The sequence below is a fragment of the Streptomyces sp. NPDC051677 genome (assembly GCF_044453465.1).
Classification (GTDB): Bacteria; Actinomycetota; Actinomycetes; order Streptomycetales; family Streptomycetaceae; genus Streptomyces.
In genome coordinates this window covers 110,529-168,199 of sequence record NZ_JBITCT010000009.1, presented here as the reverse complement: position 1 = coordinate 168,199, position 57,671 = coordinate 110,529, and the positions used below count along the sequence as shown (strand labels likewise).

Annotated in this window: 43 protein-coding genes and 11 pseudogenes (1 of these 54 only partly in view); 26 read left to right on the top strand and 28 right to left on the bottom strand. The window is 70.6% G+C overall.

Annotated elements, in window-relative coordinates:
- From ACIBAF_RS13345 to ACIBAF_RS13335, 3 genes and pseudogenes are all read left to right on the top strand, one after another.
- Positions 1-143, top strand: the end of a protein-coding gene (locus ACIBAF_RS13345) for a response regulator (RefSeq protein ID WP_399463292.1). 541 nt of this gene lie to the left of the window's left edge; 143 of the gene's 684 nt are visible here — the last part of the coding sequence; its start codon lies off the left edge, out of view; it ends in the stop codon at positions 141-143.
- A gap of 13 nt (positions 144-156) precedes the next feature.
- Positions 157-2,704 (top strand): annotated as a pseudogene (locus tag ACIBAF_RS13340) (DUF4118 domain-containing protein).
- A gap of 215 nt (positions 2,705-2,919) precedes the next feature.
- Positions 2,920-3,111 carry a hypothetical protein gene (locus ACIBAF_RS13335; protein ID WP_399463291.1) on the top strand — a complete coding sequence of 64 codons (192 nt, stop codon included), beginning with the start codon at positions 2,920-2,922 and terminating at the stop codon, positions 3,109-3,111.
- Here ACIBAF_RS13335 and ACIBAF_RS13330 read toward each other — a convergent pair.
- The 3 genes from ACIBAF_RS13330 to ACIBAF_RS13320 form a co-directional block, all read right to left on the bottom strand.
- Positions 3,108-4,217, bottom strand: a complete 1,110-nt coding sequence (locus ACIBAF_RS13330) for a HoxN/HupN/NixA family nickel/cobalt transporter (protein ID WP_399463290.1) — start codon at positions 4,215-4,217, stop codon at positions 3,108-3,110. The genes ACIBAF_RS13335 and ACIBAF_RS13330 overlap by 4 nt on opposite strands.
- A 465-nt stretch (positions 4,218-4,682) precedes the next feature.
- Positions 4,683-5,342, bottom strand: a complete 660-nt coding sequence (locus ACIBAF_RS13325; RefSeq protein ID WP_399463289.1) for a DUF305 domain-containing protein — start codon at positions 5,340-5,342, stop codon at positions 4,683-4,685.
- A gap of 103 nt (positions 5,343-5,445) precedes the next feature.
- Positions 5,446-5,904, bottom strand: coding sequence for a hypothetical protein (locus ACIBAF_RS13320; protein ID WP_399463288.1), 459 nt, complete (start codon positions 5,902-5,904; stop codon positions 5,446-5,448).
- A 159-nt stretch (positions 5,905-6,063) separates the two neighbouring features.
- Here ACIBAF_RS13320 and ACIBAF_RS13315 point away from each other — a divergent pair, with 159 nt between their 5' ends.
- Positions 6,064-6,432 carry a BlaI/MecI/CopY family transcriptional regulator gene (locus tag ACIBAF_RS13315; RefSeq protein ID WP_399463287.1) on the top strand — a complete coding sequence of 123 codons (369 nt, stop codon included), beginning with the start codon at positions 6,064-6,066 and terminating at the stop codon, positions 6,430-6,432.
- Positions 6,429-7,337 carry a M56 family metallopeptidase gene (locus ACIBAF_RS13310; protein WP_399463286.1) on the top strand — a complete coding sequence of 303 codons (909 nt, stop codon included), beginning with the start codon at positions 6,429-6,431 and terminating at the stop codon, positions 7,335-7,337. Before ACIBAF_RS13315 ends, ACIBAF_RS13310 begins: the two co-directional genes overlap by 4 nt.
- Positions 7,338-7,630: 293 nt before the next feature.
- Here ACIBAF_RS13310 and ACIBAF_RS13305 read toward each other — a convergent pair.
- Positions 7,631-8,624, bottom strand: a pseudogene (locus ACIBAF_RS13305) (HAD-IC family P-type ATPase); the annotation flags it as partial.
- A gap of 110 nt (positions 8,625-8,734) precedes the next feature.
- Positions 8,735-9,652, bottom strand: coding sequence for a DUF5134 domain-containing protein (locus ACIBAF_RS13300; RefSeq protein WP_399463285.1), 918 nt, complete (start codon positions 9,650-9,652; stop codon positions 8,735-8,737).
- Between the two features lie 380 nt (positions 9,653-10,032).
- Between ACIBAF_RS13300 and ACIBAF_RS13295 the strand changes: the two genes are divergently transcribed.
- The 3 genes and pseudogenes from ACIBAF_RS13295 to ACIBAF_RS13285 form a co-directional block, all read left to right on the top strand.
- A complete protein-coding gene (locus tag ACIBAF_RS13295; protein ID WP_399463284.1) occupies positions 10,033-10,458 on the top strand; it encodes a DUF6153 family protein in 426 nt (141 codons plus the stop codon).
- A 92-nt stretch (positions 10,459-10,550) separates the two neighbouring features.
- Positions 10,551-12,143: a multicopper oxidase family protein gene (locus ACIBAF_RS13290; protein ID WP_399463283.1), complete on the top strand. Its 1,593-nt coding sequence runs from the start codon at positions 10,551-10,553 to the stop codon at positions 12,141-12,143.
- 241 nt (positions 12,144-12,384) lie between these two features.
- A pseudogene (locus ACIBAF_RS13285) lies at positions 12,385-12,486 on the top strand (3-oxoadipate enol-lactone hydrolase); the annotation flags it as partial.
- Positions 12,487-13,005: 519 nt separating this feature from the next.
- Here ACIBAF_RS13285 and ACIBAF_RS13280 read toward each other — a convergent pair.
- The 3 genes and pseudogenes from ACIBAF_RS13280 to ACIBAF_RS13270 all read right to left on the bottom strand — a co-directional run.
- On the bottom strand, positions 13,006-13,500 hold the full coding sequence (locus tag ACIBAF_RS13280) for a hypothetical protein (RefSeq protein ID WP_399463282.1): 495 nt from the start codon (positions 13,498-13,500) through the stop codon (positions 13,006-13,008).
- Positions 13,501-13,859: 359 nt separating this feature from the next.
- Positions 13,860-15,212 (bottom strand): DUF1996 domain-containing protein, encoded by a 1,353-nt coding sequence (locus ACIBAF_RS13275; RefSeq protein WP_399463281.1) that lies wholly within the window; start codon positions 15,210-15,212, stop codon positions 13,860-13,862.
- 510 nt (positions 15,213-15,722) lie between these two features.
- A pseudogene (locus ACIBAF_RS13270) lies at positions 15,723-16,253 on the bottom strand (RNA polymerase subunit sigma-70); the annotation flags it as partial.
- 332 nt (positions 16,254-16,585) lie between these two features.
- Between ACIBAF_RS13270 and ACIBAF_RS13265 the strand changes: the two are divergent.
- Both ACIBAF_RS13265 and ACIBAF_RS13260 read left to right on the top strand, forming a co-directional pair.
- A pseudogene (locus ACIBAF_RS13265) lies at positions 16,586-17,253 on the top strand (NAD-dependent epimerase/dehydratase family protein); the annotation flags it as partial.
- Between the two features lie 288 nt (positions 17,254-17,541).
- Positions 17,542-17,712 (top strand): annotated as a pseudogene (locus tag ACIBAF_RS13260) (DM13 domain-containing protein); the annotation flags it as partial.
- Between the two features lie 58 nt (positions 17,713-17,770).
- Here ACIBAF_RS13260 and ACIBAF_RS13255 read toward each other — a convergent pair.
- The 4 genes and pseudogenes from ACIBAF_RS13255 to ACIBAF_RS13240 form a co-directional block, all read right to left on the bottom strand.
- Entirely contained in the window at positions 17,771-19,015 is a 1,245-nt protein-coding gene (locus ACIBAF_RS13255) for a lactonase family protein (RefSeq protein ID WP_399463280.1), read from the bottom strand.
- Positions 19,012-19,251 carry a hypothetical protein gene (locus tag ACIBAF_RS13250; protein WP_399463279.1) on the bottom strand — a complete coding sequence of 80 codons (240 nt, stop codon included), beginning with the start codon at positions 19,249-19,251 and terminating at the stop codon, positions 19,012-19,014. Before ACIBAF_RS13250 ends, ACIBAF_RS13255 begins: the two co-directional genes overlap by 4 nt.
- A 122-nt stretch (positions 19,252-19,373) precedes the next feature.
- Positions 19,374-20,499, bottom strand: a pseudogene (locus ACIBAF_RS13245) (sulfite oxidase).
- Positions 20,500-20,608: 109 nt separating this feature from the next.
- The gene (locus tag ACIBAF_RS13240; protein WP_399463278.1) at positions 20,609-21,667 is read right to left on the bottom strand and encodes a PucR family transcriptional regulator; all 1,059 of its coding nucleotides are present in this window, start codon (positions 21,665-21,667) and stop codon (positions 20,609-20,611) included.
- A gap of 246 nt (positions 21,668-21,913) precedes the next feature.
- Here ACIBAF_RS13240 and ACIBAF_RS13235 point away from each other — a divergent pair, with 246 nt between their 5' ends.
- The 4 genes from ACIBAF_RS13235 (at position 21,914) to ACIBAF_RS13220 (ending at position 29,583) form a co-directional block, all read left to right on the top strand.
- Positions 21,914-22,321, top strand: a complete 408-nt coding sequence (locus ACIBAF_RS13235; RefSeq protein ID WP_399463277.1) for a hypothetical protein — start codon at positions 21,914-21,916, stop codon at positions 22,319-22,321.
- Positions 22,322-22,385: 64 nt separating this feature from the next.
- The gene (locus ACIBAF_RS13230) at positions 22,386-24,422 is read left to right on the top strand and encodes a flotillin family protein (RefSeq protein WP_399463276.1); all 2,037 of its coding nucleotides are present in this window, start codon (positions 22,386-22,388) and stop codon (positions 24,420-24,422) included.
- Between the two features lie 77 nt (positions 24,423-24,499).
- Positions 24,500-29,386, top strand: coding sequence for a DNA repair ATPase (locus ACIBAF_RS13225; RefSeq protein WP_399463275.1), 4,887 nt, complete (start codon positions 24,500-24,502; stop codon positions 29,384-29,386).
- The gene (locus ACIBAF_RS13220) at positions 29,383-29,583 is read left to right on the top strand and encodes a hypothetical protein (protein ID WP_399463274.1); all 201 of its coding nucleotides are present in this window, start codon (positions 29,383-29,385) and stop codon (positions 29,581-29,583) included. The genes ACIBAF_RS13225 and ACIBAF_RS13220 overlap by 4 nt, the downstream gene beginning before the upstream one ends.
- A gap of 107 nt (positions 29,584-29,690) precedes the next feature.
- On the opposite strand, the gene ACIBAF_RS13215 is transcribed toward ACIBAF_RS13220, so the two are convergent.
- The 5 genes from ACIBAF_RS13215 to ACIBAF_RS13195 form a co-directional block, all read right to left on the bottom strand.
- Entirely contained in the window at positions 29,691-30,191 is a 501-nt protein-coding gene (locus tag ACIBAF_RS13215; protein ID WP_399463273.1) for a CBS domain-containing protein, read from the bottom strand.
- A 154-nt stretch (positions 30,192-30,345) separates the two neighbouring features.
- Positions 30,346-30,699, bottom strand: coding sequence for a hypothetical protein (locus ACIBAF_RS13210; RefSeq protein ID WP_399463272.1), 354 nt, complete (start codon positions 30,697-30,699; stop codon positions 30,346-30,348).
- Between the two features lie 99 nt (positions 30,700-30,798).
- Positions 30,799-32,097, bottom strand: a complete 1,299-nt coding sequence (locus ACIBAF_RS13205; protein WP_399463271.1) for an ArsB/NhaD family transporter — start codon at positions 32,095-32,097, stop codon at positions 30,799-30,801.
- A complete protein-coding gene (locus tag ACIBAF_RS13200; protein WP_399463270.1) occupies positions 32,094-32,552 on the bottom strand; it encodes a CBS domain-containing protein in 459 nt (152 codons plus the stop codon). Before ACIBAF_RS13200 ends, ACIBAF_RS13205 begins: the two co-directional genes overlap by 4 nt.
- Complete coding sequence (locus tag ACIBAF_RS13195; RefSeq protein WP_399463269.1) at positions 32,539-33,771, bottom strand: cation:proton antiporter; 1,233 nt, start codon at positions 33,769-33,771, stop codon at positions 32,539-32,541. The genes ACIBAF_RS13200 and ACIBAF_RS13195 overlap by 14 nt, the downstream gene beginning before the upstream one ends.
- Before the next feature lie 604 nt (positions 33,772-34,375).
- Between ACIBAF_RS13195 and ACIBAF_RS13190 the strand changes: the two are divergent.
- A pseudogene (locus tag ACIBAF_RS13190) lies at positions 34,376-35,006 on the top strand (IS110 family transposase); the annotation flags it as partial.
- A 141-nt stretch (positions 35,007-35,147) separates the two neighbouring features.
- On the opposite strand, the gene ACIBAF_RS13185 reads toward ACIBAF_RS13190, so the two are convergent.
- The 6 genes and pseudogenes from ACIBAF_RS13185 to ACIBAF_RS13160 all read right to left on the bottom strand — a co-directional run bounded on the left by ACIBAF_RS13185 (position 35,148) and on the right by ACIBAF_RS13160 (position 40,714).
- Complete coding sequence (locus tag ACIBAF_RS13185; RefSeq protein WP_399463268.1) at positions 35,148-35,477, bottom strand: TfoX/Sxy family protein; 330 nt, start codon at positions 35,475-35,477, stop codon at positions 35,148-35,150.
- Positions 35,477-35,969 (bottom strand): annotated as a pseudogene (locus tag ACIBAF_RS13180) (SRPBCC family protein). The gene ACIBAF_RS13185 and the pseudogene ACIBAF_RS13180 overlap by 1 nt, the downstream one beginning before the upstream one ends.
- A 264-nt stretch (positions 35,970-36,233) precedes the next feature.
- Positions 36,234-38,186 carry an SMI1/KNR4 family protein gene (locus ACIBAF_RS13175; RefSeq protein WP_399463267.1) on the bottom strand — a complete coding sequence of 651 codons (1,953 nt, stop codon included), beginning with the start codon at positions 38,184-38,186 and terminating at the stop codon, positions 36,234-36,236.
- Positions 38,187-38,247: 61 nt separating this feature from the next.
- Positions 38,248-38,610: a hypothetical protein gene (locus ACIBAF_RS13170; protein ID WP_399463266.1), complete on the bottom strand. Its 363-nt coding sequence runs from the start codon at positions 38,608-38,610 to the stop codon at positions 38,248-38,250.
- 9 nt (positions 38,611-38,619) lie between these two features.
- Positions 38,620-39,123 (bottom strand): TetR family transcriptional regulator, encoded by a 504-nt coding sequence (locus tag ACIBAF_RS13165; RefSeq protein WP_399463265.1) that lies wholly within the window; start codon positions 39,121-39,123, stop codon positions 38,620-38,622.
- 82 nt (positions 39,124-39,205) lie between these two features.
- Positions 39,206-40,714, bottom strand: a complete 1,509-nt coding sequence (locus ACIBAF_RS13160; protein ID WP_399463264.1) for a SulP family inorganic anion transporter — start codon at positions 40,712-40,714, stop codon at positions 39,206-39,208.
- A 413-nt stretch (positions 40,715-41,127) separates the two neighbouring features.
- Between ACIBAF_RS13160 and ACIBAF_RS13155 the strand changes: the two genes are divergently transcribed.
- Both ACIBAF_RS13155 and ACIBAF_RS13150 read left to right on the top strand, forming a co-directional pair.
- Entirely contained in the window at positions 41,128-41,532 is a 405-nt protein-coding gene (locus ACIBAF_RS13155) for a MerR family transcriptional regulator (RefSeq protein ID WP_399463263.1), read from the top strand.
- Between the two features lie 79 nt (positions 41,533-41,611).
- Positions 41,612-42,132: pseudogene (locus ACIBAF_RS13150) on the top strand (DNA-3-methyladenine glycosylase I); the annotation flags it as partial.
- A gap of 34 nt (positions 42,133-42,166) precedes the next feature.
- Here ACIBAF_RS13150 and ACIBAF_RS13145 read toward each other — a convergent pair.
- The gene (locus ACIBAF_RS13145; protein WP_399463375.1) at positions 42,167-42,250 is read right to left on the bottom strand and encodes a hypothetical protein; all 84 of its coding nucleotides are present in this window, start codon (positions 42,248-42,250) and stop codon (positions 42,167-42,169) included.
- An 808-nt stretch (positions 42,251-43,058) separates the two neighbouring features.
- On the opposite strand from ACIBAF_RS13145, the gene ACIBAF_RS13140 reads away from it, so the two are divergent.
- From ACIBAF_RS13140 to ACIBAF_RS13115, 6 genes are all read left to right on the top strand, one after another.
- Positions 43,059-44,120 carry an IS110 family transposase gene (locus tag ACIBAF_RS13140; RefSeq protein ID WP_399463262.1) on the top strand — a complete coding sequence of 354 codons (1,062 nt, stop codon included), beginning with the start codon at positions 43,059-43,061 and terminating at the stop codon, positions 44,118-44,120.
- Positions 44,121-44,123: 3 nt separating this feature from the next.
- Positions 44,124-45,434 (top strand): 4-carboxymuconolactone decarboxylase, encoded by a 1,311-nt coding sequence (gene pcaC, locus ACIBAF_RS13135; protein WP_399463261.1) that lies wholly within the window; start codon positions 44,124-44,126, stop codon positions 45,432-45,434.
- Between the two features lie 46 nt (positions 45,435-45,480).
- On the top strand, positions 45,481-46,116 hold the full coding sequence (locus tag ACIBAF_RS13130) for an MBL fold metallo-hydrolase (protein ID WP_399463374.1): 636 nt from the start codon (positions 45,481-45,483) through the stop codon (positions 46,114-46,116).
- Between the two features lie 30 nt (positions 46,117-46,146).
- The gene (locus ACIBAF_RS13125) at positions 46,147-46,926 is read left to right on the top strand and encodes an exodeoxyribonuclease III (RefSeq protein WP_399463260.1); all 780 of its coding nucleotides are present in this window, start codon (positions 46,147-46,149) and stop codon (positions 46,924-46,926) included.
- A 61-nt stretch (positions 46,927-46,987) separates the two neighbouring features.
- Complete coding sequence (locus ACIBAF_RS13120) at positions 46,988-47,407, top strand: DUF6278 family protein (RefSeq protein WP_399463259.1); 420 nt, start codon at positions 46,988-46,990, stop codon at positions 47,405-47,407.
- A gap of 123 nt (positions 47,408-47,530) precedes the next feature.
- Positions 47,531-48,307: an amino acid ABC transporter ATP-binding protein gene (locus ACIBAF_RS13115; protein WP_399463258.1), complete on the top strand. Its 777-nt coding sequence runs from the start codon at positions 47,531-47,533 to the stop codon at positions 48,305-48,307.
- Between the two features lie 51 nt (positions 48,308-48,358).
- Here the strand turns inward: ACIBAF_RS13115 and ACIBAF_RS13110 are convergent, their stop codons facing one another.
- Positions 48,359-49,927 (bottom strand): alpha/beta fold hydrolase, encoded by a 1,569-nt coding sequence (locus tag ACIBAF_RS13110; RefSeq protein WP_399463257.1) that lies wholly within the window; start codon positions 49,925-49,927, stop codon positions 48,359-48,361.
- 129 nt (positions 49,928-50,056) lie between these two features.
- Entirely contained in the window at positions 50,057-50,818 is a 762-nt protein-coding gene (locus tag ACIBAF_RS13105; protein WP_399463256.1) for a hypothetical protein, read from the bottom strand.
- 143 nt (positions 50,819-50,961) lie between these two features.
- On the opposite strand from ACIBAF_RS13105, the gene ggt reads away from it, so the two are divergent.
- On the top strand, positions 50,962-52,773 hold the full coding sequence (gene ggt, locus ACIBAF_RS13100) for a gamma-glutamyltransferase (protein WP_399463255.1): 1,812 nt from the start codon (positions 50,962-50,964) through the stop codon (positions 52,771-52,773).
- Positions 52,774-52,783: 10 nt separating this feature from the next.
- On the opposite strand, the gene ACIBAF_RS13095 is transcribed toward ggt, so the two are convergent.
- Together ACIBAF_RS13095 and map are read right to left on the bottom strand one after the other, a co-directional pair.
- The gene (locus ACIBAF_RS13095) at positions 52,784-55,333 is read right to left on the bottom strand and encodes an ATP-dependent Clp protease ATP-binding subunit (protein WP_399463254.1); all 2,550 of its coding nucleotides are present in this window, start codon (positions 55,331-55,333) and stop codon (positions 52,784-52,786) included.
- 164 nt (positions 55,334-55,497) lie between these two features.
- Positions 55,498-56,268 (bottom strand): type I methionyl aminopeptidase, encoded by a 771-nt coding sequence (gene map, locus ACIBAF_RS13090; RefSeq protein WP_399463253.1) that lies wholly within the window; start codon positions 56,266-56,268, stop codon positions 55,498-55,500.
- A gap of 32 nt (positions 56,269-56,300) precedes the next feature.
- On the opposite strand from map, the gene ACIBAF_RS13085 reads away from it, so the two are divergent.
- Both ACIBAF_RS13085 and ACIBAF_RS13080 read left to right on the top strand, forming a co-directional pair.
- Positions 56,301-56,552, top strand: a complete 252-nt coding sequence (locus tag ACIBAF_RS13085) for a helix-turn-helix domain-containing protein (RefSeq protein ID WP_079658656.1) — start codon at positions 56,301-56,303, stop codon at positions 56,550-56,552.
- 143 nt (positions 56,553-56,695) lie between these two features.
- A pseudogene (locus ACIBAF_RS13080) lies at positions 56,696-57,671 on the top strand (hypothetical protein); the annotation flags it as partial.

Below are 57,671 nucleotides of genomic sequence, written 5' to 3'. Positions count from 1 at the left end.
ACGTCTGGGGCGTCTCCCAGAGCAACAAGACCAACTACCTGCGCGTCTACATGGCCCAGCTGCGGCGCAAGCTGGAGTCGGACCCCTCCCACCCCCGCTATCTCATCACCGAGCCCGGCATGGGCTACCGCTTCGAAGCATGAACGAAGGGCGTACATGGCACGCGGCAAGCTCCGGATCTACCTCGGCGCGGCCCCCGGCGTCGGCAAGACCTACGCCATGCTCTCCGAGGCGCACCGCCGGGTGGAGCGGGGCACCGACTGCGTGGTCGCCTTCGTCGAGCACCACCACCGGCCGCGCACCGAGGTGATGCTGCACGGCCTGGAGCAGATCGCGCGCAAGGAACGGGAGTACCGGGGCGGCGTCTTCACGGAGATGGACGTGGACGCGGTGCTGGCCCGCCGTCCGCAGGTGGCGCTCGTCGACGAACTCGCCCACACCAACGCCCCCGGCTCCCGCAACGAGAAGCGCTGGCAGGACGTGGAGGAGCTGCTGGCCACCGGCATCAACGTCATCTCCACGGTGAACATCCAGCACCTGGAGTCGCTCGGCGACGTGGTGGAGTCGATCACGGGAGTACGGCAGAGGGAGACGGTCCCGGACGGAGTCGTACGCCGGGCCGACCAGATAGACCTGGTCGACATGTCCCCGGAGGCCCTGCGTCGCCGTATGGCGCACGGCAACATCTACAAGCCGGACAAGGTCGACGCGGCCCTGTCCAACTACTTCCGCCCCGGCAACCTCACCGCCCTGCGGGAGCTGGCGCTGCTGTGGGTGGCCGATCGCGTCGACGCCTATCTGACCGAGTACCGCAGCGCGCACAGCGTCTCCGCCATCTGGGGCTCGCGCGAGCGGATCGTGGTCGGCCTGACCGGCGGCCCCGAGGGCCGTACGCTCATCCGCCGCGCCGCCCGGCTGGCGGAGAAGGGCGCCGGCGGCGAGGTGCTGGCGGTGTACATCTCCCGCAGCGACGGTCTGACGGCGGCCTCCCCGAAGGAACTGGCCGTCCAGCGCACCCTGGTGGAGGACCTCGGCGGCTCCTTCCACCACGTCGTGGGCGACGACATACCGGCCGCACTCCTGGACTTCTCGCGGGGGGGTGAACGCCACCCAGATCGTGCTGGGCGTCTCCCGCCGCAGAACCTGGCAGTACGCCTTCGGCCCCGGCGTCGGAGCCACCGTCGCCCGCGAGTCCGGACCCGACCTCGACGTCCATCTCATCACCCACGACGAGGCGGGCAAGGGACGCGGACTCCCGGTCGCCCGGGGCGCGCGCCTCGGCCGGTCCCGTCTCATCTGGGGCTGGCTGGCCGGCCTCGGCGGCCCCGTGCTGCTGACCTGGCTGCTGAGCAGCGTCTCCCCGGACGTCGGACTCGCCAACGACATGCTGCTCTTCCTGGCGATGACGGTGGCCGCGGCCCTGCTCGGCGGCCTGTTCCCGGCCCTCGCCTCGGCGGCGGCCGGCTCCCTGCTGCTGAACTGGTACTTCACCCCGCCCGTCCACACCTTCACCATCGCCGACCCGAAGAACATCGTGGCCATCGCGATCTTCGTCGGGGTCGCGGTGTCCGTGGCGTCGGTGGTGGACCTGGCGGCGCGGCGCACGCACCAGGCGGCGCGGCTGCGGGCCGAGTCGGAGATCCTGTCCTACCTCGCCGGCAACGTCCTGCGGGGCGAGACCAGCCTGGAGGCGCTGTTGGAGCGCGTCCGTGAGACCTTCGGCATGGAGTCGGCGGCCCTGCTGGAGCGCGAGAGCGACGTGGCGCCCTGGACCTGCGCCGGCAGCGTCGGCCCACAGCCCTGCGCCACCCCCGACGAGGCGGACGTCGACGTGTCGGTCGGCGACCACATGGCACTGGTGCTGACCGGACGGGTCCTGCCCGCCGAGGACCGGCGGGTGCTCGCGGCCTTCGCGGCCCAGGCCGCCGTGGTCCTGGACCGTCGGCGCCTGCGGCAGGAGGCCGACCAGGCCAAGGAACTGGCCGAGGGCAACCGCATCCGCACCGCCCTGCTGGCCGCCGTCAGCCACGACCTGCGCACCCCGCTCGCCGGCATCAAGGCCGCGGTCACCTCCCTGCGCTCGGACGACGTCGAATGGTCGCAGGAGGACCGGGCGGAGTTGCTGGAGGCCATCGAGGAGGGCGCCGACCGCCTCGACCACCTCGTCGGCAACCTCCTCGACATGTCCCGTCTGCAGACCGGCACGGTCACCCCGATCATCCGCGAGACCGACCTCGACGAAGTCGTGCCCATGGCGCTCGGCGGTGTGCCCGAGGACAGCGTGGAGCTCGACATCCCCGAGACGCTGCCCATGGTCGATGTCGACCGGGGGCTTCTGGAACGGTCCGTCGCCAACATCGTCGAGAACGCGGTGAAGTACAGTCCGGCGGACACCCCGGTGCTGGTGTCGGCGAGCGCCATCGCGGACCGGGTGGAGGTGCGCGTCGTAGACCGCGGCCCGGGCGTCCCCGACGAGGCCAAGGGCCGCATCTTCGAGCCCTTCCAGCGCTACGGCGACTCGCCGCGCGGCACCGGTGTCGGTCTCGGCCTGGCCGTCGCCCGCGGCTTCGCCGAGGCCATCGGCGGCACCCTCGACGCCGAGGACACGCCCGGCGGGGGCCTCACCATGGTGCTGAGCCTGCCGCGGACGGCGAGCCACCCCGGGACACCGGAACCGGACCTGCCGGCCGTGGCCACGTCCTGAGGGCAGACGCGCGAAGAGGAGACCTTCAAGCCACACGCCCTTCCTCGCGACATCACCTCGCACGATCCGACGCCACATGGCACGGCATGGCGCTGCGTGGTGCCAGGCGGTGCCATCAGGTGCCGGTACGTTTCCGCGGCTCATGGCTGTCGATCAACCGCCTCGCCTCCGGCGAAAGTGCAGGTCGCTGCGGATCCCAGATGGGGGGTCGTCAGGTGGCCTTAGAAGGAGAAGGGGGAGAGCCGTGGCGGAGCGCCGGCTGCTACGACCCGGACACCGACCCCTACCGCGGCGAGAGCGTCTCGGACGTGGCACACGCCCATTTCTGCCAAGAGTTCCTCGGGAAGTACGTCCAGGGCGCCCAGGCGCCCGAGCCCGGTGCCGCGCGCACGGGCGGGAAGTCCTAACGAACGGGCTCCGCCTCGCTGCGTGCGGGGTACCGCTCGTCGTAGCGGCGCAGCCTCCACAGCGCGACGGCGCCGATCCAGGTCACCAGGAAGGTGACCACGATGACGATGCCGATCGTGTTGAGGTCGACGGCCGCCAGCCACGACCAGGGGGCCCGGTCGGCCGCGCCGAGGCGCTCCGCCAGCAGCGAGACCAGCTCCACCGTGCCGACCACGAACGCCACGAAGATCGACAGGCCGGTCATGGTGAGGTTGTAGTAGATCTTGCGGACCGGGTTGGAGAACGACCACTCGTACGCCTTCGCCATGAAGACCCCGTCGGTGGTGTCCATCAGGCTCATGCCGGCCGCGAAGATCAGCGGCAGTGCGATGATGGCGAGCGGCGGCAGCGTGCCGTCGGCGGCCGAGCCGGCGGCGAGGCCCAGCGCGCCGACCTGGGTGGCGGTGTCGAAGCCGAGGCCGAAGAGCAGGCCCACGAAGTACAGCTGCCAACTGTGCTCGATGAACTTGTTGTAGCGGCCCTTGAACACCCGGTTCATCAGACCGCGGTCGGCCAGCAGCTCCTCCAGCTCCTCCGGCTGATGGCGGCCCGCCTTCGCCTCGCGCCACGTGCGGAGGATGCCCCGCAGCACCGCGAGGTTGAGCGCGGCGATGGCGTACAGGAAGACCCCCGAGACCAGCGTGCCGATGACGCCGCCGATCTCGGCGAAGCCCGCCTGGAAGCGGTTCGCGGCCTGCGCGGCGAAAGCGACCCCGAGGGAGAGGCCGAAGACGACGGACGAGTGGCCGAGGGAGAAGGCGAGCCCCAGACCGAGCGGGCGCTTGCCCTTCTGCAGCAGGTAGCGGGTGGTGTCGTCGATGGCCGAGATGTGGTCGGCATCGAAGGCGTGCCGCATCCCGAGCGTGTACGCCAGACCGGCCGCGCCCGCGTAAAGCAGCTTGCCGTGGCTGTCGACGAGGCCGTGGTAGCGGGCGTTGTAGTACGCGAACAGGCCGAAGCCCACCACGTGCAGTGCCGCGACGAAGCCGTACATCGCCACCAGGCGGCGTATCTCGCCCCGGTCGAAGCGGCGGCTGCGCCGGGCCGGCGCGGTGCTCATGCTCATGCGCGGTTTCCCTTGAGGATGATCTCGGCCATGCCCTGCTGCGTCAGGACTCCAGCTGCAAATCGTACGCAACAAGGCGGTGACGCCGTCGCCCCGGGGTCCGGAACGGCCGTGCGCCCCGGATGGCTGCCCGGCGGGTCGGCGCCCGCCGCTCGATTCGACGGCCAGCCGTTCGGTAGAGGTCCGGCCGTTCGGTAGAGGTCCGGCCGTTCGGTAAAGGTCCGGCCGCCGTCCTTCGACTCGTACACGCCGTCCTGGGTGGCGGCCAGGACGTGCTCGGCGTCGAGAGCGGGGAGTGCCTGCGGCCGCGCCGCCCGACACGGTGGAGCCCTGCTGTCAGGTGGCGCAGCCGCCGTCCTGCGCGCGCGTCGGGATGGGACGCGCTCAGGACGGATGGGGGCGCGACCGCCCGGGCTCCTCGGCGAGGGTGCCGCGAAGCCCGGGACGGCCGGCGGGTGATCTTGCTCAGAGCCGGTCGAGGATGCTCTGGAGCTGCTTCACTTCGGCGGACTGGCCCGTGACGATGTCGCCGGCCATCTTCTTGGCGTCCGCGTTCTTGCCGTTCTTCTGCTCGTCCTCGGCCATGGTGATCGCGCCGTTGTGGTGCTCGATCATCATCTGGGCGAACATCTTGTCGAACTCGGCGCCCTTCATGCCCTTGAGCTCGTCCATGCCCGCGTCGGACATCATCCCGTTCATGCTGCCGTGGTCCATGCCGGGCATGGACTCCATGGCCGTCGGCTGGTTCCAGGAGGTGAGCCAGCCCTTCATCGTCTTGATCTCCGGGTCCTGGGCCTGCTCGATCTTGCCGGCGAGGCCCTTGATCTCGGAGTCGGACGCCCGGCCGTCGGCCAGCTCGGCCATCTCCAGGGCCTGCTCGTGATGCGGGATCATCTGCTGCGCGAAGGCGACGTCCGCGTCGTTGAAGTCCCCGGACTTGGCCCCGGCCGCGGCCGTCGCGGTGGCCGAGGAGCTGCTGCTGCCGTGGTCCATGCCGGCCGTGCCGGCCATGTCGTCGCCGTCGTCGCCACAGGCGGACAGCAGCAGGGCCCCCGCCGCCACGACACTGACGGCCGCGATGCGGCGGGTGGACGTGCGGCGCAGGGCGCGCGGGAAGGCAGTCATGATCGATTCACCTCGGGTGTCGGTTCTTGAAGGTCTACTGGCTGTTTCGGCGTACGCGAGATCGCGGGGTCGCGCGTGGTGCGCGCCCGCAGGGCGTATCGGCCTACAGCCGCAGAACCGACAACTGGGTGAGATCGGGGCCGCGTGGCGGCGGGTCGGGCCGCAGCAGGACCGGAGGCTGGGTGAGGAGGTGCGCCAGCCAGTCCGGGCGGCGGGAAAGCGCCGAGCGTACGAGCGCGGCGAGCACCCAGGCGCCGAGCAGCACAGCCAGGCACAGCGACATCATGTCCATCGCCGTGACCGGCATGTGCGGGGAGGAGGAGTGCTCGAGGGCCGCCGCCTGGTTCCTGTCCATGGATGCCACAGCCTTGGCGGGCTCGTGGGCCGCCGGGGCGGCGAGCGTCGTGGCTGCCGAGGCAGGGGACGAGCCGCTCATCCCCGCGGCGGACGAGTCCCCGGGATGTCCCACGGTGTGCATGACGAACACCCCGAGCGCGAGCACGACGACGAGCAGCAGGTGCCCGAGGGCACCCCCTTTTCGTACGTTCCGGCTCACGTTCATACGAACCTCCGTGCCCGACAGTACAGAAGCGGAAGGGGTCTCGCTGCGAGGGTGGGACATCCGGATGACTTCTAAGCTGTTTGGCAGGTGCTCGGCCCTCTACGATAAACGTTCACTGGGTTCCGGAAGTCCCGAACTCCGGAGGCGAAGGGAGCGGTCGTGCGTCAGCTGGGTGAGCTGGAGGCGGAGATCATGCACCGCCTGTGGACCTGGGGTCGTCCGGCCACCGCGCGTGACGTGCTGACCGACATCAACAAGCAGCGGCCTCTCGCCTACAGCACGGTCAAGACGGTGGCCGACATCCTCCACGGCAAGGGCATGCTCACGCGGCACAAGGAGGGCCGGGCCTGGGTGTACACGCCCACCTGCACACGCCAGCAGTACACGGCGTCCCTGATGCACGAGGCGCTCGGCGGCAACCCGGACCCCGCGGGGGCCCTCGCCAGTTTCGTGGAACAGATCTCACCCGAGGAAGCGGACGCACTGCGCTCGGCCCTCCGGGCGGCGAAGCGGCGGAGCGAGGCATGATCGAGGCCGTGGCGCTGGCCGTGTACGCGGCCCTGGTGAGCGCCGCGGCACCACCCCTGCTGGCTCGCGCGCGTTGGGCTCACCGCGCCCCGGCCGCGGCGGTTCTCGCGTGGCAGGGGCTCATGGCGACGTTCGTCACCGCCGTCGCGCTGGCCATCCACCACCTGGGCCTCGGCGACCAGCACGCGCACGACGGGCTCACCGGGTTCCTCGGCGCGTGCGGTCTGGTCGTCGGCGCGCCCGCGGGCGCGGGGCCCCACACCTTGCGTGACGGCCTGGTGCTCGCGGCCCCCGTCGCGATCGTGTTGCTGCCCGCCGCCTGGCTGGTCCACTGTGTCCGGCAGGTACGGCGTGCCCGCCAACGCCAGCTCGACATGCTCGCCCTCGTCGGTGAACCGGCGCCCGAGTACGGTGCCATGATCGTCGACTACGGCGTTCCGGCCGTCTACTGCCTGCCGGGGCGCCGCTCTCGTGTGGTGGTCACCAGGGCGGCACTGGACGTCCTCTCCGAGGACCAGCTCAAAGCGGTCCTGGAGCACGAGCGCGCCCACATCATGGGCCGGCACCACCTGCCGAAGGTGCTCGTCGAGGCGTTCTCCCGCGCGTTCCCCGGTCTTCCGTTGGCACGACACGCCAAGGAGCAGACGAACCTGCTGCTGGAGATGATCGCGGACGACCGCGCCCTGCGGCTGCATCCCAGGGAGGCCCTGGCGGTGGCGATGTGCGAGGTTGCGGCGGGGCGGGTGCCGCAGGCGGCCCTGGGCGCGGGCGGCTCAGGGGTCCTGATCCGTCTGCATCGTGTCCTGACTCCTCAGCCCGGGCCGCACCGCACGGTGTGGTGGGGCATCGTGATGGCCACAGTCGCGGCTCCGCTGTTGCCGCTATTGGTGGCGTGCGGGCTCTGAAGCACCAGGGGAGCCGGCGCGCGAGCGCGGATTCTCCGTGAGGTGCGCCTGCAGTCTGCTGCTAAACCACTTAGCGAAGAGGCGGTTCCTGCGACCCTTCGATCCACCGTATGGGCGGCGCCGGTGAGCACGCTCTGATGTGCGCCGCCCCCGACGCGCTGACACTGCGCGCCGAAGCGCCCTGCTGCCCGTGCAGATGGTGGCGATCCGGCGGCCCGGCGGCCTGGACAGGCGGAGGCGCCCGGCCGGCATGCCGGCCGGGCGCCTCGCGATCAACGGCGTGGTTCGTGTGTCTACCTGAAGGACCTCAGACGGAGGCTGTCGGTCACGACGAAGACCGACGAGAACGCCATCGCGGCGCCCGCGATCATCGGGTTGAGCATGCCGGCGGCGGCCAGCGGCAGAGCGGCGACGCTGTAGCCGAAGGCCCAGACGAGGTTTCCCTTGATGGTTGACAGCGTCTTGCGGGACAGTCGGATCGCGTCCGCAGCCACCCGCAGGTCCCCGCGTACGAGGGTCAGGTCGCCGGCCTCGATCGCCGCGTCCGTGCCGGTGCCCATCGCCAGGCCCAGGTCGGCGGTGGCGAGGGCGGCCGCGTCGTTGACGCCGTCGCCGACCATCGCGACGACCCGGCCCTCGGCCTGCAGCCGCTTGACGACGTCCACCTTGTCCTGCGGCAGGACCTCGGGGCTGAGCGCCGCGCCCGGTGCCGACCAGGAGGGCGGTCGGGGTGGCCAGCCCGAGTGCGCACGGGCAGGCGATGATCAGGACGGCGACGGCGGCCGTGAAGGCGGCGGCCGCGTCACCCGTGACGCCGAGCCAGACGCCGAGCGTGGCCGCGGCGATCAGCAGCACCACCGGCACGAAGATCCCGGAGATCCGGTCGGCGAGCCGCTGCACCTCGGCCTTGCCGTTCTGCGCGTCCTCAACCAGCTTCGCCATCCGCGCGAGCTGGGTGTCGGCTCCCACCCGCGTCGCCTCGACGACCAGCCGCCCACCGGCGTTCACGGTGGCCCCGGTCACCGTGTCGCCGACGGTCACGTCCACCGGCACCGACTCGCCGGTCAGCATGGCGGCGTCCACCGCCGAGGAGCCCTCGACGACGGTCCCGTCGGTCGCGATCTTCTCACCGGGCCGTACGACGAACCGGTCCCCGACCGCCAACTGCCCGACCGGGATGCGTACTTCCCTGCCTCCTCGCAGCACGGAGACATCCTTGGCGCCGAGTTCCAGCAGCGCTCGCAAAGCCGCGCCCGCCCCGGAGGCGGTGGTTTCCCGTGCCTCCAACGACGCCAACGATATACCCCCCAGGGGTATTCCATGCCCGTGATTCCGGCCACATCTGGGATTCGTCGAGCGGCTTGATCGTTAAGTTGCTTAACGGATTCCTGCCCTCGTCAGACGGCCATCATCAACAGCATCGCGGACATGGTTCCCCCCATGCCGATGTGGGCCGCGAGAGCCGCGTCCGGCGCGGCGCCGAGCTTGCGCCTGCGACTGCGGCCCGAGCGCTCGGCTGTCCGCGCCCTGTCCCACGCCGAGATGGTGAGCGATGCCAGGAACACGACCAGCGTGTCAGGCATGGCGAGCAGCCAACGCCCCCACCCTCGCCGCCGGCCCCCCTCGCGTCCGGAGACGGCGCCGCTCTTCCCGGGATCCCGAACCCGAGCCCACATGGATGCGCCGATCGAGAGCAGGAAGTACAGAGCAAGCGCCACGATCACGAACCGCCACGGGGAAGCCGACCCCGACGAGCTGCCCGCGTCCGCAGCCGCGTGCGTCATGCCCGGCATGGCCATCCCCTGCATCGACTCCATCCCTTGCGTCGACTCCATCCCTTGCGTCGACTCCATCCCGTGCATGGATTCCGCGCCTGCCGTGTGGCCCGTGCCGGCGGTGCCCTCGGTGTGCGCCATGTCCGCCATCCCGGGCATGTGCGCCATGGAGGAGCCGAGAGCCAGTACCGGGCCGGATGAGGTGGTCGTCATCGCGAGCGTCATGATCACCATGCCCGCGCTGCCGACGATGAAGTGCACCCAGTGGCGCCCGCGCTTCCATCCGCGCGTACGTGCCTGCCTGGCCGCCAGCACCGTGCCGCCGAGCGCGAGCAGGGCGAAGGCCGCGGCCCACCACATGCCGTAACCCGCATACCAGGCGGCCGTCGCGGGCATGGCCATGGCGGTCATGCACAGGCCCATCAGCAGATCGCCGCCTGCCGCGAACCGGGTCTCGCCGCTGCTGGTCACCACCCGGACGGCACTGACCGCGGCCACCAGTGCGGCCACCGCCGCGATGGACCAACTGAGAGCCAACATTCCCATTTCCACCTTTCCGACCGTCAGAGCGCTGCGGGCCGTTGCAGCCGGACCGCGGGCTCGCCGCGTGTCGCCGACCGCGCGCTGTGGGCCTGTCAACTGCTATGGCGCTTAGTACGTCTTGGCGGCGGCGGGTGTTCACCGGAGCCTGGGATTCGGCACTCCTGGATCCGGACTTCTCCTGCGGCGCCCGCTGCGGGCCATGCGTACCGGGTGCGCCTTCTGCCCGACCGACGGCCGGCCCGGGCCGCTGCTGAGTCCGTTCCCGGTGTCACTCATGCAACCTTTACCCCTAGGGGGTATACAGTCGGATAGTCGGAAGCGCTGGGTGACAGGGGACGGATCAGGTGGGGACGCGGAAACGGCGGCACCGTGAGCCGGTGCTCGCTCGCAGCGCCGGCCACTCGGCGTCGCTCGTCGTACTGGCCGCGCTCTGGGTTGCGCTGGCCGTCCTCATCCATCACGACTCGACCGCGCCGGCGAGTCCACACTCCGTGTCCTCCATGTCCATGGCCACGACGTCCTCCACGTCCATGGCCGCGACGAAGGGGATGTCCGCTTCGCACGAGCCGTCGGCTCACGGGAGCGCGAAGGCCGTGAACGCCGACGACGCCATGTCCTGCTCGGGCGGCGCCGCCCAGCACTGCGCCGCGGCAGGCGTCGAGACGGCCAGTCACTTCCCTCCCGGGGAGGCCCTCCGAACGGCTCCCCGGGTGGATCCGGGCACCTCCGGCCGCCCAGTGGCCACCGGCTCCGCCGAGCGCGCCCCGCCCGATCTGTCAGTCCTCTCCCGACTGCGCGTATAGGCCGCGACTTCCCGGCGTCGCCGGGATCCGTCCGCAGCCATGGCGTCACGCCCGTACGCGGCGCCGCGCATCCGTAGAAGAGGACCCCTACCGTGAACAGCATCAACCGTCGCTCCCTCCTGCTCGCAGGTCTCGGCGCCGCGGGCGCCGGCGCGCTCGCCGCCTGCACCAGCGCCTCGTCCAACACCCCCGCCCTGGTCGGCCCGTCGGGCTCGGCCGTCGCCCGCGCAGAGAAGAAGCGCCGTGGCACGGGCACGGAACGCCAGGTCACCCTGACCGCGGCGCCCGTCACGCTCGACCTCGGCGGCGTCAAGGCCAGGACGTGGGCCTACGACGGTCAGGCCCCCGGCAAGGAGATCCGCATCTCCGCCGGGGACACCCTCGTCGCCGAACTCTCCAACCAGCTCCCGAACATGACCGCCACGTCCGTCCACTGGCACGGCCTGGCCCTGCGCGACGACATGGACGGCGTACCGATGGTCACTCAGCGGGACGTGCGCGCGGGCAGTTCCTTCACCTACCGCTTTGTCGCGGCGGATCCCGGCACGTACTGGTTCCACCCGCACTCCGGAGTACAGCTCGACCGCGGCCTGTACGCGCCGCTGATCGTCGAGGACCCCAGGGAACCGCTCGCCTACGACGACGAATGGGTCATCGTCCTCGACGACTGGCTCGACGGCGTGACGGGAACCCCGGACGAGGCTCTCGCCGAACTCCGCCAGGGCATGGGCGGCATGGACATGGGCGGGATGGACATGTCCGGCCACGACATGGGCGATATGGACATGAACATGGGCGGGATGGGCGCCTCGCCATCCGCGTCCGCCTCCGGTGGCGGCATGTCGATGAAATTCATGCTCATGGGCGCCACCAGCGACCTCCTCGGCGGCGACGCGGGCGACGTGAAGTACCCGTACCACCTCATCAACGGCAAGGTGCCGGCCGACCCGGACGTCTACACGGGCAAGCCGGGCCGGCGCGTCCGGCTGCGTTTCGTCAACGCGGGGGGCGACACCGCGTACCGGGTGGCGCTGGGCGGGCACCGGATGACCGTCACCCACACCGACGGCTATCCGGTCGAACACCGGCAGACCGATGCCCTGCTGATCGGCATGGGCGAGCGCTACGACGTCCTCGTCACCGTCGGCGACGGCGTCTTCCCGCTCGTCGCGCTCGCCGAGGGCAAGAACGCGACCGCCATGGCCCTGGTGCGTACGGCCTCCGGCGGCGCACCGGCCGCGACCGTCCGCCCGAAGGAGCTGGACGGCGCGGTCCTCACCGCGTCCGTCCTGAAGGCTGCCGACGACGTGCGGCTGTCCGCGAAGAAGGCGGACGTCGTGCACCGCGTCGAGCTGACCGGTGGCATGGACAAGTACGACTGGGCCGTCAACGGCAAGAAGTTCGACATGAACAACCCCGACGCCGACCCTTTCCTGGTCGAGGAGGGGCAGCGGGTCCGGCTCGACTTCGCCAACACGACGCAGATGTGGCACCCGATGCACCTGCACGGCCACACCTTTCAGCTCGGCAGCGGCGGTGCGCGCAAGGACACCACCATCGTGCTGCCGAGGAAGACCGTGTCCGTCGTCTTCGACGCGGACAATCCGGGGCAGTGGATGCTGCACTGCCACAACGTCTACCACGGTGAGGTCGGCATGATGGCCCTCGTCGCCTACGGGGCGTGACCGCGATCCTGTGAGGGTGCGTCTGTACGATGCACACGCATCGCGCCTCAGGTATCTGGCCGACAACGGAGTGCCGGACCACGTCCTTGCCCGGGGGACCGGCGGACGTGGCCACCGCGAAGCGGTGGTACGTGAAGCGCGATGCAGAGGATCTTCGCGAAGTCGCCACAACGTGGGACGGGTTGCATGGGGTTCCGACCCCGGTACGTGAAAAATTGTGAGATGTGGGAGTGTGAGTCGAGTGAGCGAGATTTCGTCCAACACCCTGCAATACCGCTTTGACGGGCCAGAAGACGCACCGGTCCTGATCCTCGGTCCCTCACTGGGCACCACCTGGCACATGTCGTAGAAGCCGTCCAGGGCCGTCCATCCAGTCCTGCGCGGGCATGTATGTCCAGTTTCGGGATCCTGTGCCGGAGGGTGTCCACGCGGTCTGTGACTCGCGCGTGACACCTGATAGCACCCCGAAGCCCCTCCGGACCGGCGGGACTTCGTCGTGCGGCTGGTCAGGATGGATTGGTGCTCGTGCGTATCTGAAGTCGATGCGGTAGCGGACCGCTTCCGCTGCCTGGCGGGCCGCCAGTAGGAACTGCATCACACAGCGCAGTCACATTTGCGCTGTCGCGCCTCCCCCGTTAATAGGGGCGTCCGGGACCGGACCTTCCGGGAGGACGATTCCAAGATCCGTACCGAGCACCTGCCCCGGACCACGGCCAGCCTGCGCGACCTCGCCATCGGTGTCCACCGCTAGGACGGTCGCGCCAACATTGCCGCCGCTCTGCGCCGTGCCACCCGCGAAGATTCTCCATCGGGGACGGTCTTGTCGCCGCGTGATAGCTCCGGAGCCGAAGTCCCGTCCGGCTCAGGCGCGGCGCGGAACGGATTCGCTCCTTCTGCTCCCGGCGGCGAGCAGCGCGTAGCCCAGTGCGAAACCGAGCATGGTCCATACGCCGCGGGGCCAGAAGATGTGGCTGTCCGTGAAGGACCAGTCGGCCACCAGGAGAACCACCGTGCCGGGAACAACTCGCACACCGTTTTTCGGGAAGAGCGCGACCGCCGTGGCCACGACGGCGACGATGAGGGCGTAGACACCGACTTCCCCGAGCGACTCGCCCGCGTCGTACAGCGGGTACTTGATCGGCCCTATGGTCGCTGTTCCGGCAGCGTGCTCGACCGCGGTTCCCGCCGCGATACCGGCCACCGCGTCAAGGCCGGTGTAGAAGGCCGCGTACGTGAACGCACCCCCCCAGGCCACCGCCGTGGCGAAGCCCGCGAGGTCTGGTCGGGGGCGGTGCCACAGAGGGACGAGGAGGCCGAGCGTGAGCAGCGGAAAGACCGGCAGCAGCGCGATGGGCAACTGTGTTCAGTCCGCGGCCGTTGCCCTGGACAGGCCGTGGGGGTGCGCGGCGCCCGCCGCAGCCAGCACGAGAGGCGCGACAGTGACGAGAGTGATGTTTCGGATGGTCAACACGCTGGGATCGTAGGCGCGTTACGTCACCTGAGACGGTCGCGTAAGGGCTTCGTAAAATCCTGCGTGGTGCCGTGGAACGCAGGAATCCGTCCGCCGGGGTGATTCCCCTCCGACGCGACACTGGCCTCGCCGATCTTGCGGCGAGGCCAGAGCAGAGGACCTTCAAGAGTCATGTGGACGGACGGCTTCTCATGTCGATGACCTGAGGCCCTTGGGCCGGGGGAGCGGCGGCCCTGTCGTTCGGGTCAGCCGCAGCGGCGCCCTGAGTTGATGCAGGAGACGGCCTGTTTCATGAGCCGGTCGGTCATCACGTTGATGAAGTCGTCGTGGTCGGTGATGGCGTTGTGCCGCTGTCCCTGGAAGCCGTCGACGGCGAAGTTCGGCGCCGCAGGGGTCTTGTAGGTGAGCCTCATCGTCAGTTGCGGGATGGCCTTGAAGCCGCTTGCGCAGTTGCCGCCTGCGTCGGCGAAGGCGACGTGGCTGCGGTGGTCGGCGCTGTCGATGTTCCTGCCGTCCCAGCAGCTCTGGAAGGCGAAGCTGCGCACCACCTTGCTGCCGCTGGGACAGATCGGGTACTTGTCGGTGAGCTGGACCTTGTTCTCGAAGCCGGTGCAGCTCCAGTGGGCGTTGGCGTTCTTGGTCCCGTTGGTGAACGCCTTGGCGTCACCGGTGATGATCCGAAGGAAGCGTGGCATCGCCACGACCTTGCCGGTAGGGCTGCCCTGATAGGTGATCGTGACCGTCGAGGGCACCAGGATGGCTCCCTTGTTGCCCTCGGCGCCGCCGCCCAGGGCGTTGGCGTCGGGACCCTGACGGGTGGTGTCCCGCAGGACGGGCCAGTAGTAGGCGGACTGGTCGCCATTGGTGCAGGAAGTGCCCTGGGCGCTCAGGGACTCGTTGGTCGAGTTGAAGTCCACCTTGCGGTTGCCCACGTAGTCGTGGACGTGGTGGGCGCCGTTGCTGACACCGGGAGCCACGATGTCGTTGTCCGAGTTGTGCTGTCCCTGCCTGTTGACTCCGCATCGGGAGGTGAAGGCTCCGGTCGAGGCGCCGGCTTGCCTGCGGACCTTGCGCACGTTCGGGGCCACCTTCGTGATGTCCACGAAGTCGGCCGCGGTGGGCCCGTCGTTGCTCTGCCCTTCGGCACCGGAGCCGTTTCCTTGTTGTCCGGTGTCGCCCCCCTCGCCCCGGGCGCCGCCGGGGCTCTGGTTCGCGGCCCCGGCCCCGGACGGCTGGGGCGCGGGTGCGTCGAGACCGAGGTTGCAGGCGGCGAGAGCGTCCAGCCCTGTGGGCCTGGCGGCCGACCGCCCGATGGCGATGGCGATCCGGTCGATGGTCGCCTTCCTCTTGTCTGTCAGGGGGCCGAGGATCGCGTTCTGCACAAAGTTCGGGCCCCCTTGCCCACGGGTGTCGACCAGCCGCTGGTTGGCCTCCGCGGTCTGGCGGTCCAGCAGTTGCAGGTTGCGGTCCACCTCGGCCTGTGCCTGCTGTGGGACGGCCGGCAGCTTGCCCTTCACGTCCGGGCAGCTGATCGTCTGGGCTGACCGCGTCGTAGGAGCGGTGGCGGTGACGTCGGACGCGTTGGCTGCGTAGTTCACGGCTACGAGGCCACCGCCCCCTGCCAGCAGCGCCGTGACCGCCAAGATGGCGTTGCGGCGGCTCCGGCCGCGCCTGTGATCTGCTCGCATGAGGACTCCCGATCTGACAGCGTGGTTCCTGGCCCGGCGGCGACGCGTATCACTCGCCGCCCGGATGCCCCAGCCTCACCTGAGTGGTCGGCGCTTGGCAGCTGTTCACGTTGCGCGTCATGGACACGTAAGAACTGAGCGGCGCCCGAACTGACCCCGCCCGGCACGAGGAGCTGAGCCGCCTCGGCATCCCCCGCTCGGCGCTGGAAGAAGCCGGGATCCCGTGATCCGGGCCTTGTGCGCTACGACGACTTCACCCACTGCCTCTCGCACCAGCACACGCTCTGAAGCTGCTGACGTCGTTGACCGCACATTGGCGGCCTTCGCGAACAGCGAGCATCGCGCGGGCGGGGTGGGGACGTTGAGCGAGAGCGGTTCATCACAGCGTGGGTGCTGCGCCTGGCCTCGGTCGGTGTCGGGTCACCACTGGGTGACGAGTGGTATGTCCGGTCCGTGCTGCCGCCAGGCTTCTGTGAGGCGGACGAGGCGGGTGAGGGCGGCGATGCCGCTCTCGGTTGCGATCTTGCCGCCGGTGATATCGAACGTCACGGCGCCGATGACCTTGTCGCCGATGACGAAGAGGACGGCGGGGGCACCGTTGACGAGCGCGCAGTGGATGGCGGGCCTGCCGCCGGCAAGTCGCCGTTTCGCGGGTGTGGGCGGGTGTGGGTTTGAAACCGGCCCGTGCGACGGCGGCGATGCGCTGCGGAGTGTCGTACTGCAGCAGCGTCTTGGCCGCCCCGGCGACGTTGGAGTCGGCGATCGAGGTCGCGTCGTCGGTGAGCGGCGCCACCAGGCGTTCGGTGCGGCCCGATGAGGCGGCAGCGAGGAATTCCTCGCCGATCCTGCGGGCGGATGCCGGGTCGACTTCGCCGCCGTTGGGGCGCGCGGCGTGATGCGGTGCCGGGCCCGGTGGAGGTGCTGCTGGCTTGCGGATTCGGTGATGTCGAGTTCATCCGGCGGTGAGGAGGCCCCGCATGGTGGAGCGAGAGCGGGGGAGTGTGGTCGCGGTAACGTCGCCCCCGGTCTGATCGGGGGCTTTGACCAGAGCGCCTACGGGCCGGCCGAGTTCGCCGTGCGGGGCCGGGAGTGGTGACTTGCGCCTTTCACGCCACGGCGCCTCATCGCAGACGTCATGAGCAGGACGGCGGATGTGCCTTCCCGGCCGAGTTGGCCCCGACGTGATGCGCCATGGGCTGCTGCATCTGGCGAGGTCTTACGGACCCGTGACGTGATGGGCGCGGTGCTGCCGTGCAGGGTGCTCATGCTCCTAGCGTTCGTGTATGCGAGTACTGGTCACCGGCGGACGTTCATCGGGTGTCATGTCGTCGCGGCGCTGTCCGCACGGGGGCACGAGGCAGTCGTGTTCGACCTGCGTGACGGCCTGGACGTGCGTGACGCGGAGGCGGTCGCGGCCGCTCTGCCGGGTGTGGACGCCGTGTGCCATTAGGCGGCGATGGTGGGGCTTGGGAAGGGGTTCGGCGACGCGGTCGAGTACGTGTCGCGCAACGACCTCGGGACCGCGGTGCTGCTTTCCGCCATGGCCGAGGCGGGGGTCGGGCGGTTCGTGCTGGCCGGGTCGATGGTCGTGTACGGCGAGGGCTCGTACCTGTGTGAGCGGCACGGGGAGGTACGACCAGGCCCTCGGACCGTGGCCGATCTGGACGCAGGGCGTTTCGAGCCCCGGTGCCCGCGGTGCGAGTCGGCTCTGACGCCGGGGCTGGTCGGCGAGGACGCTCCGGTCGATCCCCGGAACGTGTACGCGACGACCAAGCTGGCCCAGGAGCATCTGGCTTCGGCCTGGGCCCGCTCGACGGGCGGCTCGGCGGTTTCGCTGCGCTACCACAACGTGTACGGGCCGGGCATGCCACGCGACACCCCGTACGCGGGGGTCGCGTCCTTCTTCCGGTCTGCGCTCGCCCGGGGCGAGGCGCCGCGTGTCGCCCAGGATCCGGTCGCCCTCGTCGCCTCGGGCGGTGAACAGAACGTGGTCGGGATCGGTCTCGCGCAGCACCTTGAGCAAGCCCGTGCACGGTCAGCGAGCAGGTTGGTCACCGTAATGCTGTAGGCGTGGAGGCGTGAGGGCATCACCGTGACGGTCGTACGCTTTCTGCGCTGCTGCTTGGTCAGGGTTGTGGGGTGCTGCCCATCTCGGCGGTGAAGATCACGGGGTTGCTGTCGAACCCTCGGACCATCGCGTGGAACTCCCACGTTCCGGAGGCGTCCCTGGTGAACTCCGCACGTCTTCGACGACGGCGCGTACGTCAGCCTCGGCAGGCTCAAGGGGAACAAAGGCAGCCAGAACTACCCCGTGCCCGCCGACGTGGACCCGGCGGACTTCACCAGCGTGAGTATCTGGTGCGAATGCTTCGACGTCTCCTTCGGCGCCGCCGAACTCGTCGGCACCTGACGGCATTTCGCACGGTTCCGGCGGGCCCGGCGTCATGCACTCCGCCGGTTCTGCCACCTCACATCGCGGCGATGCCCTCCATACCGGACTCGGCGAACGCGGGCAGGCCCTCGACGGTGGTGATCTTGGTGAGGGCGCCGTTCTTCCCGACGCGGAAGCCGTCGACCGTGCCGGAGGTGGCGTTCTGGACGTAGACGAACTTCGCGTCCCCGGTCACGGCGATGTCGATGACCCCCTGCGATTTCGCGGAGGGCGGGGTGGCGATGCCCACCCGGTCGGTCAAGGCGAGCCTGCCGTGCCTGTCCATACCGTACCCGCTGACGGTGGAGTTGCCGGTGTTGCCGCCGTAGAAGTGGTTGCCCGCGCGCTCCAGCCAGCACAGGACATCCTGGCCGTTGGCGAGCGGCTGCTGAAGGACCTTCAGCGTGCCGTCGCGCCGGACCCGGTAGGTGGTCACCGTGGACTTCTCGGCCTCGGCGACCAGCATCCGTTCGCCGGACGCGTCGAAGGTGATCGCGAACGGCACGTTGCCGGCGGACTTGTTGACGACGGGTTCGTCGACGGCCGGCAAGCCGTTGCTCTTCAGGGGGAAGACCTCGACCGTGTTGTTCCCCTTGGTGGTGACCACGAGGTTGCGGCCGTCCGGGGTGATCTCGACCTCGCCGGGCGAGGTGTCGAAACGCGGTATGTCCTCGTTGGCCAGGCCGAGGGAGCGGACGGACCCCCGTATCGGCACGAGCCCCTTCGCGGTGATCCGGAAGCCCTGGACGCTGCCCTCGCCGCCCGCGTTCATGACGTATGCGATCTTGCCGCGTACCGCGATGGAGGACGGGAAGCTGCCCCCGCTGTCGATGGTCTGGCGGTTCTTCAGCGTGGTTCCCTCGACACGGAAGGATGTCAGCGTGCCGCTGCCCGCGTTGACCGCCAGCAGCATCCCGGAGGCGTCGTCGTAGACGAGGGAGCCCTGGGAGGCGAGCGAGTCGGTGGGGGCGTCGACCTGGTCACCGCCCTTGCCGCCGGTCGTGTAGGTGCCCGCGGGTTTCAGCCTGCCCTGCCCGTCCCGGGCGAAGACGTGGATGGTGTTGCCGTTCAACTCGTTGCCCTGTACGAAGACGGCACGATCGGCTCCGGACCCGTACTGGCTTGCCGAGGCCAGGGACACGGCCACGGTGGCCGCCGCGACGGTGGCGAGGGCGCTGCCACCGACCACGATCCGCCGTGTCCTGGACTTCGCCCGGTGACCGCGGCGTCCCCCGGCCTTCCGGCTCGGCCGCTGCTCGCTCCGCTCGCCATACAGGCTCATGTTCTGCTCCCTGCCTTCTCGCGGCGCTGGTGCGACGCGTCCTCGTGCGTGTCCGTGGATGGGACAAGAGTGGTCGGCGGGGCAGTAGGGCGAGAGGGGAACGCGGTCCACGTCAGACTCTCGTAATCAGTGAGCATGCCGGCAGGCTCGGCACGCTCGGGGCAGTCGGCGTCGGCGAAGGCCCAGCGGATGGTGCCGGTGCGGACGATGACGTACATGGCCGGCAACGGGAGCATGCGTGGCGAGCAGGAGTTGTACCGCGCTGCCCTGCGCCTTTACCTGCGGGAGCGTTTCGAACCGGCGGGACCCGACGAGCAGCGTGACCGCGGCCTTGGACTCGCTCCGCCCCGCGACCTCGTCACGATGCCGGATCCTCGTCCGGCAGGCAGAGGACGGATACGCGCTGGATGAGGTTGTTGCCGAACCCTCCCTGGTTCCGGGGGGCGTCGAGGGGCTGGGTGTGCCCTCCGGCGTCGGTGGCGCGGGCGCTCAGGGTGTGGCGGCCGGGCGTCGCGTGCCACTCGGCCCGCCACCTCCGCCAGGACCAGCGGTGTCCCTGCGCGGGGGCGAGGTCCGCGTCGCGCCAGGTCCTGGCGCCGTCCGTACTCAGTTCGACTCTCGTCACCGGGGCGCGGCCCGACCAGGCCAGCCCCGCCACCAGCACGGGGCCGGGGCGTACGACCCGCGTGCGGGACATGAAGTCCGGAAAGCCCGGAGGGGCCATCAACGCCCGCGGGGCGGTCCGGGTGACGGGTTCACCGGGTTCGTCCGGGCGCCGCCGGTAGCGGTAGGCCACCGACTGCTGAAAGCCGGTGAACGGGGTGTCCGTGACGATGATCTCGTGCAGCCACTTCATCTGCGCCATCCCGTACCAGCCCGGGACCGCCAGCCGCATGGCCGTGCTGTGGGGGCAGCGGTGCACCGTTCATCGCGTACGCGACCAGCACCTCGGGATCGCTGTCCATGGCCACCGCCAGCGGAAGGCTGCGCCGGTAGTCCTGTTCCACGCCCCGCTCGACCCCGTGGTCGGCTCCCGTGAACACGGCCTCCGCGGCGCCCGGCGTGACCCCCGCCTCGGCGAGCAGGGTACGCAGCGGCACCCCGGTCCACTCGGCCGTGCCGACGGCCTCGACCAGCCACGGCTGACTCACGGGCCGCGGCACGAGCAGCGCGCGGCCGTTTCCCGCGCACTCCATGGTGACGCGGTGCGTCACCGCAGGGAAGGAGCGGAGCTCCGCCAGGTCGACCGTCAGGGGCGTGTTCACCTTGCCGGTCACGGTCAGCCGCCATGTCGAAGAGTCGGCCGCGGGGATGTCGTAGTGGACCAGCACGTAGTGCAGCCCGGCAGGAGTGACGTCGTAGCGCAGCGCCTCCAGCGGCAGGCCGTGGTTGCGGGTCGCGAGTGCGAGCTCCTGCGCGGTGATGTCTTCGCCCGGTTCTGCCAGGCGTGCTGGGGTGCTGACGTCGCTGATGCGTCCGTCCATCTCCCCATGGTGCGCCATGGCGGGTACCCGGCGTTCTTCCACCACGGTCTGGGGCGTGTGGGGCGCCTGAGGTCGTGAAGTCCCCGGATCGCGATGGCGGGGAGGGCCGTCACAGGTCCTTGGCCGGCCAGTCCAGCAGCCGGGCGCCGATCACCGCCGTCTGCAGCATGTACCGGTGGGCCGGGTCGCCGGGGTTCGCGCCGGTGAGCTGGTGGATGCGTTCCAGGCGGTAGGTGAAGGCGCGCACGCTCAGGGAGAGGCGCCGGGCGGCCTCGGCTGCGACGCAGCCGCAGTCGAAGTAGGCGGCGAGGGTGTCCAGGAGGGGCTGGACGCCACCGCGGGCGGTGGTGAGCGGGCCGAGGGTGTCGAGGACGAGCTCGGCCATGGCCTGCCGGTCGCGGGTCAGGACCGGGTAGACGAGCAGGTCGGCGGCGCGCAGGACCGGGTCCTCCAGCTCCAGACGCTCGGCGAGCTCCAGGACGCCCAGCGCCTCCTCGTACGAGTGGACGACGCCGCCGGGGCCGGGCTGCGGGCGGCCGATGGCGACCCGGCCGCCGTCGGTGGCGGCGTAGGCCTGTTTGGCGAAGTGGGCGAGCACCTCGTCCTGGTGGCCGGGGGCGATGCACAGCAGACGGCCGTCCTTGGTGGTGAGCAGGATGCTGCGGTCGCCGAAACGCGAGATGAGCGCGCGTTCCACCTGCCGGGGCACCGGGTCGCCCTCCTCGTAGGCGACCGGACCCTCGGCGACGGCGACCGCGTGAGCGTGGGACAGACGCAGACCGAAACGTTCCGCGCGTTCGGCGAGGCGCCCGAGGTCGCTGCGGCCGTAGAGCAGGTCGTCGATGAACTCCCGGCGGGCCGCCTCCTCCTGACGCACGGCATGCCGCTGGGCGTCCTCGTATCCCTCGGCGAAGGCGTCTACGACCTGCTGTACGGCGGCCAGAGCGTCGGCGGCCGAGCCGGGGAAGGCCGGCCATGCCGTGCGGGCGGCGTTCAGGTGGGCGCTGACCAGGGCCCGCAGTCCGTGTCCGGCCTCCGCGGCCTGTTCCCCGAGGGCTCGCCGGGAGGTGATCTCCTCCCGGGTCAGGCGTCGGCCGGTGGCGGAGACCTCGGCCAGGATCTCGGCATACCCGTCCAGATACCGCTCGGGAATCTCCCGCTCCGTCACATCGCCCCCGGAATCTTGACGCGCCGGTGACGGTTCCTTAGCGGCTCACCGGCATGCAGACCTTAATGAACTCTGCCGGGGACCGGCAATGCGCCGACGCGGGACGGCCGAGCATCATGGCCTGCGGGGAGCACTGCGAAAGGTCCCGATGCCGGACACCGGCAGGTGCCCGGCATCGGGACCCGGAGCGAGCGGGCGCCATCGGGCCCGGCTGACGGGCACCTCGGGCGGTAGGAGGGGGAGGACGTGCGAACGTTTCTGGCTGCGGCCACCGGTCTGCCGGCCATCCTGCCGACCGCCGCTCTCGTGGTGATCGTGTGCTTCTGGCTGCTGGTTGCCCTGGGGGTCGTCTCAGCCCGCGACTTCGACGCGGACGCCGACCTCCGGGCCTGGGGCATGGGTGGCGTTCCCGTGGCGGTCGCCGTGTCGGCGCTGACGGCACTGGCCTGGTCCCTGAGTGTCGGGACGACTCTCCTGCTGACGGCGTTCGCACCACCAGGCCCGGCCACTGTACTGCTGCGCATGGTCGTCCCGGTTGCGGCGCTGCTCGCCGCCTGGCGGCTGACGTGCCTGCTCGTACGGCCGCTGCACCGGCTCTTCCCCGACGAACCCGGTCTTCGCGAACTCCGCCGTCCAGGGCAACGCGCCGCCTGAACGACAGCGCCACCGGGACCCCTTCCTCACACTTCAACACCCTCATGCCGCAAGGACGTATGCCATGAATGCCATCATTGTGGGCGTCGGCGCGCTCGCCGCCGCCATCCTGCTCGCCGTGCTCGCCGTCTCCCGTCTGTTCCGCAAGGTGGAGCAGGGCAAGGCGCTGATCGTCTCCAGGACGAGGAAGGTGGACGTGACCTTCACCGGGCAGGTCGTGCTGCCGGTGCTGCACAAGGCCGAGGTGATGGACATCTCGGTGAAGGCGATAGAGATCACGCGGGCCGGCAAGGACGGGCTGATCTGCAGGGACAACATCCGCGCGGACATCCGGATCTCGTTCTTCGTCAAGGTCAACAAGACGGTGGAGGACGTCGTCAAGGTCGCCCAGGCCGTCGGCACCGCACGGGCGAGCGACCAGAAGACACTCCAGGAGCTGTTCCACGCGAAGTTCTCCGAGGCGCTGAAAACCGTCGGCAAGCAGCTCGACTTCACCGACCTGTACACCAAGCGCGAGGAGCTGCGGTACCGGATCATCGAGGTCATCGGCGTCGACCTGAACGGCTACCACCTGGAGGACGCGGCGATCGACTACCTGGAGCAGACGCCGCTGACCCAGCTCGACCCGGCCAACGTCCTCGACGCCCAGGGCATCCGCAAGATCACCGAGCTGACGGCCGTGGAGCACGTGCGCACGAACGAGGCCCGGCGCACCGAGGAGAAGGAGATCACTCGGCAGAACGTGGATGCCCGCGAGGCCATCCTGGAGCTGGAGCGCCGGCAGGCGGACGCCGAGATCAAGCAGCGGCGGGAGATCGAGACCGTGCGGGCCCGTGAAGAGGCGGAGACGGCCCGGGTGGCGGAGGAGGAGCGGTTGCGGGCGCAGTCCGCGTTCCTGGCCACCGAGGAGAGGCTCGGCATCCAGCGCGAGAACCAGGCCCGCGAGGTCGCCGTGGCCGCGAAGAACCGCGAGCGCGTCATCGCCGTCGAGAACGAGCGCATCGAGAAGGACCGCCTCCTGGAGGTCATCGCCCGGGAACGGGAGACCGAACTCACCCGGATCGCCGCCTCCAAGGAGGTCGAGGCCGAGAAGCGGGAGATCGCGGAGGTGATCCGCGAGCGGGTCGCCGTGGACCGCACGGTCGCCGAACAGGAGGAGTCCATCAAGAAGCTCAGGGCCGTGGAGGAGGCGGAGCGGCAGCGCCAGGCCGTGGTCATCGCCGCCGAGGCGGAGGCCCAGGAGCAACTGGTCAAGGACATCAAGGCGGCGGAGGCGGCCGAGCAGGCCGCCGTCCACCACGCGGCCGAGCAACTCACCCTGGCAGAGGCCCGGTTGAAGAGCGCCGACCTCGATGCCCAGGCCAAACTGCGCCTCGCCGAGGGGCTTCGGGCCGAGGCCGCGGCAGAGGGCCTGGCCGCCGTCCAGGTCCGCGACAAGGAGGCCGAGGTCATCGAGAAGGCCGGCCGTGCCGAGGCCGAGGCGACCCAGGCACGGCTGCGCGCCGAGGCCGAGGGATCCAGGGCGAAGGCACTCGCCGAGGCCGAGGGCATCGGGGAGAAGCTGAAGGCAGAAGCGGCCGGCCTGACCGAGAAGGCGGCGGCGATGGCCGCGCTCGACGAGGCGTCCCGTACCCACGAGGAGTACCGGCTGCGGCTGCAGGCGGAGAAGGAGATCCGGCTCGCCGGTCTGGACGTGCAGCGGCAGGTCGCCGAGGCGCAGGCCACGGTGCTCGCGACCGGGCTGGAGAACGCCGACATCGACATCGTCGGCGGCGACTCGGTCTTCTTCGACCGGCTGGTGTCGTCCATCGGCCTCGGCAAGAGCGTCGACGGATTCGTACGGCACTCCGAGACCGCCCAGGCGCTGGCGAAGCCCTGGCTGGACGGCACGGCGAGCTTCACCGACGACCTCCGCGGCGTGCTCGGCTCGGTCACGACCGCCGATGTGCAGAACCTGACCGTCTCCGCGCTGCTGATGACGCTGATGAAGACGGGCGACACCGACTCCGGGCGGCTCCAGCAGCTGCTCGACAGGGCCGGCGAGCTGGGACTCGCGGACAAGCCGCTCGCCGCCCTCAACGGCAGCGCCGTCCGCGCCTGACTCGCCCCGGTCCGGACCCGCCGCACAGGGGACGGCGGGTCCGGACCACGCTCTTCCGACTTCCCGAGAGGCACGCCATGACCACCGGCCCGATCGAGCGACTGGACGGCGGCGCGTACGAAGTGCTGCGCGACCGCCTCACCGCGCAGGCCGCCGAACTCGCCCGCCGGGCCGAGGCGCTCAACACCCGCCGCGGCGAGGAGTTCGGCTCGACCCGGCTCGAACTCGCCCGCACGGGGCAACTGCGCACCGAGCACGCCGGCGTGCCCCGCGACATCGCGGCCGTGGGTGACGTACTGCTCCTCGGCTGCGGTACCGTCCCGGGCCGGGACGGCGACCCACGTGTGGGTGACGTCCTCGCCCTGTACGGTCGCGACCTTGGGCGACTGCCGGAGGACGCCGTGCCCGGCCTGCTGGACGATCCCGCCTTCGTGCGGGAGTTCACGGCCCTTCACCGCTATTTCCGGCAGGCCCGTCTGCTCCGGCTGCGCAGAGTGCCGGGCAAGCTGCTGGCCGTCTTCCGCACTGGCGAGCGGCCCGGCGACATCCGCGTTCTGCGCTGGTCGCCGGCGGAGGATGGACGGGCCGCCTTCCTCGACGCGCGCGGCGACCGCGACCTCGTTCAGCCTGCCTCTGACGACGTCGAGTGGACGTCAACCAGTCGTGACGACCACGTCCTCGGCCGTCACCCGCACGTCTCCGTCGGCGGCGAGGTCTTCGTCTCCACGGTCGGCGGCGCCCTCACCGTCAAGGCCGAGAACGACACCGACACGGGCCAGGGCGTCTACGCCGAGCCGGTCGACGAACCGCTGCAGTCCCTCGCCGACGCCGACATCTCGTACGCGCGCGTGGGCGCGCTCGTCCTGCTGCGCGTCCGCCCGTACAACGAGGACACCGACCGCCACCTGGTGTTCAACACCCTGACCGGAACCGTCGTCCGTCTCGACGGCATCGGGCAGGCATGCCGTCGCCTGCCAGAGGACCAGGGCATCCTCTTCCCCGGCGGCTGTTACCTGGCCACGGGCACCCCCAAAACCTACGAACTCGACACTGCGGGGATGGAGTTCGAGCGGGAGATCCGCTCCCCGAACGGCGAAGACGTGCTCTACACCTTCCGCACGCGCGGGGAAGGCCGCAGCCTGCTCATGCCGTACAACACGATCCGCAAGGAGGCCGCCAACCCCCTGCTCTGTCAGGGCTGGACGCTCTTCGACGACGGCGGGCTGGTGATCCTGCGCGCCGAGGACGACGAGCCGCGGCACGTCCACCCCGTCCAGCTGTGGAACTCCCCGTACGTCTCCGGCACCCACGCCGCAGCCCGGCCCGTCGGCTCCGGCCCGCTGGCCCGCGTCGGCAACGCCGACCTCGTCCGCGGCATCTCAGACTGCCTGTCCATCGCCCGCGCCGTCACCGAGACCACCCCCAGCAGCGAGGTGTACGCGGCGCTGACCGCCGCCTGCACCCGCGTGACCGACTCCCACCACTGGCTTGCCGACCCCGAACTCAGTGATCTGCGCACCCCGTTGACACAGATCCGGGCGACGGCGGAACAGGTGCTGGCCGAGTTCGAGACCGTCCGGGCGCTCACCCGGCGGGCGCAGGACGCGCTCACCGAGGCCGCCGAGCGGGTCGCCGCGGTCGTACGCCGCCTGCGGGGCGAGGCGCCGCGCGGCGCCATGGCCTGGGTGACCGGCCTGACCGAACTGCGCCAGGCCCAGGGACACCTGCTCGCCGTCAAGGACCTGCGGTACGCGGACACCACTCGCATCGACGAACTCGCCGCTGGCACCGAGGCCGACATCTCCTCCTTCGCCCGCCGGGCCGTCGCCCATCTGGCCCGCGAGGACGCCTTCGCCGACCTCCACGCGGACGTCGCACGGCTCGGCGCCGATGCCGGTGCGGTCCCCACCCTCGCCGAGGCGGCGCCCGTCGCCGCCCAGTTGGACGGACTCGCCGACCGGTTGGGCACGGTGACGCAGGTGGTCACCGGGCTGGACGTCACCGACGCCACGGTCCGTACATCCGTCCTGGAGCGGATCGCCGAGGTGCTCGGCGGTGTCAACCGGGCCCGCGCCGCCCTCGACGGCCGCCGGGCCGAACTGCGAGAGCGCGAGGGACGGGCCGAGTTCGCCGCCGAGTTCGCGCTGCTGGGACAGGCGATCACCAGCGCGATCGCCGCCACCGCGAGCCCCGAGGCGTGCGACGACCAGCTCACCCGCCTGCTCGTGCAGACGGAGAGCCTGGAGGCCCGGTTCGCCGACTCCGACGACTTCCTCGGCATGATCACGGACAAGCGCGACGAGATCCACGAAGCGTTCGCCGCGCGCAGGCAGAGCCTCGCCGGCGTCCGCGCCCGCCGCGCCGAGCGCCTGGCCGACTCGGCGACCCGCGTGCTCCGGACGGTGACCAGGCGGGCAGCCACCCTCGTCGACGCGGACGCCGTCACCACGTACTTCACCTCCGACCCGATGCCCGTCAAGGTCCGTCGCATCGCCGACGAACTGCGTACACTCGGCGACCAGGTCAGGGCGGAGGAGCTCGACGGCCGCCTTGAGTCCGCCCGTCAGGAGGCGCTGCGCGCCCTGCGCGACCGCACCGACCTGTACGCCGACGACGGCCGCACCCTCCGCCTGGGCGACCATCGCTTCGCGGTCAACACCCAGCCCCTCGACCTCACCCTGGTCCCGCACGGCGACACTCTCGCCTTCGCCGTCACCGGCACCGACTACCGGTCCCCGGTCACGGACCCGGACTTCGGCGCCACCCGGGCCCACTGGGACCGCCCCCTGTGCTCGGAGTCACCCGAGGTCTACCGCGCCGAACACCTCGCCGCCCGCCTGCTGGACGAACACGGCCCGACCGCACTGGCGGAGGAGAGCGACCTGACGGCACTGGTCCGCAGGGCCGCGGAGGAGGCGTACGACGAGGGCTACGAGCGCGGCGTCCACGACCACGACACGGTGCTGATCCTCACCGCCCTGCTGCGGCTGCACACGACCGCCGGCCCGCTGCGCCACGAGCCCGCAGCCCGGGCCGCCGCCCAGCTGTTCTGGGCGCACGGCACGACGGCCGACGCCCGCGGGAACTGGACCCGGCGCGCGGTGTCCCTGGCCCGCGCTCGGGACACCTTCGGCCTGGTGCCCGCGATCGACGACGTGCGGCAGGAGCTGGCGGAAGCGATCGGCGGAGAGAGCGCGGCTGCCGCCGCCGGCTACCTCTTCGAGGAACTGACCAGCGGTCCCGACGGCTTCGTCATCAGTGCGGGCACCCGCACCCTGCTCGACAAGTTCCGCCGTACGGTGGGCACCTCGGCCTACGACGAGGACCTCGCCGCACTCGATGATCTCGCCGAGCGCGAACAGCTCGTCGAGGCATGGCTCTCCGCCTACGCCACCGCCACCGGCACGGACCTCGGCCCCGGTGACCTGGCCGAGGCGGTCGCCGCCGAACTCTGCCCCGGATTGGTCCGCCACGAGTCCGACGCACAGCTCAGCGAAAGCGTCACAGGGCTGCTGGGCAGCCACCCGCGCGTCACGGGTCGTGCGCTCACCGTCCGCGTCGACGAACTCCTGGCCCGTACCCGGCGGTTCCGCACCCACGACGTACCCGCCCACCGCGCCTACCAGCGCCGCCGTACCGCGCTGGCCGCCGCCGAGCGCGCCCGCCTCCGCCTGGACGAGTACCGTCCCCGGACCATGTCCGCGTTCGTCCGCAACCGGCTCGTCGACGAGGTGTACCTGCCCCTCGTCGGCGACAGCCTCGCCCGGCAGATCGGCGCCGCGGACGAGCCCGGACGCACCGCCACCGGCGGCCTCCTGCTGCTCGTCTCCCCGCCCGGCTACGGCAAGACGACCCTGATCGAGTACGTCGCCGACCGCCTCGGCATGATCCTCGTGAAGGTCAACGGCCCGGCGCTGGGCCAGGCCGTGACCTCCCTGGACCCGGCCGAGGCCCCCAACGCCACCGCACGGCAGGAGGTCGAGAAGATCAACTTCGCGCTGGAGGCGGGCAACAACACCCTCCTGTACGTGGACGACATCCAGCACACCTCGCCCGAACTGCTGCAGAGGTTCATCCCGCTCTGTGACGCCACCCGCCGCATGGAAGGGGTGCGGGACGGCGAGCCGCGCACCTACGACCTGCGAGGCAAGCGATTCGCGGTGTGCATGGCCGGCAACCCCTACACCGAGTCCGGCAGCCGTTTCCACGTCCCCGACATGCTCGCCAACCGTGCCGACGTCTGGAACCTCGGCGATGTCCTGACCGGCAAGGAGGACGCCTTCGCACTCAGCTTCGTCGAGAACGCCCTCACCTCCAACCCGGTCCTCGCCCCACTCGCCGGCCGCGACCGCGCCGACCTGGAGCTGCTCGTCCGGATGGCCGAGGACGACCCGACGGCCGGGGCCGACCGGCCGGCCCATCCCTACGCCCCGGCCGAGCTGGAACGGATCCTGGCGGTGCTGCGTCATGTGCTCACGGCCCGCCGCACGGTCCTGGCGGTGAACGCCGCGTACATCGCCTCGGCCGGCCGGACCGACACCAGCCGCACCGAGCCGCCCTTCCGGCTCCAGGGCTCGTACCGCAACATGAACAAGATCGCCCAGCGGATCCAGCCGGTCATGAACGACGCCGAACTGGCCGCGCTGATCGACGACCACTACACGGCCGAGGCCCAGACCCTCACCACCGATGCCGAGGCCAACCTGCTGAAGCTGGCGGAACTGCGCGGCACGCTCAGCACCGGACAGGCTGTGCGCTGGGCCGAGATCAAGGCGGCGTACGTCCGTGCGCAGGCCCTCGGCGGTCCCGAGGACGACGGCCTCACCCGCGCCGTGGCGGCCCTGGCCCTGGTCGGTGACCGTATCGCCGCCGTCGAGTCGGCCATCGACCGGGCCGCCGCCCCACACCACCCCGGTGCCCACCCGAGCGGCCGCCACGCGGCCGGGGAACAGGAGCAGCGATGATCTACTTTCTCGTACCGCTCGCCGTCGCGGTTTTGATCGTCGCCCTTGGCACGACCGTGCTGGTCCGCAGGGACCGGCGGCGGCTGGGGGCCGGGCCCGAGACTCTTCGGATCGAGAACGAGGCCACCCTGGGGCTCCGCGGGGCCCGGCGCCGGGCCCACGCGTACCAGAACCGTTTTCTTCGCGAGCACGAGTGACGGAGACCGTCGGTGGTCTCACCCCTTCCGCATCAGTCAAGCGGGCACCGGCGCTCGCCTTCACACTGAGCGGACCGGGAGCCGCCTCCGACGAACGCTCCTCTTTTTCATGGGGTTTTGGGCGACCTCGTGGCGCCGAGCAGCTCGTGCAGCAGGCGCGAGGCCGTGATCACCCCCAGGAAACGGGTGCCTGCTCGGCCCTTTGCACCTGGTGGAACCTGGATCTTCTCGGCCACCGCCACCAGTGGACTGCGCACGCGTGCCATCAGCGCGGCCACCTCCAGCGCGGTGTCATCAGGGTCGGCGATCGGCGGTGGTTCGGCCCGGTCGGACAGGCAGTCGCCGACGCGGCGGCCGGCGAGGGCTTCGCAGAGCCGGTCGGCATGCCGCTCGTCGACGACGGCGGCAAGCGCCGGATCCTCGACAACGTAGGGGGGCACCAGCACTTTGACCAGCTGGGACGCGGGCAGGATTGCCTTCGGTTCACCGAGTTCGTCGAGCACGACCAGGCCCGGCAATCGGCGCTCGGCCATCAGCCGGGCGGCTTCCAGGGCGTCGCTGTCGACGCTCACCGTCTCGTATTCGACCGCCAGGTCACGGGCGCGCACGGCGGACTCCTTCATCTGCTCGAAAGGTTCCTGTTCTCAGCGTCGTACACCCCCTAAGCGGGTGCCAGGGCCTTGACGCGGAACATACGCGGCTCCGGCTTCCGGATGCCTGGCGTGCCTGACGCGATACTGCCGGCCACCGGCTCGACGGAGATCAAAGCGCCGTGTGGCTGTCCGGTGTCCCCTGAGGGGAGCGAGTCCGCAGGCCCCGCCGGTGGAACCCCTCGGCGAGGTGTGACCCGCACAGGATGCCCAGGGCGAACAGCGTGAACCCGGAGGGGACAACGGAGGAAAGGAACGAGGCGTCCTCGGGTTCCAGTTCGCTGTGACGTATCAGCGGGGTGAGCATCCCGCCGGCCCAGAGCACCAGCATGGCGACTCCCCGGACCTGTATCGCCCACGGGACGGTGCGGTGCCGGTAGCGCCGGGGCGCCCAGCCCTTCAACATCAGTACGGCACAGGGCAGTGCCAGTGCCGACAGGCCGATGCACCACAGCCAGGTGAACATCCTTCGCTCCTTGTCCTGCGGAAAGGCCACCTGGTGACGATCCCACGGGTGACTGGGGCGGGTCATTGCCCTCGGGGCGCCGAGCGTTCGCGTCGTTGATCAGGCCAGGACGAAGTAGCGCAGCCACACGTACAAGGCCGACAGGGCCACGGTGACGACGGTGACGACCAGGCCGTACTTGGTGAACTGCCAGAAGGAGATGGGCTGCCGGTTGCGTTCCGCGATGCCCAGGACGACGACGTTGGCGCTGGCGCCGATGGCGGTGGCGTTGCCGCCGAGGTCCGCGCCGATGGCCAGGGCCCACCACATGACGTGGTCGGGATCGCCGCTCATGCTGTGCACCAGGTCCGCGGTGATGGGCGCCATCGTGGCGACGTAGGGGATGTTGTCCACGATGCCGGACAGCACGGCCGAGGCGCTGAGCAGCAGCATGGAGCCGCCGAGTTCGTTGTCGCCGATGGCGTCGGCGAGGGCGCGGGAGATCTCGCCGATGACGCCGGTCTCGATCAGTCCGCCGATCATGATGAACAGGCCGGCGAAGAAGGCGAGGGTGGGCCACTCGACCTCGCCCAGGATGTCGCGGGTCTCGGCGGAGGAGACGGCGATCAGCAGTCCCGCGCCGAGCAGGGCGACGACGCTGGGCGCGTAGTGGAGTACCGGGTGCAGGACGAATCCGGCCACGACCAGGGCCAGCACCACCAGGCCCTGGACGAGCAGCCGGGGGTCCTTGATGGCTTCCTTCTCCTCCAGTGCCATGACCTCTTCGGCACGTGCCTCGTCGTAGACGAAGGAGGCGCGGAACAGGAAGCGGCACAGGGCGACGAGGACGACGACCAGGATCGCGGACAGGGGGGCGAGGTGGACCAGGAAGTCGTTGAAGGTCAGCCCGGCCCGGCTGGCGATGATGATGTTGGGCGGGTCGCCGACCAGGGTGGCGGTGCCGCCGACGTTGGAGGCGAACACCTCGGCGATGAGGAAGGGCGCCGCGGGCAGCGCGAGACGCTCGCAGACCAGCAGGGTCACCGGCGCCACGAGCAGCACCGTCGTGACGTTGTCGAGGAGTGCCGACGTGACGGCGGTGATGACGACGAGCATCACCATCACCCGGAACGGTCTGGCCCGGGCCCGCTTCACCGCCCAGATCGCTAGGTACTCGAACATGCCCGTCTTCTTGAGCACGCCGACGATCATCATCATGCCCATCAGCAGGAAGATGACGTTCCAGTCGATTCCGCTGTGCTCGGAGAAGAAGGCCGACTCGTCGTCGGTGGCGCGGATCGCCAGCATCACCGCGGCGCCGGCCAGGGCGGCCCCGACGCGGTGGATCTTCTCGCTGATGATCAGCCCGTAGGTGGCCACGAAGACCACGACCGCTGCCCAGCTCTGCCAGCCGTTCACGTTCCTCCGACAAGTCGTTCCATCAGGCGGGCCGCGGTCACGGCGCTCACGAGGCGGCTCCGGTCGCCGTCGCGCTCGACCACGGCGACCAGGGGGACGTGTGTGCGGGCCATGAGGGTCGTGACGTGTGTCGCGCTCGCCTCCGTCGTGACCGCCGGCGCTCGGGTCCGGTGCCGCGGCAGCCACTCCGCCACCGTGAGCCCGGCCAGTCTTTCCAGAGCGCCGTCGAGGTCTCGGGCGTCGAGTCCGGCGCCGTACCGAGGGTCCGTCAGCGCGTCCGGGGGCAGGAGCGGCCCGATGAGCTGGGAACCGGGCACCGCGGCGTACGGCCGTCCCTCGCGGTCCACGACCAGCAGCGCGGGCAACCGCCGCTCGACCAGCAGCCGTGCCGCATCGCGCGCGTCATCGTCGGTGACGACATGGGGATACGGCTCCGCGAGCTCACGCGCCGACACGGTCGGCCCCCGAAACCGTACGAGGTGCTTCGCCGCCGGGCACACCCGCGAGGTCCTCTACGTCGAACACACGGGCGATCGGTACGTCGGTGGAGCTGTGCGCGACGATCGAGAAGGCGATGCACACGGCGATGAGCGTGAACGCCTCCTCGCCCTGCGGGATCCCGGCCTGCAGCACCAGCAGCCCGTACACCACCGAGGCGAAGCCCTTCGGCCCGAACCAGGCGGCGACCAGCTTCTCCCGTCGCGTGAAGCGGGTGCCGAGCAACGACAGCAGCAGCGAGGCCGGACGGATCAGCACGATGGCCAGCACCACCGCCATGTAGCCGCCGAAGGACAGGTCGCCGAACAACTGCGGTGTCAGCAGCGCCCCGAACACGAGCAGGGCCGCGAACTTCGCCAGTTCCGCGAGCGCCTCGCCCAGCGGCTCGAACGCCTCCTTCGCCTCCAGGGAGCGCGCGGTGAGCACCGCGCCGGCGGAGAACGCGGCGAGGTAGGGGTTGGCATGCGTCAGGTGGCAGGCCGCGTAGAGGATCACGCCGATCGCCAGCGGCAACAGCGGCTGGAGCTTGGGCTCGGCGCCCAACAGCCGGAATCGTACGAGTTCGATCACGGCGAGCGGGAGGACGACGCCGAAGACCAGCCCGAGCACAAGCTCCAGCGCGATCTTTCCGAGGCCAGCCTCGGCGTGCCCGGAAGTGGGCCCCGCCGCCGCGATCAGAACGAGGACGACCGGCAGAGCGAGACCGTCGTTGATGCCGCTCTCGACGTTCAGCAACTGCCGTAGTTTCGCCGGGACTTCCTTGCGGCCGACGATCGCGGAGGCGAACACCGGGTCGGTGGGCGCCAGTACGGCGCCGACCAGGAACGACGTCGTCCAGTCCAGACCGACCAGGAAATGCGTGGTCAACGCCATGCCGGCGAACGCCAGCGGCATGCCGAGGCCGAGCGCGCGGGCCGGGTTGCGCCAGTTGGCGCGCAGTTTCGGGAACGAGACGTGCATGCCGTCGGTGAACAGGACCGCGAACAGCGCGAGGTCGGCCGTCACGGACACGATCTCGCTGTCCGGAGTGATGTGGACGATCCCCAGGAAGCCGTCGCTGACCAGGGCGCCGCCCACGAGGAAGAGGAAGGAGGTGGACAGCACGGTCCGGGCGGCCAGACCTGACAGCAACACCGCGATGAGCAGCGCCACCCCGAACACCACGACGAGCACCATGACCCGGACCCCCGATCGGCAAAGACACGTGACCTCTAACCGCCGACCAGACTTCCCGGCACACCGCGGGGAACCCTACACGTTCTTTACGCGGCATTGACAGGTCCTTGGCGTGCACTCAACCGTGCGCGTCCTTGCCGGGTTCCGGCAATGATCACGCTCGCCGGTGCGCGCGGGGAGCCGGTCGGCGTTCCTCTCCTGCTCCTAATTCGTGAGTAGGTCGTTCCGGGCCAGCCTCGCGAGGGGCTGTTGGACTGACTGATGTGGATGGGTTTCGCGGCGGCTGCGTGGGCGCCGGATGGACTCCTGTGTTCTCCCGGCCCGCAGAGGCCTTCAGAAAGAGCGGTTGCCTCCGGCGTCTTCGGACCGCCGCGAAACCCATCCCGGCCGTCCGCACGTTGATCGTCGTGGTGCGAGCCCGCCGCAGGGTGACCTCTCCGTTTCCTCCCGAGCCGTCGAGCTCTGCACGAGACAGAGGCCCCCGTGGTGCGCCGGCGTCACGAACGGCTGGTGAGATGGCGGACCCGAGAGTCCTGGAATCAGGTCGCCGCGTGGCCCACACAGGCTTGTCACCCGCACAAACGCACAGGGCAAGGAGAACCGATTGAACGTGTGCTGCGGGATCGACTGGGCCGAACGCCACCACGACGTCGCCCTGGTCGACCCGGCCGGCGCGCTGCTGGCCCAAGCGGCGGATCACCGATGACGCGGCCGGTTACCGGGTGCTGCTGGAACTGCTCGCCGAGTACGGCGACACCCCCGAGGACCCGATACCGGTCGCGATCGAGACCAGCCACGGCCTGCTCGTCGCCGCCCTGCGCACCGGCAACCGCCGGATCTACGCGGTCAACCCGCTCTCCGCCGCCCGCTACCGCGACCGGCACGGCGTCAGCCGCAAGAAGTCCGACCACGGCGACGCCCTGGTCCTGGCGAACATCCTGCGCACCGACATGCACGCCCACCGGCCGCTGCCCGCCGGCAGCGACCTGGCCCGCGCCATCACTGTCCTCGCCCGCGCCCAGCAGGACGCCGTCTGGCACCGCCAGCAGCTGGTCAACCAAGTCCGCTCGCTGCTGAAGACGTTCTGCCCGGCCGCTCTGGACGCCTTCCTCGGCGAGCAGCACGGCCTCGCCCGTCCCGAGGCCCGCGCCGTCCTGGCCACGGCGCCGACCCCGGCCCGCGCGACGAAGCTCTCGCTCCCGCAGTTCCAGGCCGCGCTGCGACGCGCCGGCCGCGACCTCCGCTTGTGTACAAGCTAGCCGTTTTTTCGCGGGCACGGCCGAGATGGCGGATCACCCACCTCGAAGTCGTCGAGGATCACTAGGCCCGCGGAAACCAGTTCACTGAGCTGGGGGAGCCGCGCACCGTGACGACTCCTACTTGGGTGGCAGGCCCGCTGCGAAGGCGCGTCCCTCATCGATCCACGCATGCAAGGCGTCGTCCTCCGAGATGACGGAGCCCGCGACCACGACCCAGCCATGCATGGGGCGGCCGGTCATGTCGAAGATCCGCACCCCTGGCCGGGCCAGGGCCGCCGCGGTGGCGTCCCGGCCGACGCGGACCATGAGGTCGTCGCCGGTCACGCCGACGGCCATGTTGCCCCGATGCAGGAAGGCGATCCCGCCGAACATTCGCTTCTCGGCGATGTCGGGATCCGCGCCGAGTTGCTCGCGGATCCGCTCGGTCAGCCCTTCGTCGTACGTCATCAGACACCTGCTTCCCGCTCGGTGAGCCTTCGCTCGAGATCGCGCAGGTCCTTGGTCAGGGAGGAGCGGACCTGGCGGGCGAGTAGGGGCGCAGCCGGACGGAGGAGACCGCCGGGTCCTCCGCGGACGCGGATGGCGGCGAGAGTACCGCGCGGGTGTGGCTCGAAGGAGTACGTGACATGCATCGGCATCGGGGCGGCCACGGAGACCATGTCCAGCAGCCGCGGGGGCTCGTACTCCGCCACGCGCAGGACGTAGTCGATGCGCCGGCCGAGGAAGCGGGCCGTTCGGGTGACCTCGGCGCCCGTCCCGAACCCGCCGTCGTCCGCCTGCCGCGTCAGCTCCGCAGTGCGGATGCCGTGCGTCCTCCCCCATAGCCCTGAACGGGCATGGGCGGTGCCCCCAGCTGTCGTGGCACCAGTCCATGGCGTATCCGGCCACCTGCTCTGGCGGCAGGGGGATCAGGCGCCGCACTGTCACGTCGATCGTCATCGCCTTCCCACCTCGTGCTCGTGCGCCGGGCTCCGGCTTCGGCCGGTGGTGCGTGTACCGCATTCAGCATGGCCGTGATCGGTGGGGGGCGCTCGCCGCGTCGGATCGGGAGCGGCAGCCGAGTGGGCCGTGACGGCCGCGGCGGCAGCAGTGGGGCGGACCGGGTGTCGACAATGGGGAAAACAGGAGATGTCGATGCCTCGCGCGGGGGCGAGCCGGAGACGGACTGCCGGCCGACGTGGGTTTTCGCGGCCTGGCCGGTCTCTACCTGCTGTCCGGCGGGTTGTCTCCCGTCTGCCCGCCGTCCGTCGGGCGCGTGGCTGCCCGGTGCATGTGGATCACCGCGTACGTCTCGCCGTCCCTCGGCGGCCGTGTCCAGGAACGGGTGGTGAACGTGTGCAGCCTCCCGTACACGATGGCGTGACGCGGCAGACGGGCGCCGAACTCCCCCGTCACTGCTTCCAGCAGCGACCGCTCCACATCGGCGCCGTCCTCCAGCTCGCCGAAGAACCGGCCCGGGTCCAGCGCCCGCGGTATCTCCCCGCTCTTCTGGATATCTCCGTCCGCGTAGGTGAACGCGTACTGCTCGGCACCGTCTCGGGCCACCGAAAGGTGGAAGAACGGTTTCCCGTGCCGTGTCCTCAGGCCGCTCCACACCACGACCGCGCGGGTGCCCGCGCCGGCGGCCGCGGCCGGTGAGACGAGCCGCCGACGGTCGAACGGGGCGGGATCGCCGTCGAAGGCGAAACTCCAGCCGTTACCGGCCCGGCCCACCGCCATGAGAGCCCTGTCGTCATAGGACGAGAACTCCCTGTGGCGGTACATCGATTCGTGGCGTGCCTCCCAGAAGGTCATGGGTTCGTTCAGCACGGTGCCGTCCCCCTCCGCGAGACGTCCGGGCAGCTCCTCCGGCTCCACCCCCTCCACCAGGACGAACCGGTAGGACGTGCGGTTGTTGCCCGGGTCCGGCTCCGCGAGCCACACCAGATCGCCCGGGTCGAGCCCGGCCGTCGGCCTCGGTGGCTCACCCTTCTGCCCGCCTCTCGGCGTGGACAGCAGCTCCTGGCCCCGCTCCGGGGTCAGCAGCGGACCGAGCAAGGGGTCGGCCACCCATGCCAGCGGCGCCAGGTGGTCCGGCCCCCGGGGCTCCCACAGGGGCAGAGCACTCATCAGCGTCCGCCATGCGCCGTCGGTGTCTCCCCACCGCGCCAGCTCCCGCGCCCGCTCGACCGCTTCCCCGAACGGTCCGGCCGGCGTGTAGCGGTACGTGCCGTTCCTCACCTGATCCAGCGTCGCGTAAGCCAGTGACACCAGGTCGTCGCCGGCGCCCCGCAGATGGAACGTCAGCGTGGAGTCGTCCCGGTACGAGTGCGCCGCGTGCTCGGCGACCAGCGGCGGCAGCAGCTCCGGCGCGTACTGAGGGTCCGTCACCAGACCGTCGAAGTACACCATGTACGTCTGTCCGAGCAGGCGGCGCATCTGGTCACCCAGGCCGGCGGCCCGTGGTCTGCCGTACTCCTTGGCCTCGTCCAGCGCCTTCCCGGCCCGCTCCCAGCCGCCGCCCAGCGCCTCCAGCCGGGCCTCCTCCACCTGGGCGTCCAGCTTTCGCGTCGTGTCGTTGGCGAACACCGGCTCCTCGTCGCTCCGGTGGGCCCGCAGGCTGTGGAACTCCCGGTGCATGTCCCGCATGAACTCGAGGAAGTTCGCGTGCCGCTCGGGTGGTGCGGCCCGCCAGCCCGCCCACGTGTACACGGCCCACTCACCGTCCTCGTCCACGTCCTCGGGGTCCAGGAGGACGTAGGCGGCGTCGGACTCGACGTCGAGCTGCAGCCCACGCCGCCAGATGTCCGTCTCCCGCCGCTCCTCGGGCCCGGCGTCCTCGTCCAGGTGCTCCTCGAACGAATCCGCGAGTCCCGACGCGTCGTTGTGCCAGCGCGCGTCCTCGGTCCCCGCCAGCAACCACACGAACCCGCCCGCGTGCCGCCACCCGTCGCTGACCTTGAGGAACTCCCGGTACGACGGGGGCATCCGTCGGCCGAGGCGCTCCTCCATGGTCGCGATCAGCTCCTCGGACGCGGACGGGAACCCCAGCCACCGTGCCTGCCGCGCGGCCTCGTCGTCCTGGCCCCGCGTGTCGCCGTCCGGCAGGGAATCCGCCCACTCCCCGCTCCACCTGAGCAGGAAGGAGCGCCAGTCGAATGCCGTGGTGTCCGTCATGCGTCCGATGCTGCCACCCGCCACTGACAGCGCTGCTCTGCTTGCTGCGGCCAACGGGACTCTACGCGCCGGCCCGGAAGGCCGTGCCGGCGTGCTCGCGCCCGGTCTGGTCGGTGGACCTTGCCAGGCCGCAGGCGAGCGAGCCGAGCAGGAACGACGTGAGCTCGCCGAGCAGGAGTCGGCGGCGGCCGTAGCGGGTCGGAGACACGGCCGTCGACGGGACCTTGACCGAGGACGTCAGCAAGTAGACGGTGACGAGCCAGACGTACCGGTTGTCGGCGCTGCCGATCTGCTCGATGCTGCGCGGCAGTGCTGTGCCGCCCAGCATCGCGAGGAAGGCGCAGGTCAGCAGGGCGAAGGTGGCTGACGTCCTGCGGTGGGGCGCAAGTTCGGCCTGTGCGTCGGATGCCGTGGACGCTCTCATCGGGGCTCCTTACCGGCGGTGAGCGCGCCGTGCAGGAAGAGATCCACCAGCTCCTCCGTCGTCAGGGGTTGGGGTGCCCGGTCGGCCCGCCGCCATCAGCAGCATCTGGAAGGCGTCCGCGAGGCGTTCCGGCGCCAGCCGCAGACCGTCCTGCTCAGGCTCGAACAAGGCGGCCAGGGCCGCGCGCGGTGCGGCGAGCCCGGCCTCGCGGTCCGGGGAGCGTGTCTCCTTTCCGGGCTTTCCGGGCGCCGGGCGCTCCAGTCGCCCCGCGGCGGCGAGTGTGCCGGCCACGGCGCCCATGCGGGTCATGTGGCCGCGCATCGTCTCGGCCGCCTCGGCGAGGCGGGCCGCGAGGGGCTGGTCCGGGGAGATCGACTCCAGGTGGGCGACGGTGGTGTCGGGGCGAGCGGCCTCGGCCGTACAGGCGGCCGGCAGGGCGTCCTTGTCGTCGAAGACGCGGAAGATCGTGCCCTCGCCGATGCCCGCGGCGCGGGCGATCTTCGCTGTGGTCACGGAGGCGCCGTACGCGATGACGAGGGGAAGGGCCGCGGGGAGTGGCGCCTCTCTACGGCCCTCAGCGGTGCGTATTCGCCGGTCATTGGCTGCCGGTGAGTTCGCCGCTGAGCGTCTCGTGGATGCGGGCGCTGGGCTCGTTGAGTCCGACGATCTCGACGGTCTTGCCTCGCTGGGCGTACTTGGTCTCGATGGCGTCCAGTGCGGCGACGGAGGAGGCGTCCCAGATGTGCGCGGCGGACAGGTCGACGACGACCTTGTCGGGGTCGCCTGCGTAGTCGAACCGGCCGACCAGGTCGTTGGAGGAGGCGAAGAACAGTTCTCCGGTGACCCGGTAGACGACGGTGGAGTGGTCGGGGTCGGTGACGGCGGTGACTTCGGCGAGGTGGGCGACGCGCTTGGCGAAGACGACCATGGCGGTGACGGAGCCGACGACGACGCCGATGGCGAGGTTGTGGGTGGCGACCACGCACGCGACGGTGACCACCATGACGGTGATCTCCCCGGTCGGCATGCGCTTCAGCGTCTTGGGGGCGATGGAGTGCCAGTCGAAGGTGGCGAACGACACCATGACCATCACCGCGACGAGGGCGGCCATGGGGATGTCGGAGACGACCGGCCCGAAGGCGATGCACAGCACCATCAGGAACGCCCCTGCAAGGAACGTGGACAGCCGGGTGCGGGCGCCGGAGACCCGTACGTTGATCATCGTCTGGCCGATCATGGCGCAGCCGCCCATGCCGCCGAAGAAGCCGGTGACGATGTTGGCGATGCCCTGGCCGACGGACTCGCGGGTCTTGGAAGAGTGGGTGTCGGTGATGTCGTCGACCAGTTTCGCGGTCATCAGCGACTCCATCAGACCGACCAGCGCCATGGCGAACGCGTACGGGGCGATGGTGGTGAGCGTGTCCAGGGTGAACGGCACGTCCGGCAGCCCGGGAACCGGGAGCGCGGAGGGCAGGTCCCCCCTGTCGCCGACGGTCGGCACCGCGATGCCGGCGGCGACCGTGACGACGGTGAGGACGACGATGGACACCAGCGGCGCAGGGATCACCGTGGTGACCTTCGGGAAGAACACCATCAGCGCCAGCCCGGCCGCGATCAGCGGATAGACCGGCCACGGCACGTCCGTCATCTCCGGCACCTGGGCCATGAAGATGAGAATGGCGAGGGAGTTGACGAAGCCGACCATCACACTGCGCGGCACGAACCGCATCAGCTTCGCCACCCCGAGCGCGCCGAGGGCGATCTGGAAGACACCGGCCAGAATCACGGCCGCGACCAGGTAGCCGAAGCCGTGCTCACGGTTCAGCGGGGCGATGACCAGAGCGACGGCGCCGGTGGCCGCCGAGATCATGGCCGGCCGACCGCCGACCACCGCGATGGTCACGGCCATCGTGAACGAGGCGAACAGGCCGATGGCCGGATCGACCCCGGCGATGATCGAGAACGAGATCGCCTCGGGGATGAGCGCCAGGGCGACCACCAGCCCGCCCAGCACCTCGGTGCGCAGCACCTTCGGGTCGGACAACCAGGTGGGACGTCGGGAGCCACGCAGCCACGCGGCCGGGGACAGTGCGGAGGAAGACAAGAGATGAGGAACCTGTCGTTCTCGGGCGCACCCGGCATCACGGCAGGTGCGCAGGAAGGCGCGGCAGGCCGGGCGGCACGGCCACGAAGTCCGCGAGCGGCGGACCGAAGTCAACGGGCGGCAGAGCAGCGACCCGCGACGGAATCGGGCGCTGCGTGGGGGCGAAGGGTCACGGCGGGCAGGCGGCGGCGCCGGGCATCATGGGCATGCGCACGCTCTCTCCTGCGGACTGCGGTCTTCGCCGGGGGCTTCGTCGGCCCCGACACGGCTGACGGTCACGGGACGGCATCCCGCACCAGTGGGAACTGGCAAGGCGGGCCGATCCGACACCGAGGCAACTCTACCCTAACGTTAGAGTAGGGATCGGCGGCGGCCGCCCGCAGCCGTGGCGAGAGACGAGGAAGGTACCCCGCGTGAGCAGCGAGCACATGCAGATCGGCGAGGTCGCCGCACGGACCGAGTTGTCGCTGCGTACCATCCGGCACTACGAGGAGACCGGCCTCGTCATCCCCTCCGCCCGCTCCCAGGGCGGCTTCCGTCTCTACACCGATGCCGATGTCGCCCGCCTGATGGTCATTCGCCGCATGAAGCCCCTCGGCTTCACCCTCGACGAAATGCGCGCCCTGCTCGAAGCCACCGACCGCCTCGACTCGGGCGAGGAACTGCCGCCCGAGCAGCGCGAGGCACTGCTGGACCGGATACGGGACTTCGAACAGGCCGCCCAGCAGCGGGTCGAGGACCTGCGCACCCAGCTGTCCCGGGCGGAGGAGTTCGCGGCCACGCTGGCCCAGCGACTCACTCGTCCTTCCACCGGCTGACAGCCGCCACGCGGACCACCCCGAAACCCACCGCCGGGCACGACCCCTCTTGGCGAGTGAGATCCGCGAACTCCCTACGGTGCACGACAGGCTGGTCGTCGCGCCGGCCCGCGAAGCGGACATCGACGTCGTTGCCGGCACCCGAGACGTGGGCGGAGGCCCGCCGTGGCTCGCCTGGTGGTCCGGTAATGCTTTACCAGGGGCTTACATACACGCAGCGGGCACAAGTCGATCCGCTGCGCTGGAGGGATTCCAGTCCGGCCTGAGCTGGCGCACGATCCTGGCCAAGCGGGAGGACTTCCGGTGCGCGTTCGCCGGTTCGACCTCCACGCCGTGGCTGACTTCGACGAGGCCGACGTCGAGCGGCTGCTCGGCGACAGCGGGATCGTCCGGCACCGTGGCAAGATCGAGGCCGTCATCGACAACGCCCGAAGGGCCATCGAGCTCCAGGACGAAGCCGGCTCGCTGGCGGCGTTCTTCTGGCGCCACCAACCGGACCCGGACAAGGTCGATCCCTCGCAGACCGTATCGACCTCGCCTCCCTCGGTCGCCTTGTCGACGGAACTGAAGAAGCGCGGCTGGAAGTTCATCGGACCGACGAGCGTGTTCGCGTTCATGCAGGCCATGGGACTGGTCAACGACCACGCCACCGACTGTGCCACTCGGCCCCTGGCGGCCATGGGTGGGGGTGATACCAGGCCGCGTCCGGGTTTTCCATCCCGTCGACGGTGAGCGTGAAGTAGCGGGCGACCCCCTTTCAGGGGCACAGCGACCTGGTGGAGCTGCCGCTCAGCTATTCCTGGCGCACCCGGACGCGACGAGTTGCTGGGTCAGGACCCGGAGGTCGTCGCGTTCGGCGCGGACGCGTGCCAGGTCGTCCTCCAGCTTGCGGCGCCGGGTTTGGTCGGCTTCACCGGCCTGGCTGGGGACCGTCTGCAGGGTTTTGACGAGGCGCTGAACAGGTCTATGAGGCGGGCCGGCGGTGCCCGCTACATGTCTTGTGGACAGCCGTGTATCAGGAAGAGGGCTCCAAGCCGTTCGTGCCATGGTCGATGAAGGGCGACGGTGGGGCAGGCCGGACGGCTGTCCGTCATTGCTGGTCACGAGTGGGCGGGGAGTCAACTCATTCTCGGCATGCTCTGGCCAGGTTGAGCACTGGTTCGTGCGAAGCCATCCGGCTGTGGTCGGGAGGTGCCGTTGTGCCGGGATCGATGGGACGGTTGCGCGATGCCGTCCCGGACGGGGGTCCGACTCATGAGATCTATGACCGACGTGTCCAGTCACGGGCATGTCGACTGTCGTTGCGGGATGGCGCTTGCTGGTACCGAGCCACAGGGCGTGTCCCGATAGACATCTCGGGGCCTTGCCGAGTTCAGGCGCCATCACGGTTCAGACCGCCCGAGCGGGCCGGTGCCATCCACCCAGCACGTCACCACGCGGGAGGCGAACCACCCATGACGGCCAGAGAGCGCAGCACCTCCTCCTCCAGCACGGATCCTCCCGTTCCGGGCGAGGTCGTCCTGGGCGTGGACACGCACGGCGAGGTTCATGTTGCCGCTGTGGTCTCCCCGCTGGGGAAGGTCCTGGGCGCCGAGTCCTTTCCGGCCACGGCGGTCGGCTACCGTCGGCTGTTCGTCTGGGCCCGCAAGTTGGGGACGGTGCGCCGGGCCGGTGTGGAGGGTACCGGCACCTTCGGTGCGGGCCTGTCCCGCTACCTGCTGGCGCAGCAAGTTCAGGTGTTCGAGGTGAACCGGCCCGACCGCTCGGCCCGCCGTCTGCTCGGGAAGTCGGACCCGCTCGATGCGCAGGCTGCTGCGCGGGCTGTGCTCAGTGGTCGCGCCCGAGCGCGGGCCAAAACCGGCGACGGTCCGGTGCAGAGCGCCCGGATGTTCAAACTCGCCAAGGACTCCGCGGTCAAGGCCCGCACCCAGGCGATCGACCAGCTCAAGGCCGTCCTGGTCGTAGCGGAACCGGCTCTGCGGGAGCGGCTGTCCGCCCTGGGTAACCGCGAGCTGTTCCGCACCTGCGCGTGCCTCGGCCCGCTCGACGGCGAAGACGGCGAGGGCGAGGATGCCGTGACGCAGGCCACCCGCATCACCCTGAGCCTGCTGGCCCAGCGCATTGAGCAACTCACCGGGCAGATCGATGAGCTGAATCGACGCCTGACCCGGCTCGTCGAACGCCACGCCCCGCAGCTGCTCACACCGGTGGGCATCGGCCCGGACAGCGCCGTCACCTTGCTGATCACCATGGGAGACAACCCCGACCGGCTGAACACCGAGGCGTCCTTTGCTGCCCTTTGCGGAGTCAGCCCCATCGAGTACTCCTCGGGCCGGCGGAGCACGCGCCGGCTCAACCACGGCGGCGACCGCCAGGCGAACGCCGCCTGCACCGCATCGTCTTCACCCGCCTGCGCCACGACCCACGCACCCAGGCGCACTACGAACGCCGCACCCAGGAAGGCAAGACCCGACGCGAAATCATCCGATGTCTCAAGCGATATGCCGCCCGCGAGGTCTTCAACTGGTCAGACCGGTTACCCGCATCCCCGCGTCATAGGGGCGTCCGTGATACGTGAGAGAGTCTGAGGCGTGAGTGAGACACCGTCGAACACCCTGCAATACCGCTTTGACGGGCCAGAAGAGGCTCCCGTCCTGATCCTGGGCCCCTCACTGGGTACCACATGGCACATGTGGGACCGGCAGGTTCCCGAACTGGCCCAGCAATGGCGGGTGTTCCGGTTCGACCTGCCGGGCCACGGCGGGGCCCCCGCCTACCCGGCGGGCTCGGTCTCCGACCTCGCCGACCGCCTCCTCGCCACACTCGACGCGCTCGGGGTGCAGCGCTTCGGCTACGCGGGCTGTGCGTTCGGCGGCGCGGTCGGCGTGGAGCTGGCCCTGCGGCACCCGGAGCGCGTCGCCTCGCTCGCGCTGATCGCGGCCTCCCCGCGGTTCGGCACGGCCGACGAGTTCCGCCAGCGTGGCGTGATAGTCCGCACGAACGGCCTCGACCCCATCGCCCGCACCTCGCCCGACCGCTGGTTCACCAGCGGCTTCGCGGCCGCGCAGCCCGCGATCACCGAGTGGGCGGTGCAGATGGTGCGTACCACCGACCCCGGCTGCTACATCGCGGCCTGCGAGGCCCTCGCCGCGTTCGACGTACGGGCCGAGATCGGTCGCGTCGGCGTGCCGACGCTCGTCCTCGTCGGCTCGGACGACCAGGTCACCGGCCCCGCCGAGGCGCGCACCCTGGTCGCCGGCATCCCCGACGCCCGCCTGGCCGTCGTCCCGGGGGCCTCGCACCTGGTCCCCGTCGAGCAGCCCGCCGCCGTCACCGACCTGCTGGTCCGCCACTTCTCCACCGCCTGGCAGCCCGCCTACGACTCCGGCACCGGACAGACGGCCATCCCCGGCGTCCCCGTCAGAGCCGTCCTGACCGCCCCCCAGCAGCCTCCGCAGCCCATCGCCATCGCGGAGATCGCGCCCGCCCCCGTCGCCGAGCCGCCGCAGGTCATGGGCCGCCCCGATCCGTACGACGCCGGACTGAAGGTGCGCCGGGAGGTCCTCGGCGACGCCCATGTCGACCGGGCGCTGTCGCAGGCCGACGAGTTCTCCGGGGACTTCCAGGAGTTCATCACCCGCTATGCCTGGGGCGAGATCTGGGACCGCCCCGGCCTCGACCGGCGCTCCCGCTCCTGCGTCACGCTCACCGCGCTGGTCGCCGGCGGCCATCTGGAGGAGCTCGCCTTCCACACCCGCGCCGCCCTGCGCAACGGCCTCACCCCCGACGAGATCAAGGAAGTGCTGCTCCAGGCGGCCGTCTACTGCGGCGTACCGGCGGCGAACAGCGCGTTCAAGGTGGCGCAGCAGGTCATCCGCGAGGAGACCACCCCCACCGAGTGAGCCCCGCCGCCGGCGCCGAGGCAGGATGGACGCCATGACGACGGATCTGTTGCTCACGAAGAAGTTCCACGCGTGCGTGCGCCTGGAGAAGGAGGGGCGCACGCTCGTCCTCGACCCCGGCGGGTTCGGCGAGGAGGACGCGGCGGTCGGCGCGGACGCCGTCCTGGTCACGCACGAGCACCCCGACCACTTCCACGAGGGTCGGTTGCGCGCGGCCATGGAGGCGAACCCGGCCGCCGAGATCTGGACGCTGAGGGCGGTCGCCGAGAAGATCTCCGCGGCCTTCCCCGGCCGCGTCCACACCGTCGGCCACGGCGACGCGTTCACCGCCGCGGGCTTCGACGTCCAGGTCCACGGCGAGCTGCACGCCGTCATCCACCCGGACATCCCGCGCATCACCAACGTCGGCTACCTGATCGACGACGGCCGCGTCTTCCACCCCGGCGACGCCCTCACCGTCCCCGACCGCGCCGTCGAGACGCTGATGCTCCCGGTGATGGCCCCCTGGAGCAAGATCTCCGAGGTCATCGACTACGTCCGTGAGGTGAAGCCGCAGCGCGCCTACGACATCCACGACGCCCTTCTCACCGACCTCGCCCGCCCGATCTACGACAACCAGATCGGCTCCCTCGGCGGCTCGCGGCACCTGCGGCTGACGCCCGGGGAGACCGCACTCCTGTGAGTGTCGGACCTGCCGGGTAGGTTGTGAGACATGCGCATCGCGACCTGGAACGTCAACTCGATCACCGCCCGCCTGCCGAGGCTCCTGGCCTGGCTGGAGAGCAGCGGCACCGATGTGCTCTGCCTCCAGGAGGCCAAGGTCGCCGAGGAGCAGTTCCCCCTCGACCAGCTGCGCGAACGGGGCTACGAGGCAGCAGTCCACGCCACGGGCCGGTGGAACGGCGTGGCGGTGATCTCCCGCGTCGGCCTCGCGGACGTCGTCAAGGGCCTGCCCGGCGATCCCGGCTACGACGGCGCGCCGGAGCCCCGCGCCATCTCGGCGACCTGCGGCCCGGTCCGCGTCTGGTCGGTGTACGTGCCGAACGGCCGCGAGGTCGACCACCCGCACTACGCCTACAAGCTCCAGTGGTTCGAGGCCCTCAAGGCGGCCGTCGCGGGCGACGCGGCGGGCAGCCGGCCCTTCGCGGTGATGGGCGACTACAACGTGGCGCCGACCGACGACGACGTCTACGACGTGGCCGCGTTCGAGGGACTCACCCATGTCACCCCGGCCGAGCGCGCCGCCCTGGCCGCCCTGCGCGAGGCCGGCCTGTCGGACGTCGTCCCGCGCCCCCTGAAGTACGAGCACCCCTTCACGTACTGGGACTACCGCCAGCTCTGCTTCCCCAAGAACCGCGGCATGCGCATCGACCTGGTGTACGGCAACGAGCCGTTCGCCAAGGCCGTCAAGGACTCCTACGTCGACCGCGAGGAACGCAAGGGCAAGGGCGCCTCGGACCACGCGCCGGTCGTCGTCGACCTCGACGTGTAGGTCCCAGGGAGGGCCAGCGCGCCTGTGGTGCACATGCCGGTGCCGGTGTCACGCTGGGCTTATGAACATCCCTTTCCTGGGCAACAGGAGCAAGAAGTACCGTGCGGCGGTGCTGGCCGAGGACCCCGAGGGGATCGCCGAACTCCTCTCCGAATGTGAGCTGTTGCGTTCCCATGCGGCCCGGGAGGGGATCGGACTCGACGACACGGCCGCCTCGTTGGAGGCCCTGGACCAGCTCCCGCCGCGCTGGCGCGACGACGAGGACGGCCTCCCGTGGTTCGGCCACGACGCCGGGCTCTATCTGGGCACCGTCGTCGTGCGCACCGTGCCGGGCGCCGCGTGGGCGATCCGGCCCGGCGGCGAGCCGGTCCTCAAGCTGGAGTCCGGCCGGGAGGTCGACGTGGTCACCGCGGGACACGAGTGGGCCGCGAGCGGCACTCCCGAACTGTCCCAGCTGTACGCGGAGGTGTCAGAGAACTGACTATGTGGAGTAAATACGGCTAATGGCCGAAAAGTGCGTGTCGTGTCTTAACTCCGGTCTTATGTGGATAGTTTGCGGCAGCCACGACAACCACGACACAGCTGAGAGTGAGTAGGGCTGCGCATGGCCGTCGATCCGTTGATCGAGCTGCGTGACGTCAACAAGTACTTCGGGGAGCTGCATGTCCTGCAGGACGTCAACCTCACCGTCGGCAGGGGGGAGGTGGTCGTGGTGATCGGCCCTTCGGGGTCGGGAAAGTCGACACTGTGCCGCGCGATCAACCGGCTGGAGCCGATCCAGTCCGGCTCGATCACACTCGACGGACAGCCGCTGCCCGAGGAGGGCAAGAGCCTGGCGAGGCTCCGGTCGGAAGTCGGCATGGTCTTCCAGTCCTTCAACCTCTTCGCCCACAAGACGGTCCTGCAGAACATCTCGCCGGGCCAGGTGAAGGTGCGCAAACGCGGCAAGGACGACGCCGACCGGCGCTCCCGTGAACTGCTGGACCGCGTGGGCCTCGCCGACCAGGCCGACAAGTTCCCGGCGCAGCTCTCCGGCGGTCAGCAGCTGGGGGTACCTCCCAGGCCGTTCAGGCACTGGGGGAGGGTGGCCATCGCCCGCGCCCTCGCCATGGACCCCAAGGCGCTCCTCTTCGACGAGCCCACCTCCGCCCTGGACCCGGAGATGATCAACGAGGTCCTCGAGGTGATGCGGCAACTGGCCCGTGACGGCATGACCATGGTCGTGGTCACCCACGAGATGGGCTTCGCGCGTTCGGCCGCCAACCGCGTGGTCTTCATGGCCGACGGCCGCATCGTCGAGGACCGTACCCCCGAGGAGTTCTTCACCGCCCCGCGCAGCGACCGCGCCAAGAACTTCCTCTCCAAGATCCTCAAGCACTGACCCCGACCTGCGGCAGCCACCGAGCCCACCCGCCCCGGCAACGGCCGGAGATCACTGCTCGCGCAGCGGAATCGACACGTACGACGGGTCGTCTCCCGGCGAGGAGAAGGTCAGCCGCGCGCCGGACGGGTTGTGCTCGATGTAGAGCGGGTCGACCGTGTCGACGACCAGGGCGAGCCGATGCCCTGCCGGGACGTCGTAGGCCGTGGAGAACAGGTCCAGGTCGAGGCGGAACGGCTTGCCGGGCGTGCGCCCGTGGAAGGTGTACGGCGCGTTGCTGACCAGCTTGCCGAGGCCGAGCGGCCCCACGTCGTACAGGTAGGCGACGAGGGTGCCGCTCTCCTCGGTAGCGGTGACGGTGGTGTGCAACTGCGCAGTGCCACGCACCCGTTGGGCCGTCGCATACTTCTCCGACTGCCATACGGCGGCCCAGCGGCGGGGGAGCAGGGGGATGGACGCCACCGGGGGGAGCTTCGCTGCCTGGTCGAGGATGCTGGACAGGAAGACGACTCCGGCGTCCGCGCCCGAGTCCACGTTGGTGTGGACGGTGGTCGTGCCCGCGAGGGCGATCTTCTTACGGGTGGCGGTCGCCGACTTCCAGTCCGGATAACCCTCGTAACCGCTGGTGGAACGGGACTTCAGCCGGACCGGCTGTTCCCGGTCGACGCCGTTGTCCTCGCCCTTGAGGTAATGGTCGAACCAGCGCTCGGTGTCGGTCCACACGTCGTTGGGCAGCCCGAGCAGTCCGGTGATCTCGGGGGTCGCGTGGTCGCCGGGGCGGAACTCCAGGCGCTTGGGGACGGTCAGCTTCTCGTAGAAGTCGGCGGTCTGGTTGGGCGGGAAGACCGTGTCGCCCCAGGCGCCGGCGAGCATGATCGCCGCACCGTTCTGGTTGAGCCGGTCCAGGTAGGTCGCGGCGGAACGTTTCCGCCCCCACTCGATCATGGCTTGTTCCCGGGACAGGTCGGAGGCGAAGAAGTCCGAGAAGACCTGCTGGGACTCGGCGCTGACCCGGCCGGTGACCGTGCCCACGGTGTCGAGCAGGGCCGCGGCCTGGGCGTGCTGGGTGCGACCCGAGTAGATCGAGTCGATCAGGTCCGCCCATCCGCTGAGCGAGGCGACCGCCTTGATACGCCGGTCGTGCGCGGCGGCGAGCAGGCTGATGCCGGCGCCGTAGGAGACGCCCGCCATGCCGACCTTCTTCGGGTCGCTCGGGGTGTGGGCGAGCGCCCAGTCGACGACCTTGGCGGCGTCGGCCACGTCGGGCGGGCCCGCCACCTCGATCTCGCCGCCGGACTGCCAGAAGCCCCGCACGTTGTAACTGAGCACGACATAACCGGTGTCGGCGAGCTTGTGGGCCTGGGCGAGGTACTGGACCTGTGGGAAGCCCCAGGCCGTGGGCAGCACGATCAGCGGGTAACGGCGTTGTCCGTCGGCGCCCGCAGGAGTGACGACGTTGGCCTTGAGGACGGTCCCGCCGTCCCCGGCGATGTCGACGAAGCGGACGTCGTTCGCCGTCGCCTGCGCGGCGGGGGCCAGTGCGAGGACGCCGCCGGCGACCAGGGACGCAGAGACGGCGCCCACGGCGGTCGTGCGCAGGGCCTTGCGGTGCTGTCCCACGGTTCACTCCTCGACGTGCCCCTTGCAAAGTGAACCGACGGTAACCGCGTTTCCAGGCCGAGGTAACCCGCCAGTAAGTTACGTGGGAGTAACGATTGTTGTGCTGTGCACCCGCTTGCCGAAAGGCACTCAGGACGCACGGTGTGAGCTGCGCGAGGTCACCTCCTGGGACGGCAGCGGCGCCTGGGCCGCCCGGGTCACGTCGGCGACCAGATCCACCACATCCGGGCCGTACGCCTGCGAGTTGACCACCTTCAGCAACAACACGAACGAGTTGTTCCCGTGTTTGCGGGCCAGCCGCTCGTGGTTGCGGGCGAGATAGCGGGTGGCGGCCTGGTTGGTGATCGCGCGCTGACCGCAGAAGAGGAACACCGGCCGCATGTCACGCCGCCCGCCCGCGGTGAGCCGGGCCAGCAGCACGTACTCCGTGATCCCCGCCTCCAGCCGGTAACGCTCGGGTCCGATCTGGAACGCCCCCCGGTCCGGCCCCGGTTCGGGGTCCACGTTGACGCGCACCCCCGGCAGCATCGCCGCCATGTGCGCCATCATGCGCCGGTTGGAGGCGGGGCCGCCCACGCAGAACTCGGTGCGCTCGCCGAAACCCTGCTGGGCGGTGTCCTGGGTGATCACCTGGACGTTGGCGCCGCAGTCCTTGATCAGCGCGGAGAGCTCCAGCAGCGCGAAGACGTCGAAGCGGTGCACCGCGGGCTCGGAGGACGCCGGGTCGCGGTTGACGACCAGCAGGGTCTCCGAGTTCTCCGGCAGCCCGAAGAACGCCTGCTTGCGCCGCAGTCTGCGCCGCCACAGGTACGTACGGGCGAGCCAGCCGAACGCGGCGCTGATGCCGGCGGCGACCACGCCCAGGACGATGTTGCGCACGTCGTCGTTCATGGGCGCGCATGGTAGCGGGCGAGCATGACCGCTACGTACCCGTGTTCGAGGTGTGGCAGTCGTATGACAGTGCCCGGAAGGAGGCTGTCGAGCCCCCGCGAATGTGGTTACGCTGCGCGGACGGTCCCCGACTGGAGGTACGGATGCGTCGCCCTGTCGCGCGGAAACTGTCGGTCCTGGCGGTCTCGGCCGCCGTGGTCACGGTGGGGGCGGCAGCGCCACCCGCCCCCCAGAGAACGGCCGTTGAGAAGGTCCCGGTCGCCGTCGGCTACGGCGGCGCCGTAGCCAGCGTCGACGCGGACGCCTCCGCGGCCGGCATCGAGGTGCTGAGGAAGGGCGGCAACGCCGTCGACGCGGCCGTCGCCACCGCCGCCGCCCTCGGCGTCACCGAGCCCTACTCCTCCGGCGTCGGCGGAGGCGGCTACTTCGTCTACTACGACGCCAAGTCCCGCACGGTGCACACCATCGACGGCCGCGAGACCGCGCCGCTGACGGCGGACTCCGGTCTCTTCCTGGAGAACGGCAAGCCGCTCGCCTTCGCGGACGCCGTCAGCAGCGGCCTCAGCGTCGGCACGCCGGGCACGCCGGCCACCTGGGCCACAGCGCTGGGCAAGTGGGGCAGCGAACGGCTCGGCACGGTCCTGAAGCCCGCCGAGCGCATCGCCCGCGACGGCTTCACCGTCGACGACACCTTCCGCACCCAGACCGCCGCCAACGAGACCCGCTTCCGCTACTTCCCCGACACGGCGAAGCTGTTCCTGCCGGGCGGCCGGCTCCCCGTCGTGGGCTCCACGTTCAAGAACCCCGACCTCGCGAAGACCTACGAGGAGCTCGGCCGGAAGGGCGTCGACGCGATCTACCGGGGCGGCCTCGGCAAGGACATCGTCGACACCGTCAACCACCCGCCCGTGGAGCCGGGTTCGGGCTGGAAAGCCCGTCCCGGCGACCTGTCCGCCAAGGATCTCGCGGCCTACCGCGCCAAACTCCAGGCGCCGACGAGGACTTCGTACCGCGGACTGGGCGTCTACTCCATCGCGCCCTCCTCCTCGGGCGGCACGACGGTCGGCGAGGCCCTCAACATCCTTGAGAAGACGGACCTTTCGAAGGCGAGCGAGGCGCAGTACCTGCATCACTTCATCGAGGCGAGCAGGATCGCGTTCGCCGACCGGGGACGCTGGGTCGGCGACCCCGCCTTCGAGGACGTGCCCACGAAGCAGCTGCTGTCGCAGAAGTACGCCGACTCGCGCGCGTGCCTCATCAAGGACGACGCGGTCCTCACCAGCCCCGTGGCGCCCGGCGACCCGCGCCGTCCGGCCGCCTGCAGCACCGGCGGCACGGCTGCGCCGACGACGTACGAGGGCGAGAACACCACCCACCTGACCGTCGCCGACAAGTGGGGCAACGTCGTCTCCTACACGCTGACCATCGAGCAGACCGGCGGCAGCGCCATCACCGTCCCCGGCCGCGGCTTCATCCTCAACAACGAGCTGACGGACTTCTCCTTCGCCCCCGCCAACCCGGCCGTCCACGACCCGAACCTGCCGGGTCCGGGCAAGCGGCCGCGCTCGTCGATCTCGCCGACGATCGTGCTGGACGGGCACAACAAGCCCGTGGTGGCGCTGGGTTCGCCCGGCGGCGCGACCATCATCACCACCGTGCTGCAGACCCTGACCGAGTTCCTCGACCGCGGCCTGCCGCTCGTCGACGCCATCGCCGCCCCGCGCGCCAGCCAACGCAACGCCGCACAGACGGAGTTGGAGCCCGCGCTCTACAACGACGCCGGCCCGGACAGCCTGCGGGCGCAGCTGGAGGCCATCGGCCACTCCTTCAAGCTCAACCCCGAGATCGGCGCCGCGACGGGCGTGCAGCGGCTGCCGAACGGCAAGTGGCTGGCCGCCGCCGAGACCGTACGGCGCGGCGGCGGCTCCGCGCAGGTGGTGCACCCGGCGCCGTAGCGACCGGAGTTCAGAGCTCGGCGGTGGGAACGGGCGGCGGCGTGCGGAACGCGAGCCGTCCGTCCTCCACCTCCACCCGCACCCGGTCGCCCTCCTTGACCCGCCCGTCGAGCAACAGCCGCGAGAGCTCGTTGTCGACCTCTCGCTGGATGGTGCGGCGCAGCGGGCGCGCGCCGTACTCGGGCTGGTAGCCGCGCTCGGCGAGCCAGTCGACGGCCGCGCCGCCGAACTCGACCGTGATGCCCTGCGCCTGCACCAGTTGACGCGTCTTCTCCAGAATCAGGTCGGTGATCTGCCGCAGTTGCTCACTCGTGAGCTGACGGAAGACGACGATCTCGTCGATCCGGTTGAGGAACTCCGGCCGGAAGTGCTCGCGCAGCGGACGCAGGATCTGCTCGCGCCGCGCCTCCTCGTCGGCGTCCGTGCCGCCCGACCCGAACCCGATGCCGGCGCCGCGCCGGGTGATCGCCTCCGAGCCCAGGTTGCTGGTCATCACGATCACCGTGTTGGTGAAGTCCACCGTGCGGCCCTGGGAGTCGGTGAGCCGGCCGTCGTCGAGGACCTGCAGCAGGATGTTGAAGACGTCCGGGTGCGCCTTCTCCACCTCGTCGAGCAGGAGCAGCGAGTACGGATGACGGCGGACGACCTCCGTCAGCTGCCCGGCCTCCTCGTGGCCGACGTAGCCGGGCGGGGCGCCCACCAGACGGCTCACGGTGTGCCGCTCCTGGTACTCGCTCATGTCGAGCCGCACCATGCGTTCCTCGCTGCTGAAGAGCGCCTCGGCGAGCGCGCGGGCCAGTTCCGTCTTGCCGACGCCGGTCGGGCCGAGGAAGAGGAAGCTGCCGATCGGCCGGTCCGGGCTCGCGAGCCCGGCGCGCGAGCGCAGCACCGCGTCCGCGACGACCCGTACCGCCTCCTGCTGGCCGACGACGCGCTCGTGCAGATGCTCCTCCAGAGCGAGCAGACGGTCCTTCTCCTCCTGGGTGAGGCTGGCGACCGGGATGCCGGTCTGCCGGGACACCACCTCGGCGACGGCCTCCGCGGTGACCTTGAGATCACAGCCCTCGTCGGCCGCGTCCTCACCGCTGGCGTCCGCGATCCGCTGCTTCAACTCAACGATGCGGTCTCGTAGTTGGGTGGCCTGCTCGTACTGTTCGTCCGCGGCCGCCTGGTCCTTGTCGCGGGCGAGCTGCTCCACCTCGCGCTCCATGGCCCGTACGTCCGTGCCCTTCGTGCGGGCGCCGAGGCGCACCCGGGCGCCGGCCTGGTCGATCAGGTCGATCGCCTTGTCGGGCAGCCTGCGGTCGGTGAGATAGCGGTCGGACAGCTCCACGGCCGCGACGAGCGCCTCGTCCGTGTAGCGGACCTGGTGGTGGGCCTCGTAACGGTCGCGCAGCCCGCGCAGGATCTCCAGCGCGTCGGCGACGGACGGCTCCGGGACGAGGATCGGCTGGAAACGGCGGGCCAGCGCCGCGTCCTTCTCGATCCGCCGGAACTCCTCCAGCGTCGTCGCGCCCACGATGTGCAGCTCGCCGCGGGCCAGGGCCGGCTTGAGGATGTTTCCGGCGTCCATCGAACCGCCCTCGCCGCCTCCGCCCGCGCCGACGACCGTGTGCAGTTCGTCGATGAAGACGATCAGCCGGTCGGAGTGCGCGCGGATCTCGTCGACGATGGTGTTCAGCCGCTCCTCGAAATCGCCGCGGTAACGCGTTCCCGCGACCACGCCGGTCAGGTCCAGGGCGACCACGCGCCGCGCGACCAGGGTGTCCGGTACGTCGCCCTCCGCGATCCGCTGGGCCAGCCCCTCCACGATCGCGGTCTTGCCGACGCCCGCGTCGCCGATCAGCACCGGGTTGTTCTTGCCCCGCCGCGAGAGCACCTCGATGGTCTGTTCGATCTCGTCGTCCCGGCCGATCACCGGGTCGATCCGGCCCTCGCGGGCCAGCTCGGTCAGATCACGGCCGTACTTGTCGAGCGTGGGCGTGTCGGTGGACCGCTGCCGCTCCGCGGTGCGGGTCGCCTGGGCGGCGTCCGGGGGTTCGGGCGGCAGGCCCGCGGCGGCGAAGCGGGCCGCGTTGAGGATGTGTCCGGCCGCCGAGTCCGGGTTCGCGGCGAGGGCGCTGAGCACGTGCTCCGGGCCGATGTGCCCCGCGCCGCGGGAGCGGGCCAGGTCGTGGGCGTCCAGCAGGGCGCGCTTGGCGGCCGGGGTCAGGGCCAGCGAGGTGGGCGGCGGGGCCTCGCCCGGCGGGTGCTGGACCGGGCCCGAGCGCTCGTCGATCTCCGTCGCGAGGGAGTCGGGGTCGGCGCCGGCCCGGCTGAGCAGACTGCGCGTCGGCTCCGCGGAGAGGGCCGCGCGCAGCAGGTGCTCGGTGTCCAGGTCCCGGCTGCCGTGCTCGGCCGCGTACTGGGCCGCGCCGCGGACCAGGTCCCTCGCGGGCCGGCTGAGGAGCTGGCCCATGTTGATCTGGCGGGGGCCGGGGCGGGGCCCGCCGAAGAAGCGGGCCAGGAATTCACCGAAGGGGTCGCCGTAGCCCTCCGGGCTGGTGAAGCCGCTGGTCATGGCGTTCCGTTCGATCGAGGTACCGTTCGGACGCGGGTGCCCTTGCCGTGCGGCGCTACACCTGTGTGGTTGGGCAGGGGCCCGTAGACCACCATGGCACGTTCCCTGGGGCGGGGCATGTCCTGAGCGCGTGGCAGCCCCGCGGCCCCGGAAGGCCCGCCGCCCTACCGCCTCTCGGTCAGGACTCTGGGGCCTGCCTCCGTGATCGCCACCGTGTGTTCCGTATGGGCTGCTCTTGACCCGTCGTTCGTTCGGAGGGTCCAGCCGTCCGGGGCCGCGTGGTAGTCGTCCCTGCCGCCGGCGATCAGCATCGGTTCGATCGCGATGACCATGCCATGGCGCAGGGGGAGGCCGCGGTGCGGGCGGCCCTCGTTGGGGATCGCCGGGTCCTCGTGCATGTGGCGGCCCACGCCGTGGCCGCCGAAGTCGTCCATGATGCCGTAGCCCGCCGCCCGGCACACCGTGCCGATCGCGTGCGCGATGTCGCCGACGCGGTTGCCGACGACGGCCGCCTCGATGCCCGCCGCGAGGGCGCGCTCGGCCGTCTCGATCAGCCGGACGTCCGCCGGGCGCGCCCTTCCGACGGTGAAGCTGATCGCGGAGTCGCCGACCCAGCCGTTCAGCTCGGCGCCGAAGTCGACGGAGAGCAGGTCGCCGTCGCGCAGCCGGTAGCGGGTGGGGATGCCGTGCACGATCGCGTCGTTCACGGATGCGCAGATCACCCCCGGGAAGGGCGTCGGCGCGAAGGACGGGCGGTAGCCGAGGAACGGTGACGTCGCCCCCGCCCCCCGCAGCGTCTCATGGGCCAGCTCGTCCAGCTCCAGCAGGGATACGCCCACGTCGGCGGCCTTGCGCACGGCCGTCAGAGCCCGTGCGACGACCTGTCCGGCCTCGTACATGGCGTCGATCGACGTGTCTGTCTTCAGCTCCATCATGCCAATTACTATACCGGTATTAGAATGACGGCATGGTGCGTACCCCCCTTACTCCGGAAGAGCGCGAACGCGGCGAGCGGCTCGGGCGGTTGCTGCGCGAGGCGCGCGGCGGCCGGAGCATGACCGAGATCGCGGCCAGCGCGGGCATCTCCGCCGAGACCCTCCGCAAGATCGAGACCGGCCGAGCGCCCACCCCGGCGTTCTTCACGGTCGCCGCGCTCGCCCGGGTGCTCGGCCTGTCGATGGACGAACTGGCGGGGCTGTGCGCGCTCGCCCCGGTATGACGCCCGGCGCCCGCCGTCGGGCACGGGTCAAGATCGCGCAAACGACGCCGTCGCGTCCGCTTCGAAAACTTGCCGTAGCCCAGCTGTAACACGACTGGTGTTTTCTACGAACCGGAATGTTCCGGTCGGGCGGGAGTCGAGCGATGGATGTGCATCAACTCCCGAGCGGGGTGCGGGAGTTCGCGAGCCACCTGAGTGCACTGCTGGCGCGCCTGGATCAGGGCGCCGGCTGGTGCGCCGTGTTCTGGCAACGCGATCCCGACGGTATGCAGGCCTGCCTCGACGGACGTGAGGTGCCGCCCCGGGACGTGGTCGAGGCGGTGCTCCAGGATGTCGCCGCCGCGTACGGCACCGAGGCCGCCGTGCAGGAGGCGGAACGCGTCCGGCCCCTGCACGCCGCCGCGCTCGCCGCCCACGACGCCCGACCCGGCGGCCGCGACGCCCTCGGGGACCGGCTCGACGTCATGCTCCGCGAACAGCGCTACGCCGCGGAACGGCTGGCCGACCTGAGCCGCCGGCTCGCCTCCGCGGCCACCCACGACCAGGCCGAGGCCATCCGCCTCGACCTCGCCTGGGCCCACGACGACCACGAACGAGCCACCGCCCGATGCGCCGAACTCCGCTACCGCATGGCCGAGTTGGACCGCCTCCCGACCTCCGCCCCCACCACCGACCCATACGACACCCGCACGGCGCACCGCGCCGCTGAACGCGCAGCGGGCCCTGCGGGCGATGTGTACGACCCGCGGGCCGGGCATCGGGGTGCCGAGGCCGCGGTGGGCCCCATGGGCGGCGCATACGACGCCCGGGCGGGGCGTCGCGGGGTGGAGCCGGCGGCGGGTTCTGCGGGCGATGTGTACGACCCGCGGGCCGGGCATCGGGGTGCCGGGGCAGCAGCGGGCTCAATGGGTGGTGCATACGACGCCGGGGCGGGGCGTCGTGGTGTGGGGTCGGCGGCGGGTTCTGCGGGGGATGTGGATGACGCCGGGGCCGGTTACCGCGGTGTCGTCCCCGAGGCGGGCCCTGCGGGCGATGTGTACGACCCGCGGGCCGGGCATCGGGGTGCCGGGGCAGCAGCGGGCTCAATGGGTGGTGCATACGACGCCGGGGCGGGGCGTC

What these genes read in the sequence shown, in the direction of transcription:
- ACIBAF_RS13220 (WP_399463274.1), top strand. Translation starts at nt 29,383, where the DNA reads ATGATCTACTTTCTCGTACCGCTCGCCGTCGCGGTTTTGATCGTCGCC.
- ACIBAF_RS13125 (WP_399463260.1), top strand. Translation starts at nt 46,147, where the DNA reads ATGCGCATCGCGACCTGGAACGTCAACTCGATCACCGCCCGCCTGCCG.
- ACIBAF_RS13210 (WP_399463272.1), bottom strand. Translation starts at nt 30,699, where the DNA reads ATGTTCACCTGGCTGTGGTGCATCGGCCTGTCGGCACTGGCACTGCCC.
- ACIBAF_RS13145 (WP_399463375.1), bottom strand. Translation starts at nt 42,250, where the DNA reads ATGGAAAACCCGGACGCGGCCTGGTATCACCCCCACCCATGGCCGCCA.
- ACIBAF_RS13175 (WP_399463267.1), bottom strand. Translation starts at nt 38,186, where the DNA reads ATGACGGACACCACGGCATTCGACTGGCGCTCCTTCCTGCTCAGGTGG.
- ACIBAF_RS13105 (WP_399463256.1), bottom strand. Translation starts at nt 50,818, where the DNA reads ATGAACGACGACGTGCGCAACATCGTCCTGGGCGTGGTCGCCGCCGGC.
- ACIBAF_RS13095 (WP_399463254.1), bottom strand. Translation starts at nt 55,333, where the DNA reads ATGACCAGCGGCTTCACCAGCCCGGAGGGCTACGGCGACCCCTTCGGT.
- ACIBAF_RS13115 (WP_399463258.1), top strand. Translation starts at nt 47,531, where the DNA reads ATGGCCGTCGATCCGTTGATCGAGCTGCGTGACGTCAACAAGTACTTC.
- ACIBAF_RS13185 (WP_399463268.1), bottom strand. Translation starts at nt 35,477, where the DNA reads ATGACGTACGACGAAGGGCTGACCGAGCGGATCCGCGAGCAACTCGGC.
- ACIBAF_RS13170 (WP_399463266.1), bottom strand. Translation starts at nt 38,610, where the DNA reads ATGAGAGCGTCCACGGCATCCGACGCACAGGCCGAACTTGCGCCCCAC.
- map (WP_399463253.1), bottom strand. Translation starts at nt 56,268, where the DNA reads ATGATGGAGCTGAAGACAGACACGTCGATCGACGCCATGTACGAGGCC.
- ACIBAF_RS13085 (WP_079658656.1), top strand. Translation starts at nt 56,301, where the DNA reads ATGGTGCGTACCCCCCTTACTCCGGAAGAGCGCGAACGCGGCGAGCGG.
- ACIBAF_RS13195 (WP_399463269.1), bottom strand. Translation starts at nt 33,771, where the DNA reads ATGGTGCTCGTCGTGGTGTTCGGGGTGGCGCTGCTCATCGCGGTGTTG.
- ACIBAF_RS13300 (WP_399463285.1), bottom strand. Translation starts at nt 9,652, where the DNA reads ATGTTGGCTCTCAGTTGGTCCATCGCGGCGGTGGCCGCACTGGTGGCC.
- ggt (WP_399463255.1), top strand. Translation starts at nt 50,962, where the DNA reads ATGCGTCGCCCTGTCGCGCGGAAACTGTCGGTCCTGGCGGTCTCGGCC.
- ACIBAF_RS13325 (WP_399463289.1), bottom strand. Translation starts at nt 5,342, where the DNA reads ATGACTGCCTTCCCGCGCGCCCTGCGCCGCACGTCCACCCGCCGCATC.
- ACIBAF_RS13330 (WP_399463290.1), bottom strand. Translation starts at nt 4,217, where the DNA reads ATGAGCATGAGCACCGCGCCGGCCCGGCGCAGCCGCCGCTTCGACCGG.
- ACIBAF_RS13320 (WP_399463288.1), bottom strand. Translation starts at nt 5,904, where the DNA reads ATGAACGTGAGCCGGAACGTACGAAAAGGGGGTGCCCTCGGGCACCTG.
- ACIBAF_RS13225 (WP_399463275.1), top strand. Translation starts at nt 24,500, where the DNA reads ATGACCACCGGCCCGATCGAGCGACTGGACGGCGGCGCGTACGAAGTG.
- ACIBAF_RS13310 (WP_399463286.1), top strand. Translation starts at nt 6,429, where the DNA reads ATGATCGAGGCCGTGGCGCTGGCCGTGTACGCGGCCCTGGTGAGCGCC.
- ACIBAF_RS13230 (WP_399463276.1), top strand. Translation starts at nt 22,386, where the DNA reads ATGAATGCCATCATTGTGGGCGTCGGCGCGCTCGCCGCCGCCATCCTG.
- ACIBAF_RS13120 (WP_399463259.1), top strand. Translation starts at nt 46,988, where the DNA reads ATGAACATCCCTTTCCTGGGCAACAGGAGCAAGAAGTACCGTGCGGCG.
- ACIBAF_RS13255 (WP_399463280.1), bottom strand. Translation starts at nt 19,015, where the DNA reads ATGAGCCTGTATGGCGAGCGGAGCGAGCAGCGGCCGAGCCGGAAGGCC.
- ACIBAF_RS13250 (WP_399463279.1), bottom strand. Translation starts at nt 19,251, where the DNA reads ATGCTCCCGTTGCCGGCCATGTACGTCATCGTCCGCACCGGCACCATC.